Source organism: Rhodospirillaceae bacterium (assembly GCA_028819475.1).
Taxonomy (GTDB): Bacteria; Pseudomonadota; Alphaproteobacteria; order Bin65; family Bin65; genus Bin65.
Genome location: JAPPLJ010000011.1, coordinates 1 through 41,069 on the forward strand (window position 1 = coordinate 1; position 41,069 = coordinate 41,069).

General features: G+C 65.1%; 32 protein-coding genes. 13 read left to right on the forward strand and 19 right to left on the reverse strand.

The annotated features are described in order from the left end of the window. Window positions 1–325 precede the first annotated feature (325 nt). From OXM58_02600 to OXM58_02615, 4 genes are read right to left on the reverse strand one after another with little or no spacing between them, the layout of a single operon-like run. Window positions 326–1,246, reverse strand: a complete 921-nt coding sequence (locus OXM58_02600) for an alpha/beta fold hydrolase (GenBank protein ID MDE0147235.1) — start codon at window positions 1,244–1,246, stop codon at window positions 326–328. Between the two features lie 28 nt (window positions 1,247–1,274). Further along, on the reverse strand, window positions 1,275–1,712 hold the full coding sequence (locus OXM58_02605) for an NUDIX hydrolase (protein ID MDE0147236.1): 438 nt from the start codon (window positions 1,710–1,712) through the stop codon (window positions 1,275–1,277). 10 nt (window positions 1,713–1,722) lie between these two features. Next, window positions 1,723–2,622, reverse strand: coding sequence for a serine protease (locus tag OXM58_02610; GenBank protein ID MDE0147237.1), 900 nt, complete (start codon window positions 2,620–2,622; stop codon window positions 1,723–1,725). Window positions 2,623–2,652: 30 nt separating this feature from the next. Next, a complete protein-coding gene (locus OXM58_02615; GenBank protein MDE0147238.1) occupies window positions 2,653–3,066 on the reverse strand; it encodes a DUF350 domain-containing protein in 414 nt (137 codons plus the stop codon). 211 nt (window positions 3,067–3,277) lie between these two features. Between OXM58_02615 and lpdA the strand changes: the two genes are divergently transcribed. Continuing rightward, window positions 3,278–4,672, forward strand: a complete 1,395-nt coding sequence (lpdA, locus tag OXM58_02620) for a dihydrolipoyl dehydrogenase (GenBank protein ID MDE0147239.1) — start codon at window positions 3,278–3,280, stop codon at window positions 4,670–4,672. Between the two features lie 59 nt (window positions 4,673–4,731). On the opposite strand, the gene OXM58_02625 is transcribed toward lpdA, so the two are convergent. The 8 genes from OXM58_02625 to OXM58_02660 all read right to left on the reverse strand — a co-directional run bounded on the left by OXM58_02625 (window position 4,732) and on the right by OXM58_02660 (window position 13,943). Further along, window positions 4,732–7,446, reverse strand: a complete 2,715-nt coding sequence (locus OXM58_02625) for an AAA family ATPase (protein ID MDE0147240.1) — start codon at window positions 7,444–7,446, stop codon at window positions 4,732–4,734. After that, the gene (locus OXM58_02630) at window positions 7,443–8,720 is read right to left on the reverse strand and encodes an AAA family ATPase (GenBank protein ID MDE0147241.1); all 1,278 of its coding nucleotides are present in this window, start codon (window positions 8,718–8,720) and stop codon (window positions 7,443–7,445) included. Before OXM58_02630 ends, OXM58_02625 begins: the two co-directional genes overlap by 4 nt. Window positions 8,721–8,911: 191 nt before the next feature. Further along, complete coding sequence (locus OXM58_02635) at window positions 8,912–9,307, reverse strand: Fur family transcriptional regulator (protein MDE0147242.1); 396 nt, start codon at window positions 9,305–9,307, stop codon at window positions 8,912–8,914. A 152-nt stretch (window positions 9,308–9,459) separates the two neighbouring features. After that, window positions 9,460–11,115 carry a hypothetical protein gene (locus OXM58_02640; protein MDE0147243.1) on the reverse strand — a complete coding sequence of 552 codons (1,656 nt, stop codon included), beginning with the start codon at window positions 11,113–11,115 and terminating at the stop codon, window positions 9,460–9,462. Between the two features lie 96 nt (window positions 11,116–11,211). Then, window positions 11,212–12,186 carry a zinc ABC transporter substrate-binding protein gene (locus OXM58_02645; GenBank protein MDE0147244.1) on the reverse strand — a complete coding sequence of 325 codons (975 nt, stop codon included), beginning with the start codon at window positions 12,184–12,186 and terminating at the stop codon, window positions 11,212–11,214. Window positions 12,187–12,314: 128 nt separating this feature from the next. Next, a complete protein-coding gene (gene rlmH, locus OXM58_02650; GenBank protein ID MDE0147245.1) occupies window positions 12,315–12,770 on the reverse strand; it encodes a 23S rRNA (pseudouridine(1915)-N(3))-methyltransferase RlmH in 456 nt (151 codons plus the stop codon). Window positions 12,771–12,848: 78 nt separating this feature from the next. After that, complete coding sequence (gene rsfS / locus OXM58_02655; protein ID MDE0147246.1) at window positions 12,849–13,238, reverse strand: ribosome silencing factor; 390 nt, start codon at window positions 13,236–13,238, stop codon at window positions 12,849–12,851. 66 nt (window positions 13,239–13,304) lie between these two features. Then, window positions 13,305–13,943, reverse strand: a complete 639-nt coding sequence (locus OXM58_02660) for a nicotinate-nucleotide adenylyltransferase (protein MDE0147247.1) — start codon at window positions 13,941–13,943, stop codon at window positions 13,305–13,307. 69 nt (window positions 13,944–14,012) lie between these two features. Between OXM58_02660 and OXM58_02665 the strand changes: the two genes are divergently transcribed. Both OXM58_02665 and OXM58_02670 read left to right on the forward strand, forming a co-directional pair. Beyond that, a complete protein-coding gene (locus tag OXM58_02665) occupies window positions 14,013–14,303 on the forward strand; it encodes a type II toxin-antitoxin system RelE/ParE family toxin (protein ID MDE0147248.1) in 291 nt (96 codons plus the stop codon). Next, a complete protein-coding gene (locus OXM58_02670; protein ID MDE0147249.1) occupies window positions 14,303–14,608 on the forward strand; it encodes a HigA family addiction module antitoxin in 306 nt (101 codons plus the stop codon). The genes OXM58_02665 and OXM58_02670 overlap by 1 nt, the downstream gene beginning before the upstream one ends. A 39-nt stretch (window positions 14,609–14,647) precedes the next feature. On the opposite strand, the gene OXM58_02675 is transcribed toward OXM58_02670, so the two are convergent. From OXM58_02675 to obgE, 4 genes are all read right to left on the reverse strand, one after another. Next, the gene (locus OXM58_02675; GenBank protein ID MDE0147250.1) at window positions 14,648–15,916 is read right to left on the reverse strand and encodes a glutamate-5-semialdehyde dehydrogenase; all 1,269 of its coding nucleotides are present in this window, start codon (window positions 15,914–15,916) and stop codon (window positions 14,648–14,650) included. 37 nt (window positions 15,917–15,953) lie between these two features. Beyond that, window positions 15,954–16,655: a hypothetical protein gene (locus tag OXM58_02680; GenBank protein MDE0147251.1), complete on the reverse strand. Its 702-nt coding sequence runs from the start codon at window positions 16,653–16,655 to the stop codon at window positions 15,954–15,956. A 92-nt stretch (window positions 16,656–16,747) separates the two neighbouring features. Further along, window positions 16,748–17,881 (reverse strand): glutamate 5-kinase, encoded by a 1,134-nt coding sequence (gene proB, locus OXM58_02685; GenBank protein MDE0147252.1) that lies wholly within the window; start codon window positions 17,879–17,881, stop codon window positions 16,748–16,750. Further along, window positions 17,878–18,915: a GTPase ObgE gene (gene obgE / locus OXM58_02690; GenBank protein MDE0147253.1), complete on the reverse strand. Its 1,038-nt coding sequence runs from the start codon at window positions 18,913–18,915 to the stop codon at window positions 17,878–17,880. The genes proB and obgE overlap by 4 nt, the downstream gene beginning before the upstream one ends. 784 nt (window positions 18,916–19,699) lie before the next feature. Between obgE and OXM58_02695 the strand changes: the two genes are divergently transcribed. The 3 genes from OXM58_02695 to OXM58_02705 are packed head-to-tail and all read left to right on the forward strand — an operon-like array spanning window position 19,700 to window position 25,494. Beyond that, window positions 19,700–20,839: a metallophosphoesterase gene (locus tag OXM58_02695; GenBank protein ID MDE0147254.1), complete on the forward strand. Its 1,140-nt coding sequence runs from the start codon at window positions 19,700–19,702 to the stop codon at window positions 20,837–20,839. Then, window positions 20,836–23,547 (forward strand): AAA family ATPase, encoded by a 2,712-nt coding sequence (locus OXM58_02700; GenBank protein ID MDE0147255.1) that lies wholly within the window; start codon window positions 20,836–20,838, stop codon window positions 23,545–23,547. Before OXM58_02695 ends, OXM58_02700 begins: the two co-directional genes overlap by 4 nt. 15 nt (window positions 23,548–23,562) lie before the next feature. Next, the gene (locus OXM58_02705; GenBank protein ID MDE0147256.1) at window positions 23,563–25,494 is read left to right on the forward strand and encodes an ATP-dependent endonuclease; all 1,932 of its coding nucleotides are present in this window, start codon (window positions 23,563–23,565) and stop codon (window positions 25,492–25,494) included. Window positions 25,495–25,820: 326 nt separating this feature from the next. On the opposite strand, the gene OXM58_02710 is transcribed toward OXM58_02705, so the two are convergent. Continuing rightward, on the reverse strand, window positions 25,821–26,096 hold the full coding sequence (locus OXM58_02710; protein MDE0147257.1) for a thermonuclease family protein: 276 nt from the start codon (window positions 26,094–26,096) through the stop codon (window positions 25,821–25,823). A 310-nt stretch (window positions 26,097–26,406) separates the two neighbouring features. Beyond that, the gene (locus OXM58_02715; GenBank protein MDE0147258.1) at window positions 26,407–27,006 is read right to left on the reverse strand and encodes a hypothetical protein; all 600 of its coding nucleotides are present in this window, start codon (window positions 27,004–27,006) and stop codon (window positions 26,407–26,409) included. Window positions 27,007–28,869: 1,863 nt separating this feature from the next. Here OXM58_02715 and OXM58_02720 point away from each other — a divergent pair. The 7 genes from OXM58_02720 (at window position 28,870) to OXM58_02750 (ending at window position 39,886) form a co-directional block, all read left to right on the forward strand. After that, complete coding sequence (locus OXM58_02720) at window positions 28,870–33,474, forward strand: hypothetical protein (GenBank protein ID MDE0147259.1); 4,605 nt, start codon at window positions 28,870–28,872, stop codon at window positions 33,472–33,474. Between the two features lie 947 nt (window positions 33,475–34,421). Then, the gene (locus tag OXM58_02725) at window positions 34,422–35,051 is read left to right on the forward strand and encodes a site-specific integrase (protein ID MDE0147260.1); all 630 of its coding nucleotides are present in this window, start codon (window positions 34,422–34,424) and stop codon (window positions 35,049–35,051) included. Further along, window positions 35,048–36,226, forward strand: coding sequence for a tyrosine-type recombinase/integrase (locus OXM58_02730; protein ID MDE0147261.1), 1,179 nt, complete (start codon window positions 35,048–35,050; stop codon window positions 36,224–36,226). Before OXM58_02725 ends, OXM58_02730 begins: the two co-directional genes overlap by 4 nt. 161 nt (window positions 36,227–36,387) lie before the next feature. Then, window positions 36,388–37,647: a DNA (cytosine-5-)-methyltransferase gene (dcm, locus tag OXM58_02735; protein MDE0147262.1), complete on the forward strand. Its 1,260-nt coding sequence runs from the start codon at window positions 36,388–36,390 to the stop codon at window positions 37,645–37,647. Between the two features lie 3 nt (window positions 37,648–37,650). After that, window positions 37,651–38,124 (forward strand): very short patch repair endonuclease, encoded by a 474-nt coding sequence (locus OXM58_02740; GenBank protein ID MDE0147263.1) that lies wholly within the window; start codon window positions 37,651–37,653, stop codon window positions 38,122–38,124. Further along, a complete protein-coding gene (locus OXM58_02745) occupies window positions 38,102–39,325 on the forward strand; it encodes a type II restriction endonuclease (protein MDE0147264.1) in 1,224 nt (407 codons plus the stop codon). Before OXM58_02740 ends, OXM58_02745 begins: the two co-directional genes overlap by 23 nt. 24 nt (window positions 39,326–39,349) lie before the next feature. Then, window positions 39,350–39,886 carry a hypothetical protein gene (locus OXM58_02750; protein MDE0147265.1) on the forward strand — a complete coding sequence of 179 codons (537 nt, stop codon included), beginning with the start codon at window positions 39,350–39,352 and terminating at the stop codon, window positions 39,884–39,886. A 680-nt stretch (window positions 39,887–40,566) separates the two neighbouring features. On the opposite strand, the gene OXM58_02755 is transcribed toward OXM58_02750, so the two are convergent. Further along, on the reverse strand, window positions 40,567–41,069 hold a 503-nt coding region (locus OXM58_02755; protein MDE0147266.1), incomplete at its 5' end, for a DUF2493 domain-containing protein.

Consider the following 41,069-nt stretch of genomic DNA (forward strand, 5'->3'; position numbering starts at 1 on the left):
TACGGCGGCCTTTTACACGGGCGACACGGTCGCGCCGGATTGATGCACGCATTCGGCGTGCTCCGCGACCCGGAGCACTGCGGTGCTGTTGTCGATGCGATATCGGTCGTGGGCGTTGACTCGTCGTCGCGGTGGCGATGATTGCTCCGACCTTCTCCGCCGCTTCGACAAGGTGTCCGTCGGCAAGGAAGGCGTAGGCCGCCGTGCGGCATATCGGAGAGGAATCCCTTGGGGGAGGGGCCAGGAGAGGGGGGACCGCCGGGGGGACCGCCACGCGCTCATTGCCGTATCCCGAGCACGGCGATTTCCGGCGGACTCCCAAAGGTCAGGGACGCACGGCGTCCTGTTTCGCTTCGACGCCGAGGATCGAGTCGGTCGCGGCGCGCGGATCGCGCTCCGGCCAGCGGCCGGCATCGACCTGGGCGAAGAACGCCCCGCAGAGGCGGTTGAACTCGTCCGGGTCCTCGAGGTTGACGGTGTGGCCGCAATTGACCATGACCGCCAGCGCCGCCGCCGGAATGGTCCGCTTCATCAGCACCCCCGGCAGCAGGCAGGGCCAGTCCTCGTCGCCGGTCAGCACCAGGGTTGGCACGCTGAGCGCCGCCATCTCGGCGGTGAGGTCGTAGAGCGAGGGCCGCCGCGCCTGCACGCCGCGCATGGTCGCCGCCGAGCCCGCCGCCGAATGTCCGGCCAGCCGGTCGCGGAATTCGCGCCAGCCGCGCGGGTCCTTTTTTTCGAACTGCACGCGGGTCGGGCCCTTCGCATAGGTATCGGCGAAGGCTGCCATGCCGTCCCGCTCGATCAGGGCCGCCGTCGCCTCGGCCTCGGCCCTGAACTGCGCGCGCGTGTCCGGCTCCGCGCCGTAACCGCAGCCGGCCACGACCAGCGAACGCGCGCGCCCGGCATGGTGGAAGCCGAAATGCAGCGTGGCGAAGCCGCCCATCGAGAGGCCGCAGACATGCGCCCGGTCGATCCCGGCGGCGTCCATGACGGCGGCGATATCGTCGGCGGCGCGCGCCTGACTGTAGTGCTCCGGGCCGTAGCGCTCCGGGCCGTCCGGCACGTCCGAGGGCGGATAGCCGCGCGCATTGTAGGCCAGCGCCCGGTAGCGACGGGCGAAATGGCGGAGCTGCGGCTCCCAGGAGCCCATGTCGCCCGCGAATTCATGCACGAAGACGACCGGGATCCCCGCTCCCGCCTCCTCGTAATACAGGCGCACCCCGTCGTCGGCCGTTGCATAGGGCATGGGTCCGGTCGTCCTCCGTTAAGAGCCGCTACTCCCGCCACTCCCGCGAGAGGGCGATAATGCGCAGGGTTTCGCTCCACAGGTTGTAGGGCGCCAGGGAGTCCGGATCGGCCCATTCGGCGTGCTCGGCGTCGCTGGCCGCAACCGGCACCCCGGCGGTCCAGTCGGCGTCGAAATCGACCAGGGTGTATTGAAGGGTGACGGCGCCGGATTCGTCGCGCCGGATGGTATCGACCACGTCGAGCAGTTCGCCGAGGCGGATCTCCAGGCCGGTCTCCTCCCGGACCTCGCGCACCGCTGCCTCGCGCACCGTCTCGCCGAGTTCCTGCCGGCCGCCGGGCAGACTCCAGCGCCCGCGCATCGGCGACTTGCCGCGCCGGATCAGCAGCACCTTGCCGTCCTTCCAGACGACGACGCCGACGCCGACCAGCGGGCGTTCGGGGGGCGCTTTCTCCGCCTTCGTCACGGCCGCCGCCTCAGGCCGCGCAATAGACCAGCGCCACGGTCAGGCGCTTGCGCAGGCCTGCGCCGACCTCGGCGAAGTTGCGCCCGTCGATCGCGCCGCGCCGGCCGCCGCCCCGTTCCGCCGCCGCGCCGGAGCGCTCCAGCGCCGCCGCGATCGAGGTCAGCGCCGTCGTGAAGATCCGGCCGCGCCGCTTCGAGCCGGCCACGGTGACGCCGATGATCTCGCCCCGGCCGTCCATCGCCGGGCCGCCGCTGATGCCGCCCAGGCCGCCGTAGCTGTCGGGCACGCGCACCCGGTCGGCCCAGGCGACCACCGGCTCGGTCACGTTGTAGCGCCCGACCGAACGCATGCGCCGCCGGCCGATCAGGGTGGACTGGATGGCCGCCGGTTCGCCCTTCGGATAGCCGAAATGGTAGCCGGTCTGGCCGCGCCGCAGCGTCTGCCGCGTGAACGGCACCGCCGGCGCGCCGCCCCGGGTCTGCAGCACGGCAAGATCGGCGCGCGGGTGGATGTAGGTCTGCCGGACCCGCACGCCGCGGCGCGGGCCGGTGACGATCAGCACCCGGGCGCAGCCGTCGACGACGTGGCGCGCCGTCATCCAGATGCCGCGCCGGTCGAGGGAGAAGGCGGTGCCGATGGAATTGCTCTTGCCGGTCGGGATGGCGACGCTGAACGCCGGATCGCTGGCCGAGGGCGCTTGCAGGCCGCCCCGGTCCCCCCGGTCGTGGGAGTCCTGCGGCGGCTTCCAGGCCTCGCGCCGGTCCGCGTCGCCGCGGCGCTCGAACTGGCCCGGATCGGGCCGGCGCATCCGGTTTTCGTCACGCGCCTGCCTGCCGTCGTCGGGCAGAAACAGATCCGTCAGGCCGGCGATCACGACGATCAGGATGGCGATGAAAGGGGTGCGCCGCATGACGAACCGGGGGGCGGACCGGGAGCGCCTCTAGACCGCGATGGCGGCCGCGTTGATCGCGCCGACCGAGATCTTGGCGCTGGAGAGCAGGACCGCGGCGCCGGTCTCGCCATTCTCGATCCGCTTGGGCAGGTCCTTGAGGATCAGGTCGACGACCTTGAACACGGCCATCTGGAGGATCACGATCAGGAGGCCCCAGAGCACGATGTCCCACAGGTTGACGCTGCCGCGCAGGGTGATCGCCAGCGGGATCGCCATGCCGAGGATCGCGCCGCCCAGCGCGATGCCGGCGGCGCCGTTGCCAGCGCGGATCTGGGCGATGTCCTCATAGGGCGTCATCCACATGTAGAGGGTGACGCCGATGACCAGCATCGCGATGGTGACGCCGGCATGGAGCAGCAGGAACGGCGCACCGCTCAGGATGCTCTGGAAGACTGCGTCCATGGGCTCTCCGCCGCTTGCCGGTTTATCGCCGGACTAACATAAGGGGCGCAGGCGGCGGGCGCCAGCGGGGCGCGCCGCACGGGCAGGCGATCCGGCCCGCTACGGGCTTCTGTGTCCGCTTGTATTCGGTGTGGCTCTTCTATCTTTATCTCCACGAAGACCGCTCCCGGGTGCCGGTAGCCCGGCCCCTGTCCCAACAGACCGGAAAACCATGACCGACACCAACAGCTACGACGTCATCGTCATCGGCGCCGGGCCCGGCGGCTATGTCTGCGCCATCCGCTGCGCCCAGCTCGGCATGCGCGTGGCCGTGGCCGAGCAGCGCGAGACCCTGGGCGGCACCTGCCTCAATGTCGGCTGCATCCCGTCCAAGGCGCTGCTCCAGAGTTCGGAGAAGTTCGCCGAGGCGCGGCACGGCCTGGCGGCGCACGGCATCGAGGCCACGGCGACGCTGAACCTCGGGGCCATGATGGCGCGCAAGGACGGCGTGGTCGACAAGCTGACCAAGGGCGTCGCCTACCTGTTCAAGAAGAACAAGATCGCGCATCTGAAAGGCCGCGGCCGGCTGGCTGGCAACGGCGCGGTCGAGGTCGCCGGCGAACGCTACATGGCGAAGCACATCGTCATCGCCACCGGCTCCGACGTCATGCCCCTGCCGGGCGTGGAGATCGACGAAAAGCGCATCGTCTCCTCAACCGGCGCGCTCGCCCTCGGCACGGTGCCGAAGACGATGGCGGTGATCGGCGCCGGCTATATCGGGCTGGAGATGGGCTCGGTCTGGGCCCGGCTCGGCGCGCAGGTCACCGTGGTCGAATTCCTCGACCGCATCCTGCCCGGCATGGACGGCGAGATCGCCAAGCAGGTCCAGCGCATCCTGAAGAAGCAGGGCCTCGAGTTCCGCCTCGGCCGCAAGGTGACCGGCGCGAAGGCGGGGCGGGGCGGCGTAACTTTATCCGTCGAGCCGGCGAAAGGCGGCGACGCCGAGAGCCTGAAGGCGGAGGTCGTGCTGGTCGCGATCGGCCGCCGGCCCTTCACCGAGGGGCTCGGCCTGGAGGCCGCCGGCATCGAGACCGACGCGCGCGGCTTCATCCCGGTCGACGGGCAGTTCCGCACCGCGGCCGCGGGCCTCTACGCCATCGGCGACGTCGTGCCCGGCCCGATGCTGGCCCACAAGGCGGAGGAGGAGGGCGTCGCCCTCGCCGAGCTGCTCGCCGGTCAGGCCGGGCACGTCAACTACGAAACGGTACCCGGCATCGTCTACACCTGGCCCGAGGTCGCCGCGGTCGGCAAGACGGAGGAGCAGCTCAAGGAGGCGGGGATCGCCTACCGGGCCGGCAAATTCCCGTTCGGCGCCAACAGCCGGGCGATCTGCACCGGCGAGACCGACGGCATGGTCAAGATCCTCGCCGACGCCGAAACGGAGCGCATCCTCGGCGCCCATATCGTCGGGCCGGAGGCCGGCAACACGATCCACGAGGTCGTCAACGTCATGGAGTTCGGCGGCTGCGCCGAAGACCTCGCCCGCTGCTTCCACGCCCACCCGACCTACAACGAAGCCGTCCGCGAAGCGGCGCTGGACGTGCGCGGGGCGGCACGGCAGCGGTAGGGGCCGGGGCCAGGCTGGCGCGAACCGTTACGCTGAGAGGCGGCGTTCGATCCGCCAAATCAGGCGCTCTTCGCCTTGCGCCGCTCCGCCATGTCGCGCCGGATATCTTCGGCAACCTCCTCGACCTCCTTCGCCACCCGCGGTTCTTCTCCCAGCTCCAGCTCCAGCGCCGTCGTAAGCGGCAACAGCAGATCGGCCGCCGGTGACGCCACGATGAGGTCGCGCATGCGCTCCGGCCCGAGCTCGACGGCTAGGCCGGACAGGAGGTCGGATGCTTCTTTCGGAGGAGCATCGAGCCTCGGAAGAACTGCAAGTGCAGCCTCAACATCCCGCACGCATGCTGCGATTTCGCCTTCAACCAAAAGCGCCTGGGCACGGATGAGGTGCGCGAGCCAGTCTATCTTGGGCGATCCTGCGCTGCCTTGGCGGAACACTTGGTCAACCGTCGCAATAGCCGTGCGATCCTGACCGCTAGCAAATTCCTGTATCGCCTTTCCCATCAACGCGGTCTTTACCGCGTCGCGTAATTCGGGTGATTCACTCGTCCCGAATCTGTTCACCAATTCGCCCCAAACTTTCAGCGCCTCCTCAACTTTGTTCAATCCGAAGAGTGCTGCGCCCTTATTGATGAGTGCGCTAGCGACTGCCTTTAACGCCTCCGGTGCAGCGCTCTCTCCGAGGCGCTGCATTATCTGGTCCGTCACAACCAACGCCTCTTCCAACCGGTCCATTCGACTAAGTGCGCTGACCTTGTTTTCAAGCGCCGTCGTAACCTGTTCGGCAATCTTTGGCGTCGTGTTTGTTCCGAAGTGCTCTACCATTTGGTCCCATACTGTTACTGCCTTGTCGAACTGATGCAACCGAGCAAGAGCAGAGCCTTTGCAGACCATGGCATCCGCGACCAGTTCGGGAGGGGGGGACGCACCGATTGATTTGTTTCGACGGAAGAACTCGTCGCAGGCATCGAGTGCTTCGTGGAGCCGGTCCAACGACAAGAGCGTGACGCCCTTCCCATATAGCGCGACAAATACGCCACCATGAAATGACGCAGCTTGGAGTACGTCGAAACGTCGAACGACATCTTCCCAGATGGCGAGAGCCTCGTTGGGGCGGTTCAATTCCGCCAGTAAAGCCCCTTTGCAAACCAGAGCCGACGCAACGACTTGGGGAAAAATGCCTGTGTCGTTTGCGCCGAAGCGCTCAACAACCTCGTCCCAGGAAGCCAGCGCCTCAACCGGTTGCTGCAATTCTTTGAGCGCCATACCCTTGTTGAGGAGAGCCAGCGCGACCTTCTCGAGGATTGATCGTATTTGGCTTGTCCCGAAACGACGGACGACCTGATCCGAGACAGCCACGGAATCCTCCAAATTGCCTCTTTTCCTTGACGCCCGCGCTTTCCTGACAAGTTCCCTCGCGAGCGCGGGCTGAGCGGATTTGTTGGTATCGACCGCTGGTTCAACGAATGTAGCGGGTACAAGGCGCAGTAATTCCTCGCGGTGCGCTTCCAACGACGGCAATCGGAGGAGGTGTCCGAATGCGGTCCGGTACAAGCTTAGTGGCTCACCGTCCAAACCCGACGCTTCTTCGGCCATTCCCACCCCAAATGCCTTCAGTTCGTCGGGCGAATACCACCCTTCCATAAAGCGGATCAGGGCTTCGATCATCGGGGCCGGGCCGCGGGCGCGGCGCATCAGGTAGTAGATGTTGTAGAGCCGCTCGGCGAGGTAGTAGAGCTTGCGCCGCGGGCTGCCGCCCGTCACCTCCACGGCGCCTCGCTCGGTCAGCCGGGCGAGATGCGCGCTGCACTTGCTGGTGTCGAGCCTGGCTCGGTCCGAGATTTCCCGCGTGGTGGCCGGTTTCCAGAGTTCTGCGAGCGCCAGATAGACGCGCCGCTCCTGCGCCGGCAATGCATCGAGATGCCTCTTGAAATATTCGGTGTGGTCGTCGACCAGATTGAGTAGGTCGGCCATCAGTTCCCGGAACGACAGGTCACCGCCGAAACGTGCCACGATGGTCAGCAGCCGTGGGCTGCCGCCGGTAAGAATTCGCAAGGCCTGGATCGTTTGCGCGGCGCGGTCCTGGCCGGAGACTGCCCGCCACAAGGCCGCGCAGTCGTCGGTATCGAGCGGACGCAGCATCAGTTGCCGAAACAGGTCGTAGAAGGCCCGGTCCCGCTTGTCGATCTCGTCGAACCGGCTGGTCGCGCTCGCCAAGAGGAGGAACCGCGGGTCGTTCTGAAGCGTGTGGCGTAACTGCCATCCCATTTGAGGATCGCCGATGTCTCCGAACATCATGTTCAGGTTTTCGACCACCACGACGAGCCGCTTGCGCTGCCTGTCGGCGAAATCCTGAAGAACGCCGAGGCAGCGGTCGCCGAGCGTCCGGTCGTCCTGGATTTGCCGCAGTTCGTCATAGGTGTGGCGCAGGTCCGGGTCGTCTTCGCCGCGCGGCGCCTGGTCGGCGAGGCGGGACAGGCATTCGAGCCAGAATTCGCCGGCGGTCGAGACCTCGTAGCTTTCCTCGGCGAAGACGACCGGGAAGAAACGGGCGGAGAGGCCGGAATCCCGGCGTATCTCGGCCGCGACCCGTAACAGGAGGCTGGTCTTGCCGCTGCCGCGCGGGCCGATGACGATCTGATGCGTATTCGCGCCGCCTGAGGAATCGCGCAGGGCTTCGATCATCGAGGCGAATTCTTCGGTCCGCACGCAGAAGGACGCGACCAGCTCATCGTCGGTGAGGAAGCCCGGATTGTATTTTCTGGCGGTCACGGTCATCGGCCCGCTCCGCCGCCGCTCGGTGCAGCTTCGACAACGGGCACAAAGTTCTCGCCGTAGCGGCTGCGCCACCAGTCTTCGAGGAGGCCGGAAACGAACCGGTAGCCGCCGGCTAGCCGTTCCAGGTAGCCATCATGCTGTAATACATGGAGCACGTCCGCGACCGACGGGACGCCCGTGCCGTCCTGCCCATCCAACGTCGAGTAATGCGCGCGATAGCGGTCCACGGCATCGCCGTCGAGACGGCCTTCGACGGCCGTCGCGGTCAATATCTCAAGGGCGACCGGATAACCCGCCCTTCCGAGGATCGTCCGCAAGCGGCCCTCGTAATGCTGCAAATCCGCTTGCCCCCTCACGCCCAGCATCTCGTGCGCATAGACCCACGCGACATCGTCCGGCGACGCTTCCTGCCGGTCGGCGTGGCGCAGCTGATCGTGCAGCTTGTCGAAGAACATCTGGACGTGATGCGGGATGCAGCAGCGCAACCGCCGGCACATGTCCTGAGCGATTCCGTCCGGAAGACCGACTTCGTATGAGTCCGCCAGCGCCTCCAGGCAAGACACGGCGGTTTCTTCGCTCCACGGTTTGAGGTCGAAGGCGGAATAGATGTTGGCGTGTGCAGATAGCCCCGCCTGTTCCAGCAGCGGTTCGAGGCCGACGCTGCCGGACAGAATTAAGGAAACCTCCCCGCGATGGTTTTGACCGTTCTTGCGCAACCAACTCAAGAACTCGTCCACCGCTTGCCTGCCTTCTGGCGTGATACGATCCTTATCGTCCTTGAGCAGCCGGTTGACGAGGATCGGCAATTCATCGATGGCCAGGACAACCGGACGGTCGCCCGACGCCAGCGCCTCGAAAACCGCGTCGCCGCGCTGCCGCCAGTTTCCCGCATCGATCCCGGCGCGCAGTTTCACTTTCATGTCGGCGACGGCCAGTTCTTCGAAACGTTCGCCAGCCTCTTTCAGGATGTTAGTGAAATTTGCTTTGATCCGGCCCCACGCCCCACGCAGTGGCCTCGCCTGTACGCATATCTCGGCAATCGCGTCGGCCGGATCTGCGGCGGCTTCAAGATCGACGAAGACCGTCTCGAATTCCCTGCCCGCCTTCAGCCGTCTCAACAGTTCCCGGACTAGGCTCGTCTTGCCCATGCGCCGCTGCGCGGTCAGCAGGGTGTGGGTTCCGTCCTGCACGCGCTCTTCGAGCGCTTCGAGTTCAGCTTCGCGATTGAAGAAACGGTCCCCTTCGACCCAGTTGCTTCCGCCTTTTCTCAGCATGGTCTATTTCCCAGCAAATATGTTGGCAACAACATTGTTGGGAAATATCGAATGTCAAGTGCGAGAGTTCGGTCGGCGCCGCTGGCGGCGAAAGGCTCAGCCCCGACGGGGGTGCTGTCGGGTCATCGTCGCGCTGTCTGATTCACAGATTGGATCAATTAGGTGGGGCGGCCGCGCCGCAGCCCGCCCGGTTACCCCGCTGCCGTGCCGCAGTCCGTGCAGCGGCCGTGGACCTCGATGATGTGGTGCGACGGGTTGAAGCCGGACCGCTCGGTGAGCGCCGAAAGGCCGTGCAGCAGGGTGTCGTCGTGATGCTCCTCGACCGCGCCGCAATCGTCGCAGATCGACAGGACCGAGGCGTGGGCATGCCCGAGGCTCTGGCAGGCGACGAAGGCATTGATCGATTCGATCCGGTGGACCCGGCCCTGCTCGATCAGCGAGGCCAGGGCACGATAGATCGTCGGCGGCGCAAGCTTGCTGTTCTTCCGGTTGAGCCGGGCGAGGATTTCGTAGGCGGACAGCGGCTTTCCCTGGCGGCGCAGCGCCGCCAGCACGTCCGATTGAATCTTTGCACCCTGCTTGCGCATCGGCCGTTGCAGCCCTCCGGAACCAGCGGGTCGGAAACGGCGTAGTCTAGCCCGGACTTCTCGCGACTGTCACGGCTTGCGTCGCGGGGCGGAGGATCGGTCCGCCGCAAGCGGGCGCGGCGCCCCCTGACCGGAGCGCCGCGCCGCCGGGTTCAGTGCGCGTGGCCGGCGTGGTCCGGCGCGCCGAGGCCGAAGGACCAGCTAACGCTCATGAACACCGAGTGCGCGTAGCGATCCTCCAGGAACTGGGTATCGTCAAAGTTGTATTGCAGCTTGAGCCGGCCGAGTTCGGAAAACTGCCAGAGCAGGAGCGGCGAAATCCGGGTCCGGTTGCCGCGCATCGGATCTTCCGCGCGCTCTTCGGCCTCGCCGCCGCGGCTGCCGACGCGTTCGTAGCGCAGGCCGAGGCCCCAGCCGTCCGGCGTGTACCACATGCCCTGAACGTAGAAGCCGTAATCCTGGACGCGGATCAGTTCTTCCTCCTCGTCCCCGTTGTCCTCATCTTCGTGATGTTCGGCCGCCTTGGCGTTCCGGTGCAAATACTCTGCGCGCAACGCGATCCGGTTCTTCGAGGGCAGGCGATGGCTGATCGCAACGTCGGCGCCGAAGGTCGCGGCCCGGCTTTCGCTGCCGTCCGGGTTCGGCTCGAACATCGCCGATCCGCCGAACGCAAGCGTCGTTTGCGGCGATATCGTCAGCCGGTTTTCCATCCGGAGCGTATAGGCGAAATCCTCCAGCCCGTTGGCGTCGGTCCCGGCCTCGTGCTCATCGTCATGGTCGTCCTCGTCACGGACCACGCCACCGCCGTCGTTGGGATCTGCGTGCGTATGATCGGGCACCCCCTCCTCTTCCTCGCCGTGCCCGTGGAGGTGGATGCTGCGCCGGTTCTGCATGCTCACGAGCACGGAGCTGTTCCATGCGCCGGCGTTGGACAGCCGGGCCTCAAACTGGCCGCCCAGCCCGCGGGCGCCGTCCGCGCCGAACACCCGCGTCGCGGCGATCGGCCGGGTCTGCCAGGCCCAGTCGTGAATATGGGTCCGGTTGACGATGCCGAAGGGGGCGTAGAAGTGCCCGGCCTGCAGGCGCACGCCGCCGGCCAGCCATTTCGTGCGGGCCCAGGCTTCCTCGAGTTCGATGGCGGTTTCACCGCCCCCGTCGACAGTGAAGTTGACGTTGAAAAAGGCGTCGAAATAGGGATCGAAGCTGCCGGCCGCCGAGAGGTCGACGCCCTGCAGCGTGAAGCCGGTCCGCTGGGGATCGTGATGGCCGCCGAACAGGGCTTCCATGTCCTCGCCCTTGGCCGTGCCGGCGCCCATGGCGAAATCGACGTCGAGGCCGAGGCGTTTCAGGCGCAGCACGCCGTCGCCGACCCGGGCCGACCAGACCTCCGCCGGCCCGTGGCCGGCTTCCTCTGAGGAGTCTTCGCCGGCTTCATCCCCGTGGGCATGACCATGCCCGTCCGACTTGCCGGCCATCTTGGCGTCCTTGTCGGTCTCAGGTTTCTTGCCGTGGCCATGGCCGTCATCGTCCTTCGCCGCGGGTTTTTCACCGGGCGCCACTGTGGCGAGGCCGCGCCCGCCGCGCAGCCGCTTCAGCTCGGCCTCCATCGCCTTCATCTTGCGCTCGCGCGCTTCGTCGCGCGCCAGCAGCTCCTTCACCGTCTGCTCGAGGAGCTTGAGGCGCTGTGCCTGCGTCTGCGCGACGGCCTCGGTGGCGGACGCAGTCACGGCGATCGTCGCCAGCAGGGCGCCGGCCAGCGCCGTGAAGATGCCGGACCGGGCCCGGCTGATTCCTGTCCCAACTCGCATTTTCTCATGCCCCCGAAAAGAAACAAAATCCTATAAGATAATTTATAGTCGCGATCCGGACTCTCGGAACGCTCCAGCCGGCAAGCGCACGCGGCGCTAACCGGTAAGGCAGGTGCGCAGGCCGGCGACGAGGCGGCGCAGCAGCGTCGCGTAGGCATCCTTGCCGGCGGGCAGGCCGGCGCCGACCGGGTCGAGCGTGCCGACCTTCGCGGACGTGCCCCTGACCAGCACGTTTACGACCCTGGGCTCGAATTGCGGCTCGCGGAACACGCAGGACGCGCCGCGCTTGAGAATCCGGGTCCGGATATCGAAGAGGCGGCGCGGCGACGGCGTCCGGTGCGGATCGATGGTGATCGAGCCGGCCGGCTTCAGGCGGTAGCGTTTCTCGAAATACTGGTAGGCGTCGTGGAAGACGATGTAGCGCTTGCCGCGGACCGGTCGGACCGCCTTCGCGATTTCGGTGTCGAGCGCCTTCAGCCGGTCAACCGTCGCGGCGGCGTTGGCCCGATAGGCGGCGGCGTTCGGCGCGTCCGCCCGGGCCAGCGCTTCGCCGATCGCCCGGGTCATCGCGATCGCATTGTGCGGGTCCAGCCAGATATGCGCATCGATATCGGCGCGTTCCTCGTCTTCGTCGCCCTCTTCCTCGCCGTGGCCATGGCCATGATCATGATCGTCCAACTCCCAAATCCCGCCCTCGCGCAGCTTGAGGAGCCGGACGCCCGGGGCGTCCTGAAGTGGAAGCGAAACCGCCTTGCCGGCCAGGTTCCTGACGATTTTTGCAACGGACTGCTCGAGCGACGGCCCGGTCCAGACCACCATCTCCGACTCGGCCAACATACGCGCCTGCGACGGCCGCAGGCTGACGCCGTGCGGCGACATCGAACCGCTGAGGAGCAGGGCCGGCGTGCCGATGCGGTCCATCACCGAAGCGACCAGCGCATGAATCGGCTTGATCGTGACGACCACCCGCGGCGCCTCGGCGCGTACCGGCGCGCCGGCAGCGGCAAGAGCCAGGACGGCGGCTGTGGCGGCCGTCCCGGCCCTCGCATTCCGGATTTTCGAACGAATCATCGGCGATGCTCCCGCAAGCCGCCCATCAATTCAAACGTATAATATAACATTTATCCCGACGGACAATCCAAAATCGTCACGCCGGCGCCGCCGCGGAGCGGCGATTCCTGTGTCGAAAGGCAATCCGCTTACCGCCGGTGATAGGGGTGGCCGGCGAGGATCGCGGAGGCGCGGTAGAGCTGCTCCGCCAGCATGACGCGGACCAGCTGGTGCGGCCAGGTCGCCCTGCCGAAGGACAGCACGAGGTCGGCCGCCGCGAGGGTTTCCGGCGCGTGGCCGTCGGCGCCGCCGATGGCGAGGCTGACGGTGCCGGCGCCGTCGTCGCGGTAGCGCGCCAGGGTTGCGGCCAGGGACTCGCTGGTCAGGTCGGCCCCGGACCGGTCCAGCACGATCAGCGGCCCGTCCGGAGCGCGGCGGCGCAGGTCCTCGCCCTCGCGCTGCACCCGGACGGCCGGCGGATCGCTGCTGCGTTCGGCGACCTCGACCACCGTAAGCGGCCAGGGCAGGCGCCTGGAGTAGGTTGCGAACAGGTCTTTCAGGGGGCCGTCGCGCAAACGGCCGACGGCGATCACGCAAATACGCATCGCGCCTGAAGTCCGCCGGCCGGAAGATCGCGCATATCCGGCCCGTCCGTAGCCTGTGCCATGACGGCGGAGATTGCCCTAGCCGGCCATCTCCAGCGCCCGCGCCTCGTCGCGCGCCTCGTCCCGGGCGTCGGCTTCCTCGTTCCACAGCTTCTCAAGATTGTAGAAGCTGCGGACTTCCGGCTTGAAGAGGTGGACGATCACATCGCCGCCGTCGATCAGCACCCAGTCGCTGCGTTCGATTCCTTCGGCGGGGACCGACGGCAGCCCGGCTTGCTTCATTTTTCGAATCAGGCGGTCGGCCATCGCGTGGACATGGCGGTCCGAGCGGCCGGTGGCGATGACCATGTAATCTGCGAACCCGGCCCGTCCGGCCAGGTCGATAACGACGATATCTTCGGCCTTGTCATCGTCGAGCGAAGTCTCGGCAACGGATTTCAGCGCGTCGGCCGAGGGTAAGTCACGCAATTTGTGGCGGATCTTCGGGCCTCCCGTTTCGACTGCGCCCGGCAGGTCGCGCCGCCGGACGCCGGTTCACGTTTCCGCCGGGAACGCCGCTTCCGGGGAAGCCGCCGTCCCGGCGCGGATCGCGCTCGCTGACGCATCGTGCAGCCGGCAATGAATGAATGTCCAGGCCGGCGGCGCGCACCGCGCCAGGCGACGCGCACGGTTCTCCGGCACCCGGCGGCGGGCGAACCGCTGTGCCGCCGCGCCGGATAACGCACGGGCAGAATAGGACGGACGGGCAAAAACGGCAACGGAAATGGCATTAAAGATTTTCGTCCAGTTCTTCCAAGCGGGTATTTGAACGAGATTGTCGGCGCCCATTATCCACACGAATCTGTTGCGCGGATACAGCGCCTTTATTTTCTCCAGCGTATCGGCGGTGTAGGCCGTGCCCAGGCCGGCTTCGAGGCCGGTCGCGCGCATCGCCGGATGCCGGGCCATGCGGGCCGCGGACGCCAGCCGGTCGGCCAGCGGCATCATCCCGTCGTCGGCCTTCAGCGGGTTCTGCGGCGAGACCAGCCACCAGATTTCATCGAGGCCGAGGCCCGCCAGCGCCGTGAGTGCAACATGCCGGTGGCCGTCATGGGCCGGATTGAACGACCCGCCGAGCAGGCCGACGCTGCGCGCGGCGAAGCTGCTGGGCGGGCGGGGATGCCAGAAAATCAATGTGCCACCCGTCTCTCGTCTGGCAGGATTGTATTGCGTCGTGTACGGTAGAACCGTACATTAGCGGTTATGGTCATCGGTTCCGTTCGTCATCGGGGCTTGCGCCGGCTTCTGGAAAACGATTCGCCCCGGTTGCTGAAGCAGGACCTGGTGGATCGGGTACGTAACATACTAACCGCGCTGGTTCTGGCAGACGATATCGATGAACTGGTCGCCCACGCCCCGCCGGGCTGGCGCGTTCACCGGCTTACGGGAGACCGCCGGAACGTCTGGAGCATTTCCGTGTCGGGCAACTGGCGGATTACCTTTGAGGAGAGGAATGGCGCCGTCGAGCGCCTGGACCTGGAGGACTACCACTGATGACGGCCGGCAGCGTCAAGGTGAAAATGACCCCGTCGCACCCCGGTGCGTTCATCCGGGACGAGGTGATCGAGCCCCTCGGTTTGAGCGTCACCGAGGCCGCCCGGATCCTGCGCGTTCGCCGGGCGACACTTTCGGACTTGTTGAACGGCAAGGTCGCGCTGTCGCCCGAAATGGCGCTGCGCGTCGAGAAGGCGTTCGACGTGCGCATGGATCTGCTGTTGCGCATGCAGGCCTGGCACGATTCAATGCGGATGCGGGCGCGGGCCAGCGACATTGCCGTGGAGCGATACCAACCGGCCTGACCCGTACCCGTCTGGCGGCAACCGTTTTCCAGCTCCAGGCTAAGGCCGGACCTGCCCGTCGCCGCGCACGACATATTTGAAGCTGGTGAGCTGCTCCAGGCCGACCGGGCCGCGGGCGTGCAGCTTGCCGGTCGAGATGCCGATCTCTGCGCCCATGCCGAATTCGCCGCCGTCAGCGAACTGGGTCGAGGCGTTCCACAGCACGATGGCGCTGTCGACCGCGCCGAGGAATTTCTCGGCGATCGTCGCATCCTCGGTGACAATCGAATCCGTGTGGCTGCTGCCGTGGCGTTCGATATGGTCGATGGCGCCGTCGACACCGTCGACCAGCTTCACCGCCATGATCCAGTCGAGATATTCGGTGTCCCAGTCGTCCTCGGTCGCCGCCACGATCCGCTTGTCGATGGCCTGGGTCGCGCTGTCGCCGCGGATTTCCACGCCGGCTTCCAGCAGGTCGACCACGATGGGCGCCAGATGGCTGTTATGCGCCTGGCGGTCGACCAGCAGGGTTTCCGCCGCGCCGCAGATGCCCGGCCGGCGCGTCTTGGCGTTGAGCGTCACGCGCCGAGCCATGTCCAGGTCGGCCGCGGCGTCGACATAGACGTGGCAGTTGCCGTCCAGATGGGCGATCACCGGGACGCGGCTCTCCTCCTGGACCCGGGCGATCAGGCCCTTGCCGCCGCGCGGCACGATGATGTCGATATGCCGGTTCATGCGCAGCATGGCGCCGACCGCCGCCCGGTCGGTCGTCGGGACGATCTGCACCGCGTCTTCCGGCAGGCCGGCTTCGCCCAGGCCGTGGCGCAGGCAGTCGACGATCGGGCGCGAGGTGTGGAAGCTCTCCCGGCCGCCGCGCAGGATGGCGGCGTTGCCGGATTTCAGGCACAGCGCGCCGGCATCCGCGGTTACGTTGGGCCGGGATTCGTAGATAATGCCGATGACGCCGAGCGGCGTGCGCACCCGGGAAATGCGCAGGCCGTTGGGCCGGTCCCACTCGGCGGCGACGCTGCCGACCGGGTCGGGCAGGGCGGCGACCGCCTCCAGCCCCTGTGCCATCGCCTCGACGCGTTCCGGGTTCAGGGTCAGCCGGTCGATGAAGGCGCTGTTGACGTCCCGGCCCGCCGTATCCTCGAGATCACGTGCGTTCGCGGCAAGCAGTTCGTCCTGCCGCGCGCGCAGGGCCGCCGCCGCGGCTGCCAGGGCCGCATTCTTCGCTGCCTCGTCGGCGCCGGTCATGACCGCCGCCGCGGTCCGCGCCCGTTCGCCGAGCGCGAGCATCTGTTGCTCGATAGCGTCCGAAGTCGTCATGGCGTTCTTCGATCCGGTTCCGCGCCGCCAGCTTGTCCTAGGACCAGCCGTTGATCGGATGGCCGCGCTCACCCCAGAAAATGTACCAGCGGCCGGCCGCGCGCAATATGTTCCGCATCTCCTCGACATCCTCTTCGGTCGGCGGCGGCCCCGGCGGCTCGGGCTCCGGCGGCTTTCTGCCGAGCAGCCGGCCGACGAAGCCGGGTTCCGGCGGCGGGGGCGGCGGCGGAGGAGGCGGGGGCTTGACCCAGGGATTCTCCGCGCTGGCCAGAAGGGCCCGCCCATACTCGACCGCCTTCTCCGGCGGCATCACCGAAGTCCAGGCCCGGTACAGCAGCATGTCGTCTTCCAGCAGACCCTCGCAGACTTCGAGAAACTTGCCCCGGAAACTCGTCTTGTCGACCCCGTCGTACAAGTCGCCGTGCGAATAGACCGGCACCCCGTCGCACTTTCCGACCACCAGGTCGAGGACATAGTAGCCCTTGGCCCGCTCAATAAACTCCGCGTCGGTCAGCCCCTCCGGTTTCTTGTAATGTTCGCGATACCAGGCGTTGGCTTCTTCGCTGTAACCGACCCGCGGGGCGCCGGCGTTTGCGTAGGCCGGTTCCGAAATCTCCAGTCGCCGGGACGTGTCCTCGTCCGATTCCTCGCGGTCTTCGTAGAGCGGTTGCATCAGCCGTTGCCATTCCTCTTCATGGCCCGGTTTCGGTCTGCCCATCGGTATGAGGTCCAAGCCCATTTTCCGTTCCCCTTGTCCCTTACGGATCGTCTTGACTGCCCGCGCCGGCAAATCCCGCATTGCGAACAGATTGGGAACTATTAAACCATTAACTATTCTCTTTCCACCATGTCGTCGCGGTGGACCAGAACGTCGCGGCCCTTGTAGCCGAGCAGGGTCTCGATCTCGCGGCTCTGGCGCCCGGCGATCCGGCGCGCGGCCTCGGCGTCGTAGGCGATCAGGCCGATGGCGATCTCGGCGCCGTCCGGCCCGACGATGCGCACGGCGTCGCCGCGCAGGAAATTCCCCTCGACCCCCGTGACGCCAGCCGGCAGCAGGCTCTTGCCCCGGCGCAGGGCGTTTGCCGCGCCGGCGTCCACGGCGATCCGTGCGTCGCTGCCCAGGGCCCCGGCGATCCAGCGCTTGCGGGCCGTGCCGGGGCTGGCGGCTGGCGCGAACCGGGTATGGCGCTCGCCAGCCTCGAGCCGGCGGATCGGGTGCTCCGCGCGGCCGTCGGAAATGATCATGGCGCAGCCGGCGCCGACCGCGATGCGCGCTGCCTCCAGCTTGGTCACCATGCCGCCGGAACTGTATCCCGGCCGCGGCCTGCCGGCCATCGCGCGGATCTCGTCGGTGAGCGCGGGGACTTCGGGAATATGCGCGGCGTCGGCGTGCAGCCGCGGGTCGCGGTCGTACAGCCCGTCGATGTCCGACAACAGGACCAGCAGGTCGGCGCCGGCCATCTGCGCGACCCGGGCGGCCAGCCGGTCGTTGTCGCCGAAGCGGATTTCCTCGGTCGCCACCGTATCGTTCTCGTTGATCAGCGGCACGGCGCCGAAGCCGAACAGGGCGCCGAGCGTCTCGCGCGCGTTCAGGTGCCGGCGGCGTTCTTCCGTATCGGCCAGCGACAGCAGGATCTGCGCCAGGGTCAGCCCGTGGGCGGCCAGCGCTTCCTGCCAGGCGTGGGCGAGGTGGATCTGGCCGACGGCGGCGGCGGCTTGCTTCTCTTCGAGCGCCAAGGCCTTGCCGCTCAGGCCCAGTTGCCGGCGGCCGAAGGCGATGGCGCCCGACGAGACGATCGCCACTTCCCGGCCGTCGCCGCGCAGCCGGGCAATATCGTCGGCGAAGGCGCGCAGCCAGTCGCGCCGCAGCGCGCCCGACGCGTCGTCGATCAGCAGGGCGGAGCCGATCTTGAAGACGATCCGCCGGGCCGCCCCGAGCCCGATTGCGTTATCGGCGGCGGTCATAGCGGCGACCATGCGGCAGCCGGCGCGCGCCCGGCCTCTTTCTGCCGGTGTGCTTCGGCGGCATCGGCCAGGCGGTGCAGCGCCGTATCGACGCCCGCGCCGGAGACGCCGGAAAGCGCGAAGGGGCCGACGGCGCCGGCATCGGACAGCGCCGCGAGACCGGCCTCGATCTCGCCGGGGCTCAGGGCGTCGGCCTTGTTGAGCGCCACCACTTCCGTCTTGCCGTCCAGTCCGGCGCCGTAGGCAGCCAGCTCGCGCCGGATCGTCCGGTAGGCTGCAGCCGGATCGCCGTCCGCGCCGTCGACCAGATGGAGCAGCACGCCGCAGCGCTCGATATGGCCGAGAAAGCGGTCGCCGACGCCCTTGCCCTCGTGGGCGCCCTCGATCAGCCCGGGAATGTCGGCCAGCACGAACCGGCGCTCGCCGGCATCCACCACGCCGAGATGGGGGTGCAGGGTCGTGAAGGGATAGTCGGCGATCCTGGGATGTGCGCGCGAGACCCGGGCGAGGAAGGTCGATTTTCCGGCATTGGGCAGGCCGACGAGGCCGGCGTCGGCGATCAGCTTCAGGCGCAGCCACAACGAGCGCTCCTCGCCCGGCCAGCCCGGTTCGCAGCGCCGCGGGGCGCGGTTGACCGAACTCTTGAAATGGATGTTGCCGCGTCCGCCGTCGCCGCCTTTCGCGAGCAGCGCCCGCTCGCCCGCCGTCACCAGGTCGGCTACGAGAGTCTCCCGGTCCTCCTCGAAAATCTGCGTGCCGGCCGGCACCCTGATGGTCAGGTCGCCGCCGGCCGCGCCGGTGCGCGCCTTGCCCATGCCGTGCTGGCCGCGCTTCGCCTTGAAATGCTGCTGGTAGCGGAAATCGATCAGGGTGTTGAGGCCGTCGGCGCACTCGGCCAGCACATGGCCGCCGCGGCCGCCATCGCCGCCGTCCGGCCCGCCCTCCGGGACGAACTTCTCGCGCCGGAACGAGACGCAGCCGTCGCCGCCGTTGCCGGAACGCACGAAAATCCTGGCCTGGTCGAGAAATTTCATCGCGGCGAGGTACGGCGGGGGTATCCTGACGGCAAGGCGGAAAACGCCGCGACAGGCCGGTTCGGACTGTCATGGAACGGCTCGGATTTCGCGATCGGAGCGCCGGGCAACATTATTGCAACTCTGACTTGGGGCCCAAGCAGCAATGCTTTGGATAGTCATCTATGTGTCCCTCGATACGGCGAGGAGCCTGTCCCGAGCGAAGCCGAGGGACGCCTACTCGGGATGCGGTTAATATTTGCAATTGCAAATACCATTCCCTCACCCTGGGTAGCCCCGGATTAAAGCCGGAGAAGATTCCGCATCGTTCCTCTAGTCCTTTGAAATATTTGAATAAAAATATGGCCAATGCGGCCTAAGCGGCGGTTTTTGCAAGATTGGTCATCAAACCGAATGCAATATTTTTCAAAATTGGGACGGTAATCGACAGTGTGTGGCAGCGGATTACCATTTTCGAGCATTGAGACCAAACCGCAATGCCTATAGGTGGCGACTCGATGGACCGAAATTCTGGCGACAGCCGATTGCGGCCGAGAATGGCTTGGGCTTTCACGGCCAATGATCGCCATTGCACGGCAACGCGGCAATGCGCTGGAGACGATTTGCCAAGTCTGGTCTCTAGCTTCTAGTCCGTAAGGCGATTACCCTCCGCGCCGCAGTCGATCTTGCGGTTTTGGCACCGCGACCTCATGCCTGAATCAGGGTATCCGCCAACTCTCCGTTCCGTATCGCCACTTTGCTCTGCAACTCGGGTCGTGCCGTCGGGCCGGGTGGGAAAGGATCGATGACCGTCAAGTTCATCCATACGTCGGACTGGCAGATCGGGAAGGTCTTCCGCTTTGTCGACGGTGCGACGATGGGGCTTCTCCAGGAAGCCCGACTGCGGGCCATCTCGGGGCTGGGTGAACTCGCCGGGATGCACGGGGCGGCCCACGTGCTGGTCGCGGGCGACATCTATGACATGGAGGCGCTGTCACCGCGTTCGCTCAACCAACCCTTGGAACGGATGCGCGGATTCCCAAGTGTCCGGTGGCATCTGTTGCCGGGCAATCATGATCCGCACCGCCCCAACGGGCTCTGGGATCAGCTCCTCCGCAAAGGGTTGCCCGAGAACGTCAGCGTTCATATCGCGCCCGAGCCGGCGGTAGTTGAGAACGAGGAGTTCGTCCTCTTGCCGGCACCGCTATTTCATCGCCGTACGCTGGACGATCTCACGGCCTACATGGACGACGTTGACTTGCCCGAAGGTCCCATTCGGGTCGGGCTGGCTCACGGCACCGTCAGGGGATTCGGCTCCGACGACAAGGACGTTCCCAATTTCATCGCTCCCGACCGACCACGTCTTGCCGGTCTCTCCTACCTCGCATTGGGCGACTGGCACGGGCAGAGGCAGATCAATGACCGATGCTGGTACAGCGGCACACCCGAAATCGACGCCTTTGACGTGGTCGGCGGTGGTCAGGCATTGCTCGTTGAGATCGAGGGACCGAATGCGGTCCCCGCCGTGACCAGCATCCCGACGGGACAGTACAGCTGGGTCAGGCATTCGGAGCAGATCGGCAGCCATGCGGACATCGACCACCTCGCCGAGAAGCTGCGCGGCACCGCCGACGAACTGGATCGGGTGCTTGTCCATCTGGACGTAGAAGGCGCGTTGTCGTTGGGGGATCGTCAATACTTCCAGGAGAAGATCGTGGACGGGGTATCGGCCGCCCTATGTTTCATGCGTGTGGATGATCGCCGCTTGTTCGCGAAGCCGACGACCGAAGACCTGGATCGAATCGATCGTGGCGGTTTCGTGCGCACGGCCGCCGAACAATTGAAGCAATTGGCCGATGAGGGCGAAGGGGATGGCGGCATCGCCGCCGCTGCGCTTGAGCGTCTCTTTGTCGAACACATGAAGCTGCAGGCGGACGAGAGATGAAAATCCGATCCCTTGCCGTCAACCAGTTCAAGAAATTCACTTCCCCGACGCGCCTGGATGGCGTCGAGGACGGGCTCAACGTCGTTGTCGGTCCCAATGAATTGGGCAAGTCCACCTTGCTCGACGCGCTTCGCGCAGTCCTCTTCGAGAAATACAGTTCCAAGGCCCAGCCGATCATGGCGTTGCAGAACGACCGGAACCAGGCCGCGCCGGTCGTCGAACTGGCAATCGAGCTCGATGACGGCCTCTATCGGGTCACGAAGCGCTTCATCAAGAAGCCTTATGCCCGTCTGTCCTGTCCCGATGGGAGAAACTTGGAGGGCGATACGGCGGAAGACACGCTTCGCGCGCTTCTCGACTTTCATGAGCCAGGCAAGACCGGGGCGAAGCCTGAGACGCTTGGAATGTGGAATGTCCTGTGGGTGCAGCAGGGACAGTCATTCGGCGCGCTCGATCTTCCGGATAGCGCCCGCTCAAGCCTTCACAGCGCTCTGGAATCGGAGGTCGGTGCTGTCCTGGGCGGCCGTCGGGGGCGCGCGTTGCCGAAGGCCATCGAGAAGCAGCTCGGCGAACTGGTGACTTCGACGACCAACCGGCCGCGCGGCGCATACAAGGAACTGATCGACCGGGTCGAAGCGCTCCGCCGAGAACTGGCCGCCCTGCAAGCCCGCCGTCAGGAGTTGACACAAATGTTGGTGGATCTCGAAGACGCTCAGGAGACTCTGGAGGGGCTCTCCGCTGGCGACCGGGATCAGGCAGATCGGAAGGAGCTTGACAAGGCGCGCCAACGCCATGGCCAACTCGCCGAACTGGAGGCCCGCATAGAGGCCGCCTGTACCGAACGGGAGCTCAGGAAGCGCACACTTGAACAGGCCGAGCGGGCGGCAGAAGCCCGGAAGCGACTGAAGGCTGACGTCGAGACTGAGAAAGCGGCTCTCGGAACGGCCGGCTTACGGCTGACCGAAGCGCGTGAGCAGGAAATGGCGGCGCGATCCAAGGTCGATGCACTGCGTGGCGGAGTACGCGAGGCGGAGGCAGCCGTCACCAAGGCCGACGAAGCGGTATCCCGGCTTCGCCGCGTATTGGGGGCGGCAGAGCGTCAGGCCAGACTCCGTGATCTGAAGGGACGATACGAGAAAGCCGAGGCTGCCGAAAATCTTCAGCGCGAGGCCCAGCAGGCCGCCGCCGCCATATTGGTTACGGGCGACGCCATCGAAGGGATACGCCAGGCCGCGCAAGGACTGGAGACCATTCGAGGCCGCCTCAATGCAGCGGCAACCCTCGTATCGTTCGACATGACCGAGGATGGAATTTCCGGCATCGATGTAGATGGGGAGCCGCTAACCGGCGATCGCCGGTCGGTCCAGTCCGTCGAGCCGGTCACCATCACAGTTCCCGACCGCGGCCGCATCACGATCGAGCCCGCGATCAAGGACCGCGACAAGCTTCTTCGCCAACGGCGCGATGCCGAAACGGCGCTGCGAGAAGCGCTGGAGGATGTCGGCGCCAAGTCCGTGACCGACGCTGAAGGTCAAAACACCAGGCGCCTGAAGCTGCTGCGGGACGCGGAACTAGCCCGGCAGGGGGCCGAGCTGCACGCTCCCGCGACGGTCGACTACGAGGCCGGGGCACAGGCGCTCGCCGACTACATCGCGGGGCTGCGTCAGGTTCTGAAAAGGGAGATGAACGATTTGGATTTGCAGGAGCTGCCGGCCAGTCGAGATGCTGAGAGGGCGTTGGTTGCGGCTCAGGGGCAGGCGGACGAGACGCGCAGTGCGCTCGGTACAGCGCGTGCCGCATTGAGCGGGCCCGAAGGCACTTTGAGCGAACTGCAGACGGCAATCGCCACTCTTCAGGGCCGGTACGACGAAAGCGAGGACCGCCTGAAGAGGCTCCAGGTCGAGGTTGCGCAGGAGGAAGTGCGTCGTTCGGACGATGAACTTCAGTCCGGCATCGAAGCAGCACGCACGAATCTGTCCGAGCAGGAAACCACGGTTGCACGTCTTGAGGAGGAGCGCAGCGACGAGACCTTGCCACAGCTGGAGGCGCGTATCGGTCGTCTCGAAAGGGCGCTGCAAGGGAGGCGGGACAAACGATCCAATTTGAGGGAACTGATTGCCGGCCATAAGTCGCGCGTCGAGGCCGCCGAAGGCGCAGGTCTCGACGAGGCCATAGAGCGACAGGCTCGTGAGCTGGAGCTTGCGGAGGAGGAAGAGCGCCGGCAGAACCGCGAGGTTGAGGTCCTCAGCCTCCTGCTATCGACGTTGCGCAGTGCTGAACAAGAAGCCAAGGAACAATATTTGTCGCCCGTGCTGAAGCGGGTTCGTCCGTATCTTCAGCTCCTGTTCCCCGGCGCCGAAATCCGCATCGACGAAGACCTTCACATAGCGGGGGTTGTGAGGGAAGCCGGATACGAGGAAGCATTCAATCACCTTAGCATGGGCACCCAGGAGCAGATTGCTGTTCTCGTCCGCCTTGCCTTCGCGGAGATGCTGGTCGAACAAGGCCATCCGGCAACCGTCGTGCTTGACGACGCCCTGGTGTTCTCGGACGACCGGCGGATGGGAAGGATCTTCGACATCCTCAACATGGCCGCCCGAAACGTCCAGGTGATCGTATTCACCTGCCGAGAGCAACTCTTCGAGGGTCTCGGCGGTCGGCAGTTGTCACTTGCCCCGGCAGGTAGCGAAGAGCTTGCCTCAGCATAGTGTAGGGATAGGAAAATGAGGATTGAATCCGTCCGCATAGAGAATTTTCGTTCGTTCGAAGATGCAACTGTTCCGTTCAACAGATACGCTTGTTTGGTCGGTCCCAATGGCGCCGGAAAGTCGACTGTCCTAACGGCCTTAAATGTCTTCTTCCGCGAAACTGAAAATCTCTCTACCGATCTTAGTCAACCAGACCAAGAGGATTTTCACTGCAAGAACACCTCAGTTCCGATCAGTATTACGGTCACATTTGGCGACCTGAGTGAGGAGGCACAAGAGGACTTCTCCGACTATGTTCGGCAGGAGCGGCTCGTCGTGACGGCGGTGGCTACCTTCAATGAGGCAACCGGAAAGGCTCAGGTGAAACAGTACGGGCAGCGTCTTGGTATGAGGACGTTGAGCCCGTTCTTCGAGGCTCTCGACGGAGGTAAGAAGGTCGGTGAACTAAAAGAGATCTATAGCAAACTCCGCGAAATGTACTCGGATCTACCAGCACCGGGCACTAAAGACGCAATGGTGGTGGGTCTTCGAGAGTTCGAGGCTGCACGGCCGGATGAGTGCGAGCTGATTCCCAGCGAGGATCAGTTCTACGGCTTTTCGAGGGGAGCGAATCGCCTCTCAAAACATCTTCAATGGGTGTATGTGCCGGCCGTGAAGGACGCGGCCTCGGAACAGGTGGAGGCGCGGAACTCGGCTTTGGGCAAGCTGCTCGCCCGCACAGTTCGTTCAAAGGCCAATTTCGACGAAGAGATCGAGACGCTGCGCACGCAGATGCAGCAACGATATCAGAGTCTTCTCGACGGCAACCAAACCGTTCTCGACGACATATCTTCCGCGCTTCAAATGCGGATCTCCGAGTGGGCGCATCCTGACGCGCGTTTGCGCCTTCATTGGAAACAGGATCCTGAGAAGTCCGTGCGTGTCGAGGAGCCGTTGGCGCATATTCTTGCCGCCGAGGGCGAATTCGAAGGTGAGCTTGCGCGGTTCGGCCATGGGCTCCAGCGATCCTATTTGCTTGCGTTGCTGCAAGAGCTCGCCGGGACCGATGAAGTTGTCGGGCCTACCCTTGTTCTCGCCTGCGAGGAGCCCGAACTCTATCAGCATCCACCGCAGGCCCGTCACCTTGCCGCGATTCTCAACACTCTCAGTCGGGGTAATGCACAGGTCATCGTGTCGACCCACGATCCGCGTTTTGTCTCCGGCCAGGGATTTGAAGATGTCCGAATGATCCGTAAGGAAACTGGTCATCGAAGTTCTGCGGTAGCCCATGTGTCATTTGACGAAATTGCGCAGGCCGTGGCCGCGGCCACGGGTGAGGAACCAGCCAAACCGGAAGGGATGCTGGCGAAGATTCACCAAGCCTTGCAGCCTTCTCTGAACGAGATGTTCTTTACCCGCAGGCTCATTCTGGTCGAAGGGATTGAAGATGTCGCTTACCTCATGTCGTATCTCAATCTCCTCGATAGGACTGACGAATTCCGGCGCTTGGGTTGTCACATCGTAAGCGTAAACGGCAAGAGTGAGCTGCTTCAGCCACTTGTCATCGCAAGGCAGATGGGCATTCCGACCTATGTAATATTCGATGCTGACGCAGACAAACCCGACAAGAATGGCAGTCAAGCCAAGCACGAGAAGGACAACAGGGCGCTACTGACACTGCTTGGCAAACCAGAAGAAAACCCCATGCCTGCTGAATCATGCTCAGCGCCCGGTTTCACGATGTGGCATTCCGACATCGGGTCGGTTGTCGCTGCCGATATTGGAACGGATACCTGGGCGGAGTTCCGCAAGGAGGCTGACAAGCGCTACGCCCATGCCGGACGCCTGCGCAAGAATTCACTCCACATCGGCGCTAGCCTCGCGTTTGCTTGGGAATCCGAAAAGTACTCGGCCGGCCTTACCGATGTGTGCTCAGCCATCCTCGAACCGCAAAATTACATGTCCTGACACTGAGCTCTCGACTCTGCTTGGGGCTGGCTGGACCCACAATGGGGATTGGCCTCCAGTGGGAAACGCTCGTGCAGATTTAGAGATGGTGGTCGTCGCCTTGCTGGAACGTTCAAACCCACAACTGGCCCACCTCCCCCGTGGCGCGGAGGGGGCCCATTCTCTGGCCACCGTGGAGCGGCAAGTTATCCAGGCACGTCAATACACGTGATCCTGTCAAGTATCCTCGGTCGACATCACTCGAATAACGGGTTTGATTACGGAACGATATCGCTGCGACAGAACCGATAGAAGCCAGTTTTCTCGAGAAGTGTGGCGGTCACAAGCTAAAGACTATCCGCGATATTTTTGTTACCCAAATAAACATCACACACTAATCGACCGTAGCTAAGGCTCACTAGATTCTTCAGATCAACCTCTTTATTTAGGAGGAGTTTTTCTAATTTCTGCTTTGCAGCCAAGCCACCGCGTTCCTTCAATTCAGGGGCATCAACATTTGCTAATCGTACGCGTGATCCAGTCGTTTTTTTCGACTTCCAGTTCCATTTCGGATCAACTTCCACAGTATCTCCGTCAATAACTTTGGTCACGGTGAATGACATGAAGCTCTCCTTCGGTGTCGTCAGGTTAGGGAATCCGACAGCAAGATGTCGCTGTCGAGCAGGAATCTCCACTATTGACCGGATACTCGTGCCTTCTGGTCCAGCTCTGCGCCATGTGGTTTCCTAGGCACCACGGTGAGTTCGAACGTTTCCGAGATTGTGCTGTCACTTGGGCGGAGCGGAAAATATTGCATCGCCAAGGGAGAGTCTAGTCGGGCGCTGCACGCGGGTTGCCGGATTGAACGATTGGGTCAGGAAACTCGGTCTTGGCCGCGGCGCGTCGATCGATCTGCCGCAGTGCGGCCAGAATCTATGCACGATCCCTGATACGCATGGACCTTTCGGACTCCAAGTGGTCGACGAACGCGTCGATCACCGCCATCGCCGTGTCCAGCAGTTCGCTGATGTTGTGTTTCCGCAGGTCCCGGTCGATGTGAAGTCGATGAATCACTCCGTGCCGCGCGTCGATCATCCTCTGGAGTTCCGTGTCCAGGGTTACGAGCCGCTGACCGACCTTCCTTCTTCGGCGGAGCATCTTGCGGAATTCCATTCCGAACCATTCGTTAAAGGCTCTCTGGATACCGTCCAAGTTCTGAAAACTGTACCACCTGACGACGACATCCTCGATCGATGTCTTCCCTTCTGCGATGGAGAGGGCCTCGGACATGTCGACCCTGCGTGTCTGCCGTTGGAGCCGTTCTCGGGCTTTCGGGTCGAATTCCAGCAATACCGTGAACGAACGGCTCAAGAAGTGCTCGACGGCAGCTAGGGCAAACGGCACGAGGGCATTGTACAGGACGCGCTGAGGGTCCATCTGGGAGAGGGGTTCGAGATCGGTCCCGACAAGGCGTTCGAGGTCCGGCGTCGGATCGGGCAAGGCGTACTGGACGGCGCTGACCGACTCGCGCACGGATTCGTAGGCCCGGTAAATGCCGCGGCTGGGGGCATCGCGCCCGTCTTCTTCAATCTTCGTGTATCTGTTCTTGCCTGCGCTGTCGTTGTAAAACGCACCGCCGAATCGTTTTCTGGCGGCACGGACGACCCGGTTCTGCTGTTCTCTGTCGGCCGGGCTTGCCGAAGCACGCGTCCGTGTATGCAGCGCCCAGGCACAAGGCCGGGAACCTTCGTCGAGAGCTTCGGTCGGGGCGAAGATCGTGGCTTCGACGCCATCGTAGGACTGATACTCGACGTCGCTAAACCAACCAAAGTGCAGCTAGCCTTCCGGCCAGTTCCACAGATGGCTACAGCGTTCAAATCCGAACTCCACCAGAAGGGCCTGCAGTCCGCGCTTGTCAGACGTGTCGGGATGCAACGTGACTTCTATGCTCATGGGCTCGGATCATGGAGTTCTCGCGCGAAGCTACGGAATGAGAAACCGCGACGCGGATGGAACATACATCGCATCCGGCTTGGGAGAGAAGCGAGTCCGGGCATTGCCGACATCTTTATGAACCGTGCCGCAGTCAACGCCTCGGACGCACCTGATTCCGAATCCGGCGGCGGCCTGCCAAGACGCCCGGATCGGCTCCCACCTTGTGTTCCGGCCGCAAAGCCGGGGCGGTCGCCGTCCGCGGTCTCGCGGCTGATCGCAACGGCCTGACGGAAAACCCGATCCTTCCAGCGTCTCGATGGGTTGTCGATTTCTTGGGTTCCGCGCGCGCCTGAGAGACGAACGCGGCCCGGGTCATCAAATCGGACGCGGGATATTTCAATACAGGGGCGCCGGCGGGCGACACAGGGCGCCGGTCCGGGGCAGCGGTCCGGCGGGATCGTTCAGCATGACGGCGCCGGGATCCCCGTCACGGACGATCGCGGCCTCTCGCATACCATAACATTTTTGCTATCGATTCCTGCAAATTAATGCGTTTCACGCGGGCTCCGCGTTTCTCTACCAACGTCCGGTCAGGCTGCCGCGGTCGGAGGCTCGACCGGGACAGCCGGTGCTTGCGCGGTCGGGAGCGGATCGATGGATGCGGCCCTTGCCGTCGGGTATCGGCGTCGAGGGCGCCGTGCCCGAAGACGGCTCCTGTCGGATGACGCAGCCGGGCGCCGCTCCGGCGGCCTCGCGCGGATTGCGCCCGATAGCTCTCATTATCGCGCGCAATCCTGTCAAGCCCCATTGATTTGCCTGGCTGTTGTCCGGGCCCGTCCGCCGCCGGCAAGTCCATGTAACCGCTCGCTTTCTCTGTAGACCGTAATACCCGCGCCGGTCCCGCCGCCGGCGCCAGCTGCCCGGTGTTGACGCCGGGTTCCCGCCATATCGCCCCTCCGGCCCTGCCGCCCGACCCGCGCCCGGCGCCCCGTACGGTGCCTCTCGACCGCCGAGCCAGCGCCCCACAGCCCCGCGTTTCCGGCGGTTTCCGGCGGTTTCCGGGCGCCGCGCCGCTGCCCCGCCATCCCTGCACGACCCGCCGGATTGCGCCCGATAATGAGAGTTATCGCGAGCAATCCGGCAACGATTCGGGATCGCCGATGGACAGGTACAGGGTCGCCTGCGGAGAGGTTCTGCAAATCTGGGAATTGGCCTGCCGGACAATGAAGCGCGCCGGAGCCGGCGCTTCCGGCATGAGCTGGGGCTGTCCTTTCCTGCCCCTTTCCGGTTTCGCTTCCCGATTCCGTCCTTCTGCCTGGCGCGCTGCGGCCTGGCTGCTCGCCCCCGCGCCGGCCGGGCGCAGGCGCCGGCGAGCGTCGAGCCGGCGTCCGACACCGGGCAGTCCGGCTGCTCGACTAAAGCCGCCGAATTAAGCGTCGATCGCCGATGAGGAGTAACCCGATGTTCCAGAAATTCTCCAGAATCGCCCTCGCCGGCGTGCTTCTCCCGGCGTTCCTGTTTCTGTCGAACGGCCCGGACGCGCAGGCGCAGAGCAATCACAGATGCGCCAACTACCCCACGAACTACGTGACCGATGGCAGGGCGACGGTGGCCGGCGAAGGCGGCCTCTGCGCCATCGGCGGCGGCGAGCCGGTAGAGCGCAGCAGCGGGAACACCATTCGCTGCGCCACGGGGAACAAGCCGACCAGGCCGACCGGCCTGACCGCCACGGCTTTCCACGACTCCAGCGAGAGCGGAATCAGGCTCGCCTGGAACGCGCCGGGAAGCGCCACGGAGGCCGACAGGAACGTCTGGGCCTACGAGATCTACCGCCGGAACGAAGTCACGGAAACCAAGATGACGCTGTACCATGTCCTCAAGCGGCGTCTCAATACCCGTGTCGGAACTCTACCGGCCGGGGAGAACTGGCGAGTCTTTCCGGACAGTTGTTTCGGTCCGACCGCGACGAATCCGGGTATTGGAGCGAACAACCCGAACGGCACTTGCGATACGGTGCCGCTCGGCTCCGACTACCGCAAGCGCACGCCCGGCCTGACCTATGCACGTTATAGCCATCTGAACGGTCCGGGTTGCACTCGCGGCACAACCGGCGCAGTCTTCGTCAACCAGATGCTCTCCTGGGGGAGCGGCAATACGACCTTCGTGGACCCGTTCGTAACGCCGGGGCAAAGCTACGCCTACCGCGTGGTGGCGCAAACGATCCACTCCGAATTAGATACGACGAACCTCCACGATCATCCGGGAAGAAATTATGCCGGGAAGAGGCGAAGCGACTGGTCCGTGGCGGCCTCGGCGACATTGACCGCCCGGGCCCCGGGCGCGCCGACCGGCGTGGGCGGGACGCTGGATTCGAGCGGCTTCATCAAGGTGAGCTGGACGGCGCCGACGGCGACAACGACGACTTCGGGCCCGCAGGGCTACCAGTTGCGGCGCAGTTCGGACAGCGGCAGCACCTGGACCGAATTGCCGACTCTGAGGGGTTTAAGCCGTGCGCTCTGCAACTATGGAGGCACTACGGTTTCCTGTGCATCGGCGACCGGTACATTACCGACCAGCCACATCGACAAGAGCGCCTCCGTTACGGCCAATACCGCCTATATCTACCAGGTGCGGGCGAAGAGGTTCCACTGCATCAACCACGGTCAGATTGGCAACGGATGCACCGACAGCGAATGGACCGGTTCGTGGTCGACTTCCACGGCTTCGGTGACCACCGGGGGGACGCTGACCCGGGATTCCGCCCTGAAACCCGACAAGGTCATCGTGGACGACAGCGGCAACAGGCCCCAGCCCATACCCGTCCCTGCCCAGGAACTCCCGGCGGGATCGGCCACCATCAGCGCGGACAAGACCCAACTGAATCTGCAGGAAGTGGTCACATTGTCCGCGGCCACCGCCAACGCTCCCGACGGCATCGCTCCCAAATACCACTGGCAGTACCACGGCAACGGACGCTGGCTGGACCTGTACGCCGGCCAGACATGGGCTCCCAGCTTCACCTACCTGGAAATAAAGCCGCAAATCATGGTGTTTCGCGTCCGGGTCGCCTACGGGACGGAATATGTGGCGGACTCGGCGCCCGTGGCCGTGACCTGGGGCAACCCGGACGCGACGGTCACGATCGACGGCGACACCGTCACCTTCAACTCCCCGGCGACCGGCTTGCCGACGATCTCGGGGACGGCGCGGGTGGGCGAGACGCTGACGGCGTCTACTTCCGGCATCGCCGACCCGGACGGGCTCGCGGGCGCGACGTTCGCCTACCAATGGATATCGAGCCGCGACGGCACGGACACGGACATCGCCGGCGCGACGGCTTCGACATACACGCTGGCGGCCGCGGATGCGGGCGCGGCGATCAAGGTGCGGGTCGGCTTCAACGACGACAACGGCAACGCCGCGACGCTGACCAGCGCCGCCACGGCCGCGGTGGCGGCGGCGGATGGGGAAGCGCCGCCCAGCGTCGGGAAGAGCGTGCAGCGGGACACGCAACAGACGGCGGCGACGACGGCGGCGCCGGGACGGGTTCCGGGCCTTCGGGCGTCGCTCACGAGCAGCGGGCACGTGTCCCTGACCTGGACGGCTCCCGGCGTCGAGGACGACGGCAGCAACGCGCCGGCAATCTACAGGATCGTCCGCAGGGCGGCGGGCGGCGCGTTCGGCCTGTTGACCAGCGTTCCGGGCGTTTCGACGACCCACACCGACAGCACGGTGGCGGCGGGAACCAGCTATGTTTACCGGGTCCAGGGGGTGAACGGCGCGGGGAGCGGGCAGCTCTCTCCCCCGGCGGCGATCGGGGCTCCCCACCCGTTGACGGCGGCCTTCCACGGCCTGCCGAACGGCCATAACGGCAAGAATCTCTTCACGTTCGAAGTGCGTTTCAGCGAGGACGTCTCCGGCCTGACGGCCGGACCGGTCAAACGGGCGCTCACCGTCGCCAACGGTCGGATCGTCGATGTGACGCGGGCTGTTTCCGGCAAGAACCGCCGGTGGACGGTGAAGGTCCGCCCGTCCTCGTTCGACGACATCGCGATAGCCCTGGCCGCGACCGCCGACTGTTCGGCGACCGGAGCCATCTGCGACAGCAACGGGCGCAAGCTCACCGACGCGGTCTCGGCAACGGTGAGCGGTCCCGTCGCCGTCTCGGTCGCCGACGCAAGGGCAAACGAGGGCCCGGACGCGGCGGTCGCGTTCACGGTGACCCTGAGCCGCGCCGCCGCCGATACGGTGACGGTGGACTACGCCACCCGGGACGGCACGGCGACGGCGGGCGCGGATTACACGTTTACGCGCGGCACGCTCACTTTCGCCGTTGGCGAAACGGAGAAGACGGTCTCGGTGCCGCTGCTCGACGACGCCCATGACGAGGGCGAGGAGACGTTCACGCTGAAACTCACCGGAGCCGCCGGGGCGGTCATCGCCGATGGCGAGGCCACGGGCACGATCGTCAATTCGGACCCGCTGCAGCAGGTGTGGCTGGCGCGCTTCGGGCGCACGGTGGCGATCCAGACGGTCGAGGCCCTGGAGGGGCGCTTCGCGGTCCGGGCGGGCGCGGCGCCGCGCATGACCGTCACCGTGATGGGCCAGACGCTGAACCTGTCGCAGACCGGCGAGGGCCAGATACTGACCGCGGCGCTGACCGGGCTGGCGCGGACGTTCGGCGCCACCCCTCCGAACACTGCGGCGAACGATAACCCGTTCGCACGGCACGATGTCGGCGGCGCCTGGGGCGGGGCCCGGACCGGAACCTGGGGCGGCGCCCGGACCGGCACCGGCGCCCCGGCGCCGGCGCGGCGGCCGACGATGCGCGAGCTGCTGCCGGGCAGCGCGTTCCACTTCACGACCGGCGAGGTCTCGGGCCTGGGCGGCGCGATGACCAGCTGGGGCAAGGTGCTGTCGGACACGTCGAGCGGCGCGGGTAACGGCGGCCTGTCGTTCGCGGGCGAGACCGCGACCGGGGTGCTGGGCGTGGACTGGGAGGGCGACTGGCTGCTGGCCGGCGTGGCGCTGTCGCGCAGCGTCGAGACCGGCGGCGCCGCCTTCGCGCCGTCGGGTACGGACTACGGCATCGCGGGGTCTCTCACCATGGTCACGCCCTACCTGCGGGTGCGGGCGGGCGAGGGGCTGTCGTTCTGGAGCGCGCTCGGCTCGGGCGCCGGCGCGATGACGCTGTCCTGGGACGGCGTCTCCCAGAGCGCGGACATCGCCATGCGGCTGGCGGCCGCCGGCGGCCGGGCCGAGCTGCTCCGGCCGGGGCCCGGCGGCGGGCTGGCGCTGGCGCTGAAGGCGGACGCCTTCTTCGTGCGCACCAGATCGGCCCGGGTGTCGACTCCCGGGGCCGGCAACCTGGCGGCGGCGACCGGCGACGCCAGCCGGGTAAGGGCGGTGCTGGAAGGCTCGCGCGCCTTCGCGCTGCCGGACGGCGGCGCGCTGGAGCCGTCGCTGTCGCTCGGGCTGCGCCAGGACGGCGGCGACGACCAGAGCGGCGCCGGGGTCGAGATCGGCGGCCGGGTGACCTGGCGGGACCCGGAGACGGGGCTGAGCGTCGAGGCGCGCGCCCGGACCCTGATCGCGCGCAAGGACTCAAACTACCGGGAATGGGGCGCGCACGCGTCGGTGCGCCTGGCGCCGGGCGACCGGGGCCGGGGCCTGTCGTTCAGCCTCAGCCCGGCCTGGGGCGCGGCGTCGCCGGGCGGGGTCGAGCGGCTGTGGTCGGCGCGCGAGGCGGGCAGCCTGGCGCCCGGCCTCGCGCCGGGCGTCGGGGCAACCGGCGGATCGGCGGGCAAGTTCCGGGCCCGGCAGCGGCTGGACGGCGGGCTCGGCTACGGCGTCGCCCTGTTCGGCGACCGCTTCACCGGCACGCCCAACCTCGGATTCGGGATCTCGGACACGGCGCGCGACTACCGCATCGGCTGGCGCCTGACCTCGGCGGTCAGGAACGACCCTGGCTTCGAGCTCAATCTCGACGCCACGCGCCAGGAGGCCGTTGGCGGCAATACGCCGGCCCAACACGGCATCATGCTGCAGGGCAGCGTCCGCTGGTGAGTGTCAGGAAAATTCTGACGTGGACAGCCGGTGAAAGTCCGGCGGGAGGAAAGGTGTAACGAGCCGCCTTCGCCGCGAGCCGTGCGCAGGGCGCCGTGAGGCGTCATGCGAAGCGTCGGTAGCGGTGCGTGCGGGCAGGGTTATTGAGCGTCGAAACATGCTGAAAGATTCGGAGTGCCGAGGCTTTATCAGCGGCCGAAGGCAACACCGAGCGCCCGCTTTCGTGAGGGCGCAAGGGCTCCGCGGCGTCCGAGACCTGCGGGGAACTCCGCAGGGCGCGATTGTGTCGCCGATTCTGGCGAACATCTACCTGCACTACGTCTTCGACCTCTGGTTTCAGAGGAGATGGCGCACCCGAAAAGCACGCGGCGAAACACACATAGTGCGTTACGCCGATGATTTCGTGGTCGGATTCCAGCACAGGCAAGACGCGGAACGGTTTCTGCACGATCTGAAGGAGAGGATGGCCGCGTTTTCACTGGAACTGCACCCTGACAAGACCCGCCTCATCGAGTTCGGCAAGTTCGCGAGTGAGAACCGCCGGGCACGGGGCGAGCGACGTCCGGAAACCTTCGACTTTCTTGGGTTCACGCACTACTGCCGAACCCAGAGAGACGGAGAATTCGGGCTTGGGCGCAAACCAGTGGGGAAGCGAGTCGACCGGACCCTACGGCGTATCGGTGCCGAGCTGCGTCGGCGGATGCATCACAACCCTTACGAGGTGGCCAGATGGCTCGGGAAAATTCTGAACGGATGGCTACGCTACTACGCTGTCCCAACCAGCTCCCGGTCTCTAAAGCGGTTTGCATTCCGTCTTCGGCGAATGTGGCTGCGGGCTTTACGCCGGCGGTCGCAGATGGACCGGACCAAGCTGGACACGCTGGGCAAGTACACGGAGGTCTCGTGGCCGCCGCTGAAAATCCTGCACCCATGGCCCGAAAAGCGGTTTGCCGTCACACACCCGGCGCGAGGACTCCAACCCGTGCAAGGGGCTGCGGCGGCGCAAGACCGGCTTCGAGGCGCACTACCTGACGGACGACGAGTTCGCCGCGCTCGGTCGGGCGCTCGACGACGCGGAGGCGGAATGGCCGGCCGCCGTCGCCGCGCTGCGCTTCCTGCTCTACACCGGTGCGCGCAAGTCCGAGGCGCTGCGGCTCAAGTGGGAATACGTCCACGGCGACCGCGCGGTGTTGCCGGATTCCAAGACGGGTCCGCGCACGCTCTGGCTGGCGTCGCCGGCCCGCGCCGTGCTCGCGGCGCAGCAACGGCGTACCAACTGCCCGTGGGTGTTCGCGTCGCCCTGCGGCGACCCTGCGACGGTGGACAAGGCATGGAACGCGATCCGCGCGGTGGCGGGACTCCCGACGCTGCGCATTCACGATCTCCGCCATAGCCACGCGGCGGTCGCGGTCGGCGGCGGCGAGGGCCTGCGCGTCGTCGCCGGGCTGCTCGGCCATGCCGATATCAAGACCACCTTCGGCTATGCGCATCTTGCCGAGGACTCCGTGTTCGAGGCCGCGAACCGGGTCTCGCGCGGCCTTGCAGACATGCTCGACGGCGGGGAGGCAGGCCGATGACCGAACGCGCCCGCCTGACCGATGCGCTCGCGCGCGCGGCCCGTCCGCGCGAGCGCGAATACGCCGTCCACGATACTGCCCTGCAAGGCTTCATGCTGCGCGTCCAACCGAACGGCGCGCGGTCCTGGGTGTTCCGCTTCCGCCGCGCCGGCACGCCGCGCCGGGTCACGCTCGGCAAGCCCGATGCGGTGAAGGCCGACCAAGCACGCGCCGCCGCGCTCGCCTTCCTCGCGTGCGAGAAGGGCGGCGGCCAACCCGTGCCCTTTCCCGCTTCCGGCCCGACCCTCAAGGCGTTCGCCGCCGAATACGTCGAGCGGCGCGCGCCGTCGTGGAAGCCGTCCACGGTGGCAGCCACCATGAGCTATCTCGACAGCGCCATCCTGCCCGCTCTCGGCCATCTGCGCGTCGGCTCGGTCGTGCGGGCCGATATTGCCCGCTTTTTCCACGAATACGGGCGCAGGAAGCCGGGCGGGGCGAATCGAAGCCATGACATACTGCGCAACATGTTCGACTGCGCTAGCGCGTGGGGCCATCGGCCCGAAGCCGCCGGGAACCCGTGCAAGGGGATCGTGCGCTACCGCCGTCCGCCGCGCGGGCGGCTGCTCGGCGCGGACGATCTGGCGAAGCTCGGCGCGGTGCTGCGCCAGCGCGAAGCCGAAAGCACGGTCTGCGTCGCGGCGGTGCGCCTGCTCCTGCTGACGGGATGCAGGCCGGGCGAGATACGCCGCCTGCGCTGGTCGGAAGTCAAGCCCGACCGCCTGACCCTGATTGACGCGAAGACCGGGCCGAGGCACGTTCTGCTTGGCGATTCGGCGCGGGAGCTGCTGGCAAGCATCGCCGAAACGGCGACCGGGGAGTGGGTGTTTCCGGCGAGCAGGCGGGACGGTCCTTTGAGCAAGCATGACCTTCACTATTTCTGGATCACCACGCGCAACAGGGCCGGGATCGTGGCGGATGCCCGGCTTCACGATCTCCGTCATGCGCACGCTTCCCACGCGGTCATGAACGGGGAAAGCCTGCATGTCGCGGGTCGCCTGCTTGGGCATCGGCGGGCCTCCACGACGAACCGCTATGTCCATCTCGACGACGCCACGCTGAGCCAAGCCGCCGAGCGCGTGGCCACGGCGGTTCACCGTAAGCTATCTGATGGCCTGAGACAGGAATCCGGTCACTGACGCGGTAGCTGGCATTCGGACTCTCAAGTCAGAGGTGCGCCTCTCCGCGTGCGGCGCGCTTGCGACTGGCTCGCATCGCCGGGCGACGCACATCAACGTTCCCGGTTGCACTCTGGGACAGATCATGACATATTGTCCGAAATTGACACATAGCTGGCGACATGAACCCTCAAGGCACCAGCGAGTTTTCCGAACTGATGACGCGTGCCGGGCTAGGCATTGGAGAAGCTGCCGAGTTGCTAGGCGTCAACGCTCGGACCGTGCGGCGCTACATCAATGGCGAGGGGAAGCGTATCGACCGACTGAAGATCGAAAAGCTGCGTGAAGTCGCCAACGCGCGCTGCCCCGCAGATCGTGAGGAAGGATTTCGCTTCGTTGATATCTTCGCGGGGGTCGGTGGGTTGCGCCGCCCGTTCGAGGAAATCGGTGGTCGCTGCGTGTTCACGTCCGAGTGGGATCGGTTCTGCAAGGAAACCTATACAGCAAACTTCCCGGAACCGGCTGACAGCGATCACGAGTTCGTCGGCGACATACGGCCATACGCGAACAAGCCGGAAACCGTACCGCCGCACGATGTCCTGTTGGCGGGGTTTCCTTGCCAGCCATTCTCCATTGCGGGCGTATCGAAGAAGAATGCGCTTGGCCAGCCCCATGGCTTCCTGTGCGACACGCAGGGAACGCTCTTCTATGATCTGGCGAAGATCATTGACCATCACCGGCCGCCCGCCTTTCTGCTTGAGAACGTGAAGAATCTCGAACGGCACGATGGCGGCCGGACTTTTGCGACAATCATGCATGTGCTTGAGAGTGAACTGGGCTACAGCGTCAAGACGCGAGTCGTGGATTCCTCTCCGTGGGTTCCGCAAAAACGGGAACGGATATTCATGGTCGGATTCAGGGAGCCGACGGCTTTTGATTTCGACGAACTCGCAATACCGACTGGCCGGGCACCCACGCTGCGGATCATCTTGGATGCCGATGTTGACTCGAAGTACACGCTGACCAAGCATTTGTGGAACTATCTTCAGGACTACAAGAAAAGACACCGGAGCGCAGGAAACGGATTCGGTTATTCCCTTTTCGGCCCGGATGATGTCGCCCGTACCCTTTCTGCCCGCTACTACAAGGATGGGTCGGAAATCTTGATTCGCCAAGTGGGCAGGCGTCCACGTCGGCTGACTCCAAGGGAGTGCGCACGGCTGATGGGTTTCGAGAAGCCAGGGGGTAGAGAGTTTAGAATTCCGGTGTCGGACACCCAAGCCTATCGGCAGTTTGGCAACGCCGTGGTCGTGCCCGTGGTGCGTGCAGTAGCTCAACTTATGAAGCCGCACCTCGCCGAACTGCTCGCAAGAGCGGGGCGCCGCCTCCCTTCAGCCAACCAGAGCGAATTCCTGTTTCCTGAACCGAGCGCCGCCGTCTGAGTCATGGCTGCCGATATCGTTGCACCGGAAGTCCGCAGCAGGATGATGGCGGGCATCAAGGGAAAGGACACGAAGCCGGAAAAGGCGGTGCGGTCTGCATTGCATCGCTTGGGATTCAGGTTTCGCGTTCATTGCGTGGATTTGCCCGGAAAGCCGGATCTTGTGTTTCCGAAACACAGAGCCGTGATTTTCGTCCACGGATGCTTTTGGCACGGTCATGACTGCCACTTGTTCAAATGGCCGAAGACCCGAAGTGAATTCTGGCGAAACAAGATCAGTTCAAATGTTGCTCGCGACGGTAGGAACCTGTCGGCTTTGGCCCATAGTGGTTGGCGGGTAGCTACGATTTGGGAATGCGCCATCAAGGGGCGAGCACGTCTCCCGAACGATGCGATTGCAGAACGTTGCGCAGCATGGCTGGTGTCCGATGAACCGAAATTGGGGCTGAGCGGTGATGAGACGCGGACAGTTACGTGATTACTTCGCCGGTGCAGGCGTCAAGCGCCTGACCGCTGTGGATGCCGAGCCCCGCCGGTCCAATCAGCACGAGGTAGGCACGACGGGGAACATGCGCCGTCAGTTCCTCGGTGAGGTTCAGCATCAGCGCTTCCGGGCCATCTACGTCTGGCTTGGTGAGGATCAGGACGGATTCACCGCGGAAGGAACTGCGACCCATTACGATGCGCGCGAGCAGAAGCCTCGGGCAGCGGAATGGCGTCTCTACTATCCTTCCAATCCCGTGACGGAGGCCATGCGGGAACGCGATACCCTGTTTCTGGCCATGACCAACGATCAGCTGCTCTATTTCATCGTCGCACCGGAAGGCTCGACCAGCGAACGGCAGCTATCGTGGCTATTCGATCTGCATCCGAGGGGGCGTTCGTTCGTGTCGCGCGAGGTTGCCGACGACGAGCCGGAGTTGGATTTCGCTGCGCGCTTCATCCTCGACGAAATCGGTATCGAATTCGAGGAACCGGACACAGACCGACTTGATACCATTATCGAACGCTTCGGCTTGGCATTTCCGAAGACCGTTGAGTTCTCCGATCTCGCCCGTCTCACTCTGCCCGAAGCGAGGGCCGAGGATGATCCCGATATGGCGCTTGTGGCGTGGCTGAGCCACGAGGAAGCGTTGTTTCGGCGTCTTGAACGGCGCATCGTAGCTACACGACTTGACGAAGGATTTAAGGACGATAGCGGAGCAACCGATGTTGACGGTTTCATCCGGTTCTCTCTAAGTGTTCAGAACCGGAGGAAGTCGCGAATGGGGCAGTCGCTGGAACACCATCTTGAAGCAGTATTCCGTGCCTATGAAATTGCCTACGTTCGCGGTGCCGTAACGGAGAACAACCAACGGCCAGACTTTCTGTTCCCCAGCGAAGAAGCGTATCGGGCCGCTCCCGAGGTTGGCTACGCGTGCCTGACCATGCTTGGAGCGAAGTCAAGCTGTAAGGATCGTTGGAGGCAGGTTCTGGCTGAAGCCACGAAGATTCCGAGGAAACACCTTCTCACGCTTGAACCAGGAATTTCCGAGCCGCAGACAAGTCAAATGGCGAATTCAGACTTGCAACTAGTCGTGCCGCAGTCGATTCAGGAAACTTATACCAATAACCAGCGCGCTTGGCTTTGGAATGTCAATGACTTCATTCAAGATGTACGAGCACGAGCATGCAAATGATCGTGCTTGCGGGGTAGGTGGACGATGTGGTGCTGGATTGTAGAAAATTCCGAAGCAATCCGCGTTGCTATCCTTTTTCTTGGTCTTCTCGGTGGGGGTATCGGACTTTATCTTGCTAGGTGGCGCTGCCTTACCGCAGACCGGAATTTGTTGCGGGAACGTTGCCAGATGGGAATGGAGCTATTGAGTCTCAATCCGGAGCGCTATACTGCCCGAGTTGCAGGGGCTACTATTCTCTCGGACATTTTGAACGATAATTCGACTGAGTACGACAGTAACATTCTTCGCGCCTTTGAAGCCTTTCTGTTCTCCCCGCCAGGATTTGGTATGGACTTGGAAAACCACAAGAGAAATGAAACTGACTACGAGAGTCGAGATACATTTGTAGTGGTCAGCGCGTTGCGGCGGTACGCAAGAAAGCATGATGCCAAACTTATGCTTCCGCTCCCTCCGGGCCTAGTCTTTACAATTTCCTCAAACACGGTAGAGCCAAACAAGGATCACGAGCATTACAAACGGTGGATGGAGGCAAAAGGTAGACCCCCAGAATATGTTGACTAGCATCTTGTCGGGCGTAGCGCTTAGTCTACCCGTTCGGGATGTGGTAGTCTTGAAGCGAAGGACACGGCAAGCCGTGTCCTGGACGTGGCTTGGGTTGGGGAATAGGAGGGGGACGGAAGAGCGAGCGGGTTTCTAGGAACCTGTTGTAAACAAAGGGTTTTCAGCCGCTTTTTTGTATAGCTGATCTGAAATCAGCGAGCATCACCGATGCGTGGGGTGTGAGATTCAAGGCCGCCCCGGGCGGTCGGGACGGCCGATTCTGCTGAAGGATCGATCGGGGAAATCGGCGCCGGCTGACCCGGCGGACCGGAGCCGACGCGGCGCTTGAGCGGCGGACCCCGGATCGTGGTCCGGCCTGCCCCGGGCTTGATCCGGGGGCAGGTCTGCGGACACTACTGCATGATGTCGTGCCGGCCGCGCTGCCGGGCGGTCCGGCAGATGCCGCCGCACCGGTGCGGACAGTCGTGCCGGCGGTCGTGCAGCGGGCGGTGCAGCGGGCCTTGCACGGGCCGGTGCGCGCCGGCGGCCGCACTGGCCGCGGCGCGGTGCATCCGCTACTGTCGCGGGGCCGGTGCAGCAAGGCCCGCACTGCTGCACGCTCGGCCATGCGGGCCGCGCCGCCGCCTGCCCCGGACCCCGATCCGGGGGAGAGACGACGCGGCCCGCTCGTGCGTTGCGGGCTATGCCGCGACGCGCTGAACCGGGATGCCGAGCTGCCGCGCCTTGTCGACAAGGTTGTCGGTGATGCCGGAACCGGGGAACGCGATCACGCCCTTCGGCAGAAGGTTGAGCAATTCGTCGTTGCGGCGGAAGGGTGCGGCGCGTCCGTGCCGGTTCCAGTCGGGCTTGCAGACGATCTGCTGGATGCCGTTGCGCTCGGCCCAGCGCGCCGCGATCTTCTCGACGCCGGGGCCGCCGCCATGGACCAGCACCATGTCGGCGTATTTCTCGCGCGCCTTGTCGAGCCGGGCGATGACGGCTGCGGGGTCGGCGATGTCCTTGCCGCCCGCGATGGCGACAAGGGTTCCGCTCGGCAGGTGCGCCATGGTTGCGCGGTCCTTGCGGGCGCGCATGAAGTCGCGGGCGTCGATGGCGGCGGAGGTGAGCGTGCCGGTCTGCGAGACATGACTGCCGCGCCGGGGCCGCCACAGGCTGCCGGTCTCGGCGCGGTAGGCTTCGGCGG

Bases quoted from the DNA above. Each gene is read 5' to 3' on its own strand.
- rlmH (MDE0147245.1), bottom strand. From the start codon at position 12,770: ATGCGTATTTGCGTGATCGCCGTCGGCCGTTTGCGCGACGGCCCCCTG.
- OXM58_02710 (MDE0147257.1), bottom strand. From the start codon at position 26,096: ATGTCATTCACCGTGACCAAAGTTATTGACGGAGATACTGTGGAAGTT.
- obgE (MDE0147253.1), bottom strand. From the start codon at position 18,915: ATGAAATTTCTCGACCAGGCCAGGATTTTCGTGCGTTCCGGCAACGGC.
- OXM58_02645 (MDE0147244.1), bottom strand. From the start codon at position 12,186: ATGATTCGTTCGAAAATCCGGAATGCGAGGGCCGGGACGGCCGCCACA.
- OXM58_02745 (MDE0147264.1), top strand. From the start codon at position 38,102: ATGAGACGCGGACAGTTACGTGATTACTTCGCCGGTGCAGGCGTCAAG.
- OXM58_02630 (MDE0147241.1), bottom strand. From the start codon at position 8,720: ATGCTGAGAAAAGGCGGAAGCAACTGGGTCGAAGGGGACCGTTTCTTC.
- OXM58_02680 (MDE0147251.1), bottom strand. From the start codon at position 16,655: ATGGGCTTGGACCTCATACCGATGGGCAGACCGAAACCGGGCCATGAA.
- OXM58_02675 (MDE0147250.1), bottom strand. From the start codon at position 15,916: ATGACGACTTCGGACGCTATCGAGCAACAGATGCTCGCGCTCGGCGAA.
- OXM58_02625 (MDE0147240.1), bottom strand. From the start codon at position 7,446: ATGACCGTGACCGCCAGAAAATACAATCCGGGCTTCCTCACCGACGAT.
- OXM58_02670 (MDE0147249.1), top strand. From the start codon at position 14,303: ATGACGGCCGGCAGCGTCAAGGTGAAAATGACCCCGTCGCACCCCGGT.
- lpdA (MDE0147239.1), top strand. From the start codon at position 3,278: ATGACCGACACCAACAGCTACGACGTCATCGTCATCGGCGCCGGGCCC.
- OXM58_02640 (MDE0147243.1), bottom strand. From the start codon at position 11,115: ATGCGAGTTGGGACAGGAATCAGCCGGGCCCGGTCCGGCATCTTCACG.
- OXM58_02750 (MDE0147265.1), top strand. From the start codon at position 39,350: ATGTGGTGCTGGATTGTAGAAAATTCCGAAGCAATCCGCGTTGCTATC.
- OXM58_02695 (MDE0147254.1), top strand. From the start codon at position 19,700: ATGACCGTCAAGTTCATCCATACGTCGGACTGGCAGATCGGGAAGGTC.
- OXM58_02665 (MDE0147248.1), top strand. From the start codon at position 14,013: ATGGTCATCGGTTCCGTTCGTCATCGGGGCTTGCGCCGGCTTCTGGAA.
- OXM58_02730 (MDE0147261.1), top strand. From the start codon at position 35,048: ATGACCGAACGCGCCCGCCTGACCGATGCGCTCGCGCGCGCGGCCCGT.
- OXM58_02700 (MDE0147255.1), top strand. From the start codon at position 20,836: ATGAAAATCCGATCCCTTGCCGTCAACCAGTTCAAGAAATTCACTTCC.
- OXM58_02600 (MDE0147235.1), bottom strand. From the start codon at position 1,246: ATGCCCTATGCAACGGCCGACGACGGGGTGCGCCTGTATTACGAGGAG.
- OXM58_02705 (MDE0147256.1), top strand. From the start codon at position 23,563: ATGAGGATTGAATCCGTCCGCATAGAGAATTTTCGTTCGTTCGAAGAT.
- OXM58_02740 (MDE0147263.1), top strand. From the start codon at position 37,651: ATGGCTGCCGATATCGTTGCACCGGAAGTCCGCAGCAGGATGATGGCG.
- dcm (MDE0147262.1), top strand. From the start codon at position 36,388: ATGAACCCTCAAGGCACCAGCGAGTTTTCCGAACTGATGACGCGTGCC.
- OXM58_02720 (MDE0147259.1), top strand. From the start codon at position 28,870: ATGTTCCAGAAATTCTCCAGAATCGCCCTCGCCGGCGTGCTTCTCCCG.
- OXM58_02635 (MDE0147242.1), bottom strand. From the start codon at position 9,307: ATGCGCAAGCAGGGTGCAAAGATTCAATCGGACGTGCTGGCGGCGCTG.
- OXM58_02610 (MDE0147237.1), bottom strand. From the start codon at position 2,622: ATGCGGCGCACCCCTTTCATCGCCATCCTGATCGTCGTGATCGCCGGC.
- OXM58_02615 (MDE0147238.1), bottom strand. From the start codon at position 3,066: ATGGACGCAGTCTTCCAGAGCATCCTGAGCGGTGCGCCGTTCCTGCTG.
- proB (MDE0147252.1), bottom strand. From the start codon at position 17,881: ATGACCGCCGCCGATAACGCAATCGGGCTCGGGGCGGCCCGGCGGATC.